The sequence below is a fragment of the Pararhizobium antarcticum genome, from assembly GCF_001885585.1.
Lineage (GTDB): Bacteria > Pseudomonadota > Alphaproteobacteria > Rhizobiales > Rhizobiaceae > Pararhizobium > Pararhizobium antarcticum.
Genome location: NZ_LSRP01000046.1, coordinates 56,995 through 114,665, shown reverse-complemented (window position 1 = coordinate 114,665; position 57,671 = coordinate 56,995). Strand labels below are relative to the sequence as shown.

Sequence of the window (57,671 nt, the reverse complement as noted above, 5' to 3'; positions counted from 1 at the left end):
TCTCGGCCTGATGGAAAAGCTGATGGGTGGCCTGCTGGTGCTGGCTGGCCTCGCCTTCGTCTTCGGCTTCACCACCACGGTTGCCATCTGGTTCCAGCAAACCTTTCCCATCCTGATGAAAATCGGTTAAGCACCGCCATGTTTTAAGATTTTTGCGGACCTGTCTGTCGATGGCCAGAACCGTAAAGGGCAGAACCGTAAAGGGAAGTGTCCGACATGGCTGAAATTTCCGGTTTGGTGCTGCCGTTCTTCGGCCTGATTTTCCTCGGCTACCTGACGGCGCGCCTCGTGCGCCAGCCGGCGGACGCGATGGGCTGGCTCAACACGTTCATCATCTATCTCGCTCTGCCCGCATTGTTCTTCAAGCTGGTCTCGACCACGCCGTTCGAACAGCTGGCACGATTCGACTTCGTCTTGAGTTCAGTCTGCACGACCTATCTGGTTTTCGGGCTGGTCTTCTGCGCCGGGCGTTTTCTGCGCCGCAACTCGCTTGCCGAATCAACTGTGCAGGGACTGGCGGGCGCCTATGGCAATATCGGCTATATGGGGCCGGGGCTCGCCTTGCTGGCCCTGGGTGAGCCGGCCGCCGTGCCGGTGGCACTGATCTTCTGCTTTGAAAATGTCCTGCATTTCATCGTCGCACCGGCGATGATGGCGCTTGCCGGCGGCGAAAAGGGCGCTCCGGGGGCTCTTGCTCTCCAGATCGCCCGAAAGATCGTCCTGCATCCGTTCATCCTCTCGACGCTGGCCGGCGTTATCGGCGCCTATTTTGCGGTCCAGCCGCCTTTACCGGCGCAGCGTTTGATCGACTACCTGGCGCAGGCCGCAGCCCCGTGCGCGCTGTTTGCCATGGGCGTGACGCTGGCACTGCGCCCGCTGAAGCGCGTCCCGGCCGAGATCTTCTATATCGTTCCGGCCAAGCTCCTGCTGCATCCGGTTCTGATGTATCTTGTGCTGAGCTTCGTCGGCAATTTCGATCCCGTCTGGATCAAGACGGCGGTGCTGCTGGCTGCACTCCCGACAGCCACCAATGTCTTCGTCATCGGCCAGCAATACGGCGTCTGGCAGGAGCGGGCGTCCGCCACGATCCTCATCACCACGATGCTGTCCGTCGCCTCGGTGACGCTTCTGCTCTATCTGATGGGGGCAGGCCTGCTGCCGGCCGATCTTTTCCCTTAAAGTGCGGCGCAGAGACTGCAGGGCGCTGCCGGGCGAAATGCCCTCGCGCATCATCAGGTTGCGCAGTGGTGCAGCGCTCGAGAGCACCTGCAGGCCGGCGGCGCGCAGCATCTGCACCGGCAGGAAAGCCGAGAGCAGCGAGCGATTGAGAAGATCGACGCTCGCCGTCCGGCTGAGAATGTCGGGCCGCCGGGCTCGGTCATGGCGATCGCCGATATCAGAGGGTATGGCACTCTCCGCAGCCGGACCCAGCAGTGCAACCAGACCGGTAATGTCGCGCAGGCTGAGATTGAGCCCCTGCGCGCCGATCGGCGGAAAGGCGTGGGCGGCTTCACCGATCAACACCGTGCGCCCCTTGCCGAAGCGGTTTGCGATCATGCCCGACAGCGGAAATGTCTGTGGCGCGGTATCGATGGTGATCCTGCCGAGCATCGATTGCATGCGCTGCTCGACGGCGAACGACAGGGCTTCCAGCGACAGCGCTGCGGTTTCGGCTGCAGCCTCGGGTTTGCGCACCCAGACGAGGCTCGAGCGGTTGCCGGGCAGGGGAACTTGGGTGAACGGACCATCCTCGGTGTGAAATTCCGTCGAAATATTGCGGTGCGGCAGCTGATGAGCAAAATTGAGGACGACGGCGGCCTGCGGATAGGACCAGCGATGCACATCGATGCGCGCCGCCTCGCGCACGGCGGAACCTCGTCCATCGGCACCGACAACGAGGCTCGCCGTCAGCGCACTTCCGTCATCCAGAACAACCACGCTTGCAGTGTCATCGACGGTCAGATCCGCAAAGGATTTCTCGATCCGGATGATCCGCGCATGGGCAAGCACGGCAGCCTCGACCAGCGCCAGGAACGGTGCATTCGGGATGTTGAAACCGAAGGCATCAAGGCCGACCTCGGCGGCATGGAAGGTTACTGTCGGCGCACGCAGCAGCCGGCTGGTGCCATCGACGATTCGCATCGAGGCGAGGGCCGCCGACAGCGGTGCGACGGAGGGCCAGAGGCCCAGCCGTTCGACGAGCGCGATCGACTGGTCCATCAGGGCCGTCGTGCGGCCATCGCTGCTCTTGGATGCCGGAGCGACGAGCGCCACGCGATAACCTTCATCCGCAAGTGCAAGCGCGCAAAGCCCGCCGGCAAGGCCCGCGCCGATGACAGCAATATCGTGATGGTCCATGACAATCTGCCTTTCCAGTGTCTTGGAGTGCATTCACTCCGCCCGTGTCTTTGCCGCCGCCAGCCATGCCAGCGGCACCGCGATCGCCTATGTCTAGCGCTGCAGGCATCCGAAAGAAATGGGCTGAATCAGCGCATGCCGATTGCTGCGTCCACAAGCGATTGCCGGCGCATCGCCGTGCGGCATGGATTTTGCTGGCAGCTTTCGGCAAAGGGTGCATATTACGCGCAACACCGCGCGAGCCGAAAGCGGGGGAAAAGCGAGCATGCAAGGGCCGGATCGCGCCTGTCATGTTGGCGGCAATGCGCAAGGTCAGGAAGCGCAAGTTTAGGGACAGGTAGCGTCTGCCGATGAAGTTTTTCAATTACAAGCGCGTGCCTTACGCGGAAATCCGTGCGTTCTCCGTGCATATCCTGACGGCATCCGGCTCTTTTCTCGCATTCCTCGGCGTCGTGGCTGCTGCCGAACACCGTTTTGTCGATATGTTCTGGTGGCTTGGCCTGGCGCTTGCCGTCGATGGCATTGACGGCCCGATCGCCCGCAAGGTCCGGGTCAAGGAGGTTCTGCCGAACTGGTCCGGCGATACGCTGGACAATGTCATCGACTATGTCACCTATGTGCTGTTGCCGGCCTTCGCGCTCTATCAGAGTGGCATGATCGGCGAGCCCTGGTCGTTCCTGGCGGCTGGCGCGATCGTCGTGTCGAGCGCCATCTACTATGCCGACATGGGCATGAAGACAGACGACTATTTCTTTTCCGGCTTTCCCGTGGTCTGGAACATGGTGGTGTTCACCCTGTTCGTCATCGACGCCAGCGAAATTACCGCATCGGTGGTGGTCTTCGTGTCGGTGCTGCTGACGTTCATGCCGATCAATTTCCTGCATCCTGTCAGGGTCCGGCGCTTGCGTCCGCTCAATCTGGCGGTGTTTGCCGCGTGGTCGGTGCTCAGCGTCTATGCGCTGCTGCTGCATTTCGATACGCCGGCTTGGGTGGTGGCCGGCGTCGTGGGCACCGGGCTTTATCTGTACGGGATCGGATTTGTATTGCAGGTTTTCCCGAAAATCGGACGTGGATGAGGAGATCGATCGATGGCACAGGCAATCGTGGTGAGGGCTCTGGGTGGGCCGGACGTTCTGAAGATGGAAGGCATCACGCTTCAGCCGCCCGGACCGGGCGAGGTGCAGATTCGCCAGGCGGCGATCGGTCTCAATTTCATCGACGTCTATTTCCGCACCGGTCTTTATAAGTCTGCCGAAGGTCTGCCCTTCATTCCGGGCAAGGAAGGCGCCGGTGTCGTGACTGCCGTTGGCGACAATGTCAGCCGTTTTGTTGTTGGTGACCGTGTCGCCTATGCGTCTGCGGACGGCGCCTATGCCAGCGAGCGCAACATCGAAATTGCCCATCTGGTCAAGGTGCCGGACGGCATTCCGCTGGAGACGGCGGGCGCCATGATGCTGAAGGGCATGACGGCGCAATATCTCCTCAACCAGACATTCAAGGTTGGTCCGGAAACGACCCTCCTCTTCCACGCTGCTGCCGGCGGTGTTGGGCTGATTGCCGGCCAGTGGGCCAAGGCGTTGGGCGCAACCGTGATCGGCACGGCCGGATCGCAGGACAAGATCGATTTGGCGCTGGCCCATGGCTACGACCATGTCATCAACTACAGGACCGACAATTTTGTCAGCCAGGTCAAGGAGATCACCAGCGGCAAGGGCGTCGATGTGGTCTATGATTCGGTCGGTCGCGACACCTATCCGGCCTCGCTCGACTGCATCAAGCCGCGTGGTCTCTGGGTCAGCTTCGGCAACTCGTCCGGCCCGGTCGACGCCTTCAACATTGGTGTGCTGGCCCAGAAAGGCTCGCTGTTTGCGACGCGTCCGACCCTGTTCGGCTATATCGCAACGCGCCCCGCCCTGGAGGCATGTGCAAATTCGCTGTTTGATATTGTGCAAAGCAACAAAGTGCGTATCAATGTCAACCAGACCTATGCTCTGGCCGATGCGGCCCAGGCGCATGCGGATCTTGAAGCAAGAAAAACGAGTGGAACGACGGCGCTCATTCCGTGATCGAAAACCCGAAAAGGGTATGAGACGGCGAGCGAGAAAAAGAGGGGCAGCGTGCCGGTTGAGGGAGAAGCAGCCAACAGGCCATTGCTGGCTGTTGGCAATCTGACGAAGCTGTTCGGCACATTCGCTGCCTGTAGCGGCATCAATCTCGATATCCGCCCGGGCGAAATTCATGCGCTTCTGGGCGAGAACGGGGCCGGCAAATCGACGCTGGTCAAAATGCTGTTCGGCGTTCTCAGTCCGAGCAGCGGGCAGATCCTGTGGCAGGGACAACCGGTCCAGATCCCCAGCCCCAGTGCTGCGCGAAAGCTCGGTATCGGTATGGTCTTCCAGCACTTTTGCCTGTTCGAAGCGCTCACGGTTGCAGAAAACATCGCTCTTTCCATGGATCCAGGCGTGTCCCTGGCCAACATTGCCGAGGAAGCGAAGCGACTGTCGGTCAGTTACGGTCTGCCGCTGGATCCAAACGCCCATGTGGCCGATCTGTCGGTTGGCGAGCGCCAGCGAATCGAAATCGTCCGGGCGCTTTTGCAGAATCCGAAACTGATTATTCTCGACGAGCCGACGTCAGTTCTGACGCCCCAGGAGGCTGATCGGCTGTTCGAGACGCTGGCCAAGCTGAAGGCCGAAGGCCGCTCCGTTCTCTACATCAGCCACAGATTGGAAGAAGTGCAGCGCATCTGCGACCGCGCCACCGTTCTGCGTCACGGCAAGGTGACCGGAGCCTGCGATCCGCGGCTGGAAACGCCGGCATCTCTCGCGCGCATGATGGTTGGCAGCGACGTCGCCCATGTCAGTGCCGCGGGAACAGACCTCAAGGGTGACGTTCAACTCGAAGTCCGACATCTGACCGCGGCTGCGCGCACGCCGTTTGCTGTTTCGCTGAAGGATGTCTGCCTCAAGGTTCGCGCCGGTGAAGTGCTGGCCATCGCAGGCGTTGCCGGAAATGGGCAGGGGGAATTGTTCGATGCGCTTTCGGGCGAATATCCGGTTCCCGATCCGGACGCGATCCATGTTCGCCAGAAACCGGCCGGCAATCTTGGGATTACCGCCCGCCGTCTGATGGGGGCGGGCTTCGTGCCTGAGGAGCGCCACGGCCACGCCGCTGTGCCGGCTCTGTCGCTTTCCGACAATTTGGTGCTGGCGCGCTGCCAGTCCGACCGGAAGGCGTTCATTGGCGGTGGATTTATCGGTATCATCCGGCAACAGGCCGTCAAACGCGCCGCCAAGCGCATTTCCGAGGTCATGGATGTCCGCAAGAGCAGCGACAATCCGGCGGCCGGCTCGCTTTCGGGCGGCAATCTGCAGAAATTTATCGTCGGTCGCGAACTTGATCGGCAACCGACCGTGCTGGTGGTCAACCAGCCGACCTGGGGTGTCGATGCGGGAGCCGCGAGCCGTATCCGTCAGTCCCTGGTCGACCTGGCGAAATCGGGTTCTGCCGTTCTTGTCATCAGCCAGGATCTCGATGAAATCTTCGAGGTGGCGACGGAGATCGCCGTCATCAGTGAAGGGCGGCTCTCCGAGGCCTATCCGGCAGCAACGCTGTCGCGCGAAAAAATCGGTCTCCTGATGGGCGGGATGGACAACCAGGCCGATGCGGCAAGGGAGACATCCCATGCGCATTGAACTCGAAAAACGGCCGAAGATCTCGACGCTGTTTTCCATTCTGTCACCCTTTATCGCGCTGATTCTGACGATTATCGCCGGGGCGATCATGTTCATGCTTCTGGGCAAGAACCCGCTGGATGCGCTTTACAGCTTCTTCGTGGAGCCGCTGCTTGAGGTCTGGTCGCTGCACGAACTGGCGATCAAGGCGGCACCACTGATCCTGATCGCCGTCGGCTTGTCGGTCTGTTATCGCTCCAACAACTGGAACATCGGCGCCGAGGGCCAGTTCATCATGGGCGCGATCGCCGGGTCGATCCTGCCCGTCGTCTTCTACGAATGGCACTCGCCGCTGGTGCTGCCGCTGATGCTGCTGATGGGCATGCTTGGCGGGGCGCTCTATGCCGGCATTCCTGCGTTCCTCAAGGCGCATCTGAATACCAATGAGATCCTGACGAGCCTCATGCTTGTCTATGTGGCGCAACTGTTTCTTGACTGGCTGGTGCGCGGTCCCTGGCGCAATCCGGACGGCATGAATTTTCCGGAAACCCGCACATTCGCCGCAGAGGCGATCCTGCCGGAACTGCTGTCTTCGGGACGCACCCATTGGGGGTTCGTCTTCGCGATCCTCGCCGCGATCCTGGTCTGGTTCATGATGCGCTATACGCTGAAGGGACTGGAGATATCAGTGCTTGGCCAGTCGGAACGGGCAGGGCGGTTTGCCGGCTTTTCCTCGCGCAAGATGATCTGGTTTTCGATGATGCTGTCAGGTGCCTGTGCCGGACTGGCCGGGATTGCGGAGGTCTCTGGTGCCATCCAGCAGTTGCGGCCGGTCATTTCGCCGGGCTACGGGTTTACCGCGATCATCGTCGCGTTTCTCGGGCGGCTCAATCCGCTGGGCATCATTGCCGCCGGTCTGGTGCTTGCCTTGACCTATCTCGGAGGCGAAGCGGCACAGCTGTCGATCGGCGTCTCGGAAAAAGTCACCCGTGTCTTTCAGGGGCTGCTGCTGTTCTTCGTTCTGTCCTGCGATACGCTCATACACTACAAGATCCGTGTCATCTGGTCGAAGCTGGGCGGCACGGCCGTAGATGGTGGCCACTGATGAGCATCGTCGAAGCAATCCTCCTCACAATCATTACCGCATCGACACCGCTGGTGCTCGCCGCCCTTGGGGAACTGGTGACGGAACGATCCGGTGTGCTCAATCTCGGTGTCGAGGGCATGATGATCATGGGCGCGGTCTGCGCCTTCGCGGCAACGCAAATGAGTGGATCGCCCTACATCGGTATTCTCGCCGGCATCGCGTCGGGCGCCCTCTTTTCGCTGCTGTTCGGCTTCCTGACACTGACGCTTGTTGCCAATCAGGTGGCGACGGGGCTGGCGCTGACCATTCTCGGTCTTGGCGTTTCCGGCATGATCGGCGAAGGTTTCGTGGGTATGTCCGGCATCAAGCTGCAGCCGATCGCCATTCCCCTTCTGTCAGACCTGCCTTACATAGGGTCGCTGCTTTTCCGGCAGGACATCATCTTCTACCTGTCGATTGCCTTGGTCGTCGGCGTGAACTGGTTCCTGTTCAAAAGCCGTGCCGGGCTTCGGCTGCGCTCTGTCGGGGACAGCCATGCGTCGGCCCATGCGCTTGGCATCAACGTCATCCGCACGCGCTATCTGGCGGTGATGTTCGGCGGCGCCTGTGCAGGGCTTGCCGGTGCCCAGTTGTCGCTCGTCTATACGCCGCAATGGGTGGAAAACATGTCGGCCGGGCGTGGCTGGATTGCGCTTGCGCTGGTCGTTTTCGCCTCCTGGCGGCCGTGGCGCCTGGTTGCAGGCGGCTATCTTTTCGGAGCAGTATCCATCAGCCAGCTGCATGCGCAGGCGTTCGGCATCGGAATTCCGTCCCAGGTCCTTTCGGCTCTTCCCTACCTGGCGACGGTTGTCGTCCTCATTCTGATATCGCATAACCGGCGGACGACATTGATCAATACGCCGGCGTCACTCGGCAAGCCGTTCGTGCCGGATCGATGAACCACAAGAACAATCGACGGGTCTATTTCTCAAACCGACAGGGGTCACTATGAAGAAAATTATTTTTGCTCTCGCAACCACGGCAGCCGTCCTCGGCTTTTCCGCCCAGGCCAGCGCCCAGGAAAAGGCCAAGGTCTGCTTCGTTTATGTTGGCTCGAAAACCGACGGTGGCTGGACCCAGGCCCATGATATCGGCCGCCAGGAACTGGAAACAGCACTCGCCGACAAGATCGAGACGCAGTTCCTCGAAAACGTTCCGGAAGGTCCGGATGCAGAACGCGCCATCGAGCGTCTCGCCCGCTCCGGCTGCGGCCTCATCTTCACGACGTCCTTCGGCTTCATGGACCAGACGGTCAAGGTTGCGGCAAAGTTCCCGGATGTGAAATTCGAGCATGCGACCGGCTACAAGGCCGCTCCGAACGTCGCGACTTACAACAGCCGCTTCTACGAGGGTCGCTACATCTCCGGTCAGATCGCTGGCAAGATGTCGACCAAGGGTGTGGCAGGCTACATCGCGTCCTTCCCGATCCCGGAAGTCGTGCAGGGCATCAACGCCTTCCTGCTCGGTGCGCGTTCGGTCAATCCGGATTTCAAGATCAAGGTCGTATGGGCCAACACCTGGTTCGACCCCGGCAAGGAAGCCGATGCTGCAAAGGCACTGATCGACCAGGGCGTCGATATCCTGACCCAGCACACCGATACCACCGCGCCGATGCAGGTGGCTGCCGAACGCGGCATCAAGGCTTTCGGTCAGGCGTCCGACATGATCAAGGCCGGCCCGGAAACGCAGCTGACGGCGATTGTCGATACCTGGGCCCCTTACTACATCAAGCGCACGCAAGCCTTCCTGGATGGCAAATGGGAAACAACATCAAGCTGGGATGGTTTGAAGGACGGCATCCTGACGATGGCGCCCTACACAAACATGCCGGATGACGTGAAGGCGATGGCGGAAGAAACCCAGAAGAAGATTGAATCGGGTGAACTGAAGCCGTTCACCGGCCCGATCAACAAGCAGGACGGCACCGAGTGGCTGGCCGCGGGCGTATCGTCCGATGATGGCACGCTGCTTGGCATGAACTTCTACGTTGAAGGCGTGGACGACAAGCTCCCGCAATAATTTCGCACATTGAGTGTGCGCTGCAACCTAGACGGGGACGGGCTTTGGCCCGTCCTTTTTCGTTTTACGACGTCCTCTTCGCAGGTGCAGCAACAAATCCCTGTTTACATAAGTCATATAGTATGATTTTTTCCCCCTACTGCACCATGCAGTTTTCTTTGGGAGGAAATCATGAAATTCGCAAAAGCACTTAGCTGTGCAACGATTTTGGCTGCCTGCACGTTCGGAACGGCCTCTGCCGCTGATTTGACCATCGGTTTTTCGCAGATCGGTTCTGAATCCGGCTGGCGCGCGGCTGAGACGACGCTGACCAAGCAGGAAGCGGAAAAGCGTGGAATCGATCTGAAATTCGCCGATGCCCAGCAGAAGCAGGAAAACCAGATCAAGGCGCTGCGCTCCTTCATCGCCCAGGGCGTCGATGCCATTCTGATCGCACCGGTTGTAGCCACCGGCTGGGATGAAGTTCTGACGGAAGCCAAGGATGCCGAAATTCCGGTCATCCTGCTCGACCGTACGGTCGATTCGAAGGACGATCTCTACCTGACTGCCGTTACCTCCGACCTCGTCCATGAAGGCAGTGTTGCCGGCAAATGGCTCGTCGACGCAACGGCGGGCAAGGCCTGCAATGTTGTCGAACTCCAGGGCACGACCGGTTCCTCGCCAGCCATTGATCGCAAAAAGGGCTTCGAAGAAGCGCTTAAGGGCAATGACAATCTGAAGATCATCCGCAGCCAGACCGGCGACTTTACCCGCACCAAGGGCAAGGAAGTCATGGAAAGCTTCTTGAAGGCTGAAGACGGAGGCAAGAACATCTGCGCTCTCTACGCCCACAATGACGACATGGCCGTCGGCGCGATCCAGGCCATCAAGGAAGCCGGCCTGAAGCCGGGCACCGACATCCTCGTCGTTTCGATCGACGCCGTGCCGGATATCTTCCAGGCCATGGCAGCCGGTGAAGCCAATGCGACGGTTGAGCTGACCCCGAACATGGCCGGTCCTGCCCTCGACGCCCTCGATGCCTTCCTCAAGGACGGCAAGGCACCGCCGAAGTGGATCCAGACCGAATCGAAGCTCTATACCCAGGCTGACGATCCGGCAAAGGTCTACGAAGAAAAGAAGGGCCTCGGCTACTGATCTGACGGTTGGCGCGCGGCCTTTGGGCCGTGCGCCGGCCATCTGCCCCAGAAGTCGGCAGCCAGACGGCCCGTTGACCGTCGAACGCCCGGCCCTGTTTCCTGATCCGCAAGCCTTGCAGCGATGAAGAGGGCAGCGTGGAGAGGGTCGCGATGGAGAGGAATTTCCTGGCGTCCTGTCCTGACTTCAAGACAGGATCCTTTCCTGGTTTTGGCAATTCGTAAGCTTCGGGCTACGGATAACATCAGTCTTCTCGAAAAGCCGGTATCATGCAGAACAGTCCAAACAATATCCTCGTCGCATCCGGCGTGGTCAAAACCTTTCCCGGCGCGATTGCCTTGAACGCCGTTGATTTCTCGCTGCGGCGCGGTGAAGTCCATGCTCTTCTCGGTGAAAACGGCGCGGGAAAATCAACCCTCATCAAGTGCATGACCGGGGCTTACCGCAAGGATTCGGGCGGGCTTGCGCTCGACGGTGTGGAAATCGACCCGCGCGACACGCTGGACGCCCAGAAGCTTGGCATCGGCACTGTCTACCAGGAAGTCAATCTGCTCGGAAATCTCAGCGTCGCCGAAAACATCTTCCTCGGTCGCCAGCCGCGCCGCTTCGGTCTGATCCAGACAGCTGAAATGAACCGGCGCGCCAGCGCATTGCTCGACCAGTATGGCATCCATATCAATGTCGCATCCGCGCTCGAAAGCTATTCCGTCGCCATCCAGCAGGTCGTGGCCATCGCCCGCGCGGTCGATCTGTCCGGCAAGGTGCTGATTCTCGACGAGCCGACCGCAAGCCTGGATGCGCAGGAAGTGGAAATGCTGTTCCGCATCGTCCGCGGTCTGAAGGAAAAAGGCCTCGGCATCGTTTTCATCACGCATTTTCTCGAACAGGTCTACGATCTCTCCGACCGGATAACCGTCCTGCGCAATGGCCGCCTCGTCGGCACGCGCGACACGGTATCGCTGCCGCGCCGGGAGCTTGTGACGATGATGCTCGGCCATGAATTGCTGGCTGTCGAAAAGGAGCCCCGTCAGACGGGCAGCGAGGCCGGGCCTGTGCGATTCCGGTTTTCCAACTACGGTAAGGCCGGCTCGATCAAGCCGTTCGACCTGGAGGTCCGCAAGGGCGAGGTGGTCGGCATCGCCGGTCTTCTCGGCTCCGGCCGCACTGAGACCGCGGAGCTTCTGTTCGGGATCGAAAAGGCCGACAGCGGCACGGCGGAAATTGCCGGCGTCCCGGCCAATCTATCCTCGCCACGGGCGGCCATCGCCAACCGTTTCGGCTTCTGCCCTGAAGACCGCAAGACGGATGGTATCATCGGCGATCTCTCGGTGCGCGAAAACATCGCGCTGGCGCTGCAGGCGCGGCAGGGCTGGGCGAGGCCGCTCTCCCAGGCCGAGCAGGTCGCGCTTGCCGATCACTACATCAAAGCCCTCGACATTCGCACCAGCGACCGCGAAAAGCCGATCCGGCTCCTGTCCGGCGGAAACCAGCAGAAGGCGATCCTCGCCCGCTGGCTTGCGACAAATCCGGAGTTCCTGATCCTCGACGAACCGACCCGGGGTATCGATGTCGGGGCGCATGCGGAAATCATCCGTCTGATCGAGGACCTGTGTGCCAAGGGCCTCTCACTTGTCGTGATTTCCTCCGAACTCGAGGAACTCGTGGCTTACAGTTCGCGCATCCTCGTCTTGCGGGATAGGGCCCATGTCGCCGAACTCAACGGCGCCGAGATCACCACCGACAACATTGTCAACGCCATCGCTGCATCCAGCGTGAACAAGGGAGCAGCGTGATGGACAGCGCAAAACGTCTCGGTCGGCGGCTCCTGCCGCAATTTATAGCGCTGGCGCTGATCCTGATGCTGATCTGGATGGTGTTTCCGGCCTTTTTCTCGCTGGCCATCCAGAATGGCCGCCTGTACGGCAGCCTCATCGACGTCCTCAACCGCGGCGCTCCGGTGGCCCTTCTGGCCGTCGGCATGACAGTGGTCATTGCAACCAAGGGCATTGACCTCTCGGTTGGGGCGGTGATGGCGATTTGCGGCGCGGTTGCCGCCGCCTCCAGCGTGCGCGGCGATCCGCTCGTCCTGACGCTGGTTCTGGCGATCGGCACCGGACTTTTGTGTGGTCTGTGGAACGGCTTTCTCGTTTCCGTCCTCAACATTCAGCCGATCATCGCAACGCTTGTGCTGATGGTTGCCGGGCGAGGCATCGCCCAGCTTGTCACGGAGGGCGCCATCCTGACATTCAATGATCCCGGCCTGATCTTCATCGGCAGCGGCGCATTTGCCGCTTTGCCGATGCCGGTGATCATCTGGTTCGTCTTCGGCATCGCCGTGGCGGTTCTCGTGCGGCGCACGGCGCTCAGCCTGCTGATCGAATCCATCGGCATCAACCGTCGCGCCAGCACGCTCTCCGGCATCCGTACGCCCGTCCTTCTGATGGCGGCCTATATGCTGTCGGGGCTGTGTGCGGCACTGGCCGGGCTGATCGTGACGGCGGACATCCGCGGCGCGGACGCCAACAATGCCGGTCTCTGGCTCGAACTCGACGCCATCCTTGCGGTCGTTGTCGGCGGAACCTCGTTGCTTGGCGGTCGCTTCAGCATCATTGCCTCCCTGGTCGGCGCCATGATCATCCAGGCGGTCAATACCGGCATTCTCCTGTCCGGCTTCCCGCCGGAGTTCAACCTGATCATCAAGGCGGCGATCATCGTCATCATTCTCGTCATCCAGTCGCCGAAGATCGAAACGGCCATGACGTTTTTCACGGCAAGAACCAAAGGCGTGGACAAGGCGGAGCAGCAGACCCGATGAACCAGAAATATCTCCCTCTTATCGCCACGCTGGTGATCTTCGTCCTGGCCTATGCGGTCTGTGCCTTCCAGTATCCGAACATGCTGTCGACACGGGTCGCCGGCAATCTGCTCACCGACAATGCCTTTCTGGGGATCGCTGCTGTTGGCATGACCTTCGTCATCCTGTCGGGCGGCATCGACCTGTCGATCGGCTCTGTCATCGCCTTCACCGGCATCTTCCTTGCCGTCATGCTGCAAAATACCAGCATCCACCCGCTTGCAGCCTTTGTCCTGGCGCTGGCAATCACCACGGCCTTCGGTGCGATCATGGGTGCGATCATCCACTATCTCGAAATGCCGGCCTTCATCGTCACGCTGGCCGGCATGTTCCTGGCGCGGGGCATGGCTTTTGTCATCTCGATCGATTCGATCCCGATCAAGCATCCCTTCTATGCGACGCTGAAGACGTTCTACTACAAGCTGCCGGGCGGCGGACGCATCTCGCTGATTGGCGGCCTGATGCTGTTCGTCTTCGCCGTCGGCATCCTCATCGCCCATCGCACCCGATTCGGCACGAATGTCTATGCGCTCGGCGGCGGTGCGCAGACATCGGCGCTGATGGGGGTGCCCGTCGGCCGCACGACGATCATGATCTACGGGCTTTCCGGTTTTCTGGCCGGCCTGTCGGGGATCGTCTATTCGCTCTATACGTCGGCCGGCTATTCGCTTGCCACCGTGGGCGTCGAGCTCGATGCCATCGCAGCGGTGGTCATCGGCGGCACCCTTTTGACCGGCGGCGCCGGATTTGTCGGCGGCACGCTTGTCGGCGTTCTGATCCAGGGCCTGATCCAGACCTACATCACTTTCGACGGCTCGCTTTCGAGCTGGTGGACAAAGATATTGATCGGTGCCCTGTTGTTTGCATTCATACTCATGCAAAAGGGTATTCTCTTTGTGTCGCGGCACAGGAGAACTCACGCGTGAGGGGGAGGTTGTTTGCGTAAAAGTCTGCTCGAAACGGTCATTACCGGTTCCAATACGCGCACGAGCCATGCTCAGGTTGTCGACGAACTCGGCAAGGCCATAATCGCGGGCGAGTTTCCTGTCGGGGCCATCCTGCCGGGCGATCCGGAACTGGCAATGCGCTTCAAGGTGTCGAGGACGGTCCTGCGGGAGGCAATGAAGACGCTGGCCGCCAAGGGGCTGATTATCCCGCGTGCCCGCATCGGGACGCGCGTCACGTCGCGCAATCAATGGAATCTGTTCGACGGCGATGTGCTGACCTGGCATTTCCACGGCGGCGTCAATGAAGAATTCCTCTATGACCTCAGCGAGATCCGTCTGGCTTTTGAGCCGCACGCCGCAGTGCTTGCAGCCCGCAATGCAACAGAAGCCGAAATCAGCGGCATGATGCGGCTTGCCGTGGCAATGGGCGACCCCGAACATACGGCCGAAACGCTGGCCATGGCCGACCTGCGCTTTCACCTCGCTGTTGTCGAGGCTTCCGCCAACCCGTTCATGCGCACCGTCGGTAGCCTGATCGAGGCAGCCCTGGTCGGCATCTTCAAGCTCAGCTCACCGGCATCCGATCGCAGCAAGATCGACGATGTGGCGCGATCCCATATCCGGATCGTCGAGCAGATCAGCCGCCGCGACGAGGCCGGCGCACGCGCCGCCATGGAAAACGTCATCAAGGTCGGCCGCGAACGGGTCCGTGTGGCGCTCCACGAAAATACAGAATCGATCGCATCCTAGCCGGGCAAGGCCTTCGATCCTCTCTTCAATGCAAGAAATGGTGGTGTGCGTTTGGCGGCGTACCATCTAAATTCGTCTCTATGCCTTGCTGCGTCGCACACTTGGGCCTATCTGGTACCCTTCCATACAGCAGCCGGTTCCATTTTAGACCCGGAGATCTGCACCAACGGTGACCGAGGGCCATGTCCGAACTGATTGTTATTTTCGTACTCCTATTGATCAATGCGTTTTTCGCACTTTCGGAAATGGCAATTGTTTCGGCAAGCAGACCCCTTTTGCGGCAGATGGCAAAACAGGGGAACAAGCGGGCAGATGCGGCGCTTCGGCTCGCTGAGGACCCCGGCAAGTTTCTGTCCACGGTTCAGGTGGGTATCACGCTGGTTGGCACGCTGGCCGGCGCCTATGGCGGTGCAACCATTGCCGACAAGCTTGCACCGACCCTGAATGAGGTTGCCTGGATCAATCCCTATGGTGGCACCGTCGCCGTTGCTGCTGTTGTGACGATGATCACCTATTTGTCGGTCGTCATCGGCGAACTCATCCCCAAGCAACTGGCGCTTCGCAATTCCGAAGCGCTTGCAATGCTGGTAGCGCGGCCAATGTCGTTTCTGTCGACGGTCGCGGCACCGGTCGTCTATCTGTTCGAGATGTCGGCTGCGCTTTTTCTGCGTCTTTTCGGCGGCCCGTCCTTGGATCAGGATCAGGTCACCGAAGCCGAGGTCCAGGCGGTCATGGCCGAAGGCGTCGAAAGCGGTGCCATCGAGAAGTCTGAACACGAGATGCTGCGCCGGATTATCCGGCTGGGCGATCGCAACGTCAAATCGATCATGACCCATCGCACCGAGGTCAGTTTCTTCGAGGTCGGAGATACGCTTGAAGCCATCCGGGAGAAGGTCGCGCTGTCGGCACATTCGCGCTATCCGGTGATGGACACAAGCACCGGTGACGTTCTTGGCGCCGTGCTGGTCAAGGAGATCCTGAACGCGCCCGGCCAGGAATTTCACGTCGGTAATTTCGTCAAGGACATTCACACGCTTCCGGAGACGGCCTCCTGCCTCAAGGCGCTCGAGGCCTTCAAGGCGTCGCGAATCAACATGGCGATGATTGTCGACGAATATGGAAGTATCGAAGGCATCATCACCATCGCAGATATTCTCGAGGCGATCGTCGGGGTCCTGCCGTCGAACTATGATGATATGGAACATGCACTCATCCGCCAGCGCGATGACGGCAGCTATCTGGTCGATGGCCGCACGCCGATTGACGAAATCCACCTGACGATCGGGATCGACGAAATTGACTCGGATGGCAACTACGAGACCATCGCCGGCTTTCTGGTGCAGCAACTGCGCAAGAGCCCGGAAGAGGGCGATGTCACGGAAGCCTATGGCTACCGCTTCGAGGTCATCGACATGGACGGCCGCCGGATCGATAAGATCATCCTGTCCAAGCTGGCAAACTGACGGCTCACGTCCAAGTGTCGGAAAAGCAAAAAGGCCGGGACAAACCCGACCTTTCCTCAATCCGTCTTATTTGGTCCTGCTAGTACATCCGTAGTCAGGCCCTTGATGCGAATTATCGGATGTTGTGATTAATAAAACGTTACCATGTCAGCGCTGTGACACGGAAAGCATCTGTTAATTTTCCTGGATCGACACGCCGCCTTCGCCGATCCTCAGTTCGACGCCATCAGGCTTTGATTCCTTGTCGTAGATATAGACGCCGAGAACGACGACCAGGACGACCAGGCCACCAAGCAGCATGTAAAGTGCATTGCGATTCACGTTGTATTCCTTCGGGTTCAATTTGAAGTCTTCCACGTCGCAAAATAGGCGGGAAGCGGCGATTTGGAAGGGCAAAGGGGTCGGTGCGCGATATTTCAGCTGCGTCCGGATGCAGGGCGCAGGATCATCACCTCGCACGGCGCGCCAGCATCGATCGCCGGGGCTTGCGGTGGACGAACGATCAGGCAGTCGGCCTTGGCAAACACCTGCATCATCGAGGAATCCTGCCGCGAAAACGGTCCGGCAAGCAAACGGCCTTTTTCATCAATGGAAAGAGTGGCGCGAATATAGTCCTGTCGTTTGTCATTTGCAGCAAGCGGCGTCGCGAGAATCGCATCTGCAAAACGATCGCGCGGTCGTAGGCCGGCCAGATGCCGGGTGAGGGGCTCGAGAAACAGCAGGCTGCAGACGAGGCTCGAGACCGGGTTTCCCGGCAGCCCAAGCACGTGCATGGCGCCGAGCGTGCCGACCATCAGCGGCTTGCCGGGGCGCATGGCGATCCGCCAGAAGTCCAGGGTCATGCCGCAGGCCAAAAGCGTGGCCTGTACAAGGTCATGATCGCCGACGGATGCGCCGCCGAGTGTGACCAGAATATCGGCCTTGGCTGACACTGCGCGGCCAACGGCATGGCTGATGGCGTCACTGTTATCGCCGACAATGCCGAGATCGATGATCTCGGCGCCGTTGTCGCGGGCAAGGGCCGCCACGCCATAGGTGTTCGACGCAATGATCTGGTCGGGGCCGGGCATGCTGCCGGGTGACCGAAGCTCGTCCCCGGTCGCCAGAATGGCAATCTTCGGCCGGCACAGCACGGGGAGTTCGGCATGGTTCATGCCCGCCGCCACCGTCAATCGGCCAAAATCGAGGCTTTCGCCGGCCCTGAGGACACTATCGCCGAGCACAAAATCCTGGCCCTTCGGCCGGATATGGCGTCCTCTGGCAACGGCAAAGGTCGTTCGGATCCGACCTTCTGCGATCACATCAGCATCTTCCTGGATCAAGACGGTATCGGCACCGGGAGGCACGGGTGCACCGGTGAAGATGCGCACCGCCTGACCCGGCCCGACGCTACCCGAGAAACCGTGGCCTGCTGCCGACTGCCCGATGACGGTCAGTTCGCTGCCGATCTGTTCGATATCCGCATGCCGCAGCGCATACCCATCCATCGCCGAATTGTCGAAGGCGGGATGGGTGAGGCGGGCTGAAACATCGGAGGCCAGCACCCGTCCGGTGGCCTCGTGCAGGCCGACCATTTCCTGCCGTTGGAGCGTGGATGCGCGGCCAAGCAGCCGGGCAAGCGCGTCGGCGACGGGAAGCAGGGACATCAGCCCTCCCGATCGGGGTTGATATAGTCCCCGGACCGGCCGCCCGACTTGCTGACAAGACGAATGCCGGAGATTTCCATGTCGCGGTCCGCCGCCTTGGCCATGTCGTAGATCGTCAGACAGGCGATGCTGACCGCAGTCAGCGCCTCCATTTCGACCCCGGTACGACCCGTGAGCTTTGCCATGGCCTTGACACGCAGGCCGGGCAGGGACTCATCGACGGTGATGTCGACGGAGACCTTTGTCAGCATCAGCGGGTGGCAGAGCGGAATGAGGCTTGCCGTCTGTTTTGCGGCCATGATGCCGGCGAGCCGCGCCGTGCCGATCACGTCACCCTTCTTGGCGTTGCCATCAAGGATCAGTTTCAGCGTCTCGATCCGCATGCAGATCCGACCTTCGGCGACCGCGATACGCACGGTTTCTTCCTTCGCGCCGACATCGACCATGTTGGCCTCGCCGGACGAATCGATGTGGGTGAGCGTCGATCCCGTCATCACTCGGCGGCCAGTGCAGCTTCGGAGCCGGTCAGCAGCGCGCGGGTCGCCGCCGCCACATCGGTCTTGCGCATCAGGCTTTCGCCAACAAGAAAGGTTGTGATGCCAGCCTGTTGCAGATGCTTGCAGTCGTCATGGGTGAAAATACCGCTTTCGCCGACCAGCAATCGGTCCGCCGGCACCATTGGTGCCAGTCTGCCCGACAGGGTCATATCCATTTCGAATGTCTTCAGATTGCGGTTGTTGATGCCGACGAGCCGCGAGGACAGGCGCAGTGACCGTTCCATTTCGGCGGCATCATGCACCTCGATCAGCACATCCATGCCGAGCCGGAATGCCTCATCCTCCAGCCGTTGCGCATCGCTGTCGTTGAGCGCCGCCATGATCAACAGGATGCAGTCCCCCCCCCAGGCGCGGGCTTCCTGCACCTGGTAGACGTCGAACATGAAATCCTTGCGCAGCGCCGGCAGGCTGCAGGCCGCGCGTGCATCGCTGAGGAACGCCGGCGCGCCCTGGAAACTGGGCGTATCGGTCAGAACCGACAGGCAGGCGGCGCCGCCCTCCTCATAGGCCTTGGCAAGCGATGGCGGATCGAAATCGGCCCGGATAAGCCCCTTGGAAGGACTGGCCTTTTTGATTTCTGCGATCAGTCCGAACTGGCCAGCTGCGCGTTTCGCCAAAAGGGCAGTATGAAAACCGCGCGGCGCGTCCTGGTCATGCATCATTGCCTGCAGGTCTGCTGCCGAAACGCGCGATTTTGCAGCCGCGATCTCTTCGCGTTTGTAGGCTTCGATCCGGCGCAGAATATCGGTCATAACAGTCAGTCTTTCCCTTGAACGGCGTTCGAAACGGCTACGAGGCGCTCGAGCGTTGCATTGGCGGCACCGCTCGACAGCGCCTGCCGCCCCATCTCCATGCCTTCGCGAAGGCTGGATGCCCGCCCGGCGATCATCAGCGATGCGGCCGCATTGGCAAGCGAAATATCCCGATAGGGCGTTTCGTCGCCGTTCAGCACGCCCTGCAAAGCCAGCGCGTTGTAAGCGCCGTCACCGCCCTTCAAAACATCGAGCGAGACCGTCGACAGGCCGAAATCCTCCGGGGTGAGCTCAAAGGTGCGGATCTCGCCGTTTTCGAGTGCTGCAACCTGGGTCCGCCCGGTCGTGGTGATTTCGTCCAGGCCTTCGCCATGGACGACCCAGACGCGCTCCGAGCCGAGATCGCGCAGTACCTCGGCGAGCGGCACCACCCATTGCGGCGAAAACACGCCGACCAGCTGATGCTTGACGCCGGCCGGATTGGACAAAGGACCGAGCAGGTTGAAGATCGTGCGTGTGCCGAGTTCGACGCGGGTCGGGCCGACATGGCGCATGGCCGAATGGTGCTGCTGGGCGAACATGAAACCGAGACCGGCTTCGCGGATGCAGCGCGCGATCTCGGCCGGGCCGATGTCGAGCTTGACGCCGAGACAGGACAGCGCATCGGCCGTGCCGGATTTCGAGCTGAGCGCGCGGTTGCCGTGTTTTGCCACGGGAACACCGGCGCCGGCAACGATCAGGGCGGCGAGCGTCGATATGTTGTAGGTGCCGGCGCCATCGCCGCCCGTGCCGACGATGTCGATGGCGCCGTCCGGTGCTTCGACCGTCAGCATGCGGGCCCGCATCGTGCCGACGGCGCCGACGATTTCGTCAACCGTCTCGCCACGGACGCGCAATGCCATCAGAAATCCGCCAATCTGTGACGGTGTTGCCTCGCCCGACATGATGATCTCGAAAGCCTGTCGTGCCTCGTCGCGGTCGAGCGACTGGCCAAGCGCAACCTTGGCGATGAACGGCTTCAATTCCGGCATGGGGCGTCCTTCCGGCGTTACGGCTGTTGGTTCAGGGCGCTATCGGCCAGCGCCTGGTTGATCGACACACCGTAGCCTGTCTGCAGTTCGGCGACCATCTGGTCGAGGATGTCGTCGCCGCTGGCGCGGGCGATGGCCTCGATCTGGCGATCGTCGTTTTCGAGTACGTCGCCGGGATTGTCGAGGTCCACCTCGGTGACCTTGAGCAGGATCTGGCCTTCATTGCCGACGCCCGGCGCATTGGTCACGAGCCCGTTCGCGCCGCCGAAGGCTGCGCTGATGGCGGCCGCGCTGACGGCTGCATCTTCGGCACCCCGACGGATACCGGATTTCGTTTCAACGACCAGACCGAGTTCGGTCGCGATCGCCGCCATGGTTTCACCTCTTGCGACACGCGCCTTCAGGTCTGCCGCTCTCGTGGCAAGCGCCTCGCGCTGCTGTTCTGCCGTCCAGTCGGCAACCACTGTCTCGCGGGCTTCCTCAATCGTGCGATCGCGGGCCGGAATGACCTCATCGACGTCGAACCAGACATACCCTTCGCGCCCCAGATTGATCGGCAGCGTTTCAGAACCGACCTCGGTCTTGAACGCTTCTTCAAGCAGCGACCGCGCCTCTGGGATACCGGCAATGGCTTCGCCGTCCCGGTCCTTGCCGGTGGCATCGACATCGATCTGCACGAGCTTCAGGTTCGACTGGTCTGCCGCTTCCTTCATGCTGAGGCCGGTGATCCGGGCATCCTCGAACTTGTCGTGGATTGCCATGATGTCATTGGCAGCATTCGACAAGGAAAGTTCCTGGCGCAGGTCCTCCTTGACATCGTCAAAGCTCCTGACCGTTGCCGGCGTTATGTTCGTCACACGCAGGATGACCGGGCCGAAAGGGCCAACAACAACGGGAGACACGCCACCATCAGCCGGCACCGCAAAGGCTGCCTCGGCAAGCTTTGCATCGGGCATGCTCTCCTTGCTGAAGTTGCCGAGAAGGACGTCCCCGGCAGTCTTGCCTTCTTCCGTGATGAGCGCATCGAACGCCGTGCCTGAGGCCAGTTTGGCGGAGGCCGCATCGGCGGCTTGCCGCGACGCAAAGGCCAATTGCTCGACCGTGCGGGTTTCCGGCGTGCTGTAATTTGCCTTGCGCTTGTCGTATTCGGCCTGAAGATCACTCTCCGTGACCGATGCCGGATCGGCGATATCGGCGGGCTCGAGTTTGACGTAGCTGATCTTGCGATATTCCGGCGCGCGATATTGGGCCTTGCGGCTCTCGAACCACGGTGTCAGCACATCGTCGGTCGGTGCCTTGACGGGATCGATATTGGCATTCGACAACAGCAGATACTCGATCGAGCGTGTCTCGTTGCGATACTGACGCAGCGCGTCGGTTAGCACCTTCGGTGCGGTATAGCCGTCGGAAATCGCCTCGACGACCTGCGAGCGCACAGCGACCTGACTGCGATTGTTGATGTAGTCCTGTTCGCGAAGGCCGGCATTGCGCAGCACACTCGAGAAAGTCAGTCGATCGAACTGGCCGTTGACCCCGTGGAATGCCGGATCTTCGGCGATCAACTTGGCAAGACGATCCTTGGATAGGCCAAGATTCATGTCTCCTGAAAGCTGGTCCAGCGTGGCACCGGCGACAAGCTGCGAATAGACCTGCGATTGCACGCCGAACGCGCGGGCCTGTTCCGGCGTCAGCCGCGTTCCGAATTGCCGGGACAGTTGCGCCAGCTGGCGCTCATAGGCGAGGCGGAAGTCGCTCGGGGAGACATCGACATCACCAACGGTGATCACCGAATCGCCGGAACTGGGAACGAGCGACGTGGAGATGCCCCAAACGCCAAAGGATAGCACCAGAAGGACCAGAAGGCCTTTCATGATCCATGTCTGGGAAGCTCTTCTCAGGGAATCAAGCATTGGAATGAATACCTCGTCGCAGTTTGCGTTGCCGGATGGCCGTTGGTGTCGTTCCTTAGAGCAATCTGCAGCGGAATTGAAGGCTTTTGCCGTTCAAAAAAGCGTTGCCTTGGCACCCTATGCCGGGGCTACCGGATCTGGCGCATTTTTTCCCGACGTTTCCGGAAGAAATGCTGCGACGCGGCGAGGCTGACTGATGTCGGAATCGTTAGCCGGCAATTGAAAAATATCTGTCATAATGCCGCATTGCGCAGTCTTTTGGTGTTTCGGAAGTGCTAGCCTTGTCGTCCTTGAATGAATCGACTCGCACCAGATGTCTGCTGGATGCGAGGCAACTGCTGGGAATGCCGCCATGGAATCCACCCTTGTGATGGTCAATGTCATGGGCGCGGTCGCTCTGCTGCTCTTCGGCCTGTCGCAGGTCAAGGACGGCGTGACCCGCGCCTTCGGCATTCGCTTGCGGACCAGTCTCGCGCAGGGGACGCGCAGTCCCGTCCGCTCCTTCGCGGCTGGCTTTGCGGCGACCGTTGCGCTGCAGAGTTCGACGGCAACCGCGTTGATGATCGCATCCTTCGTCGAAAAGGGGCTGGTGCGGCCGCGCATGGCACAACTCGTTTTGCTCGGCGCCAATGTCGGCACCGCGGTCACCGCCTGGATCTTCGCCACCGGCATTGACTGGCTGTCACCGCTCGTCATCCTTGCCGGCGTTGTGCTGCACAGAACAGGCCGTTCGAGCGCGCAGCAGGGTGCAGGCAGCGCCCTTGTCGGCATCGGGCTGATGCTTCTGTCGCTGCATCTTCTCGGCCTGGCGACCGAGCCGATGCGCACGTCGCCGGCACTCGGCGCCTTTCTGACGCTTCTTGATGGCGCCTTGCCGGTCGCGCTGGTGTTTGCTGCGGTTCTCGCCTTCGTCTCCTCATCCAGCCTGGCGATCGTCGTCTTGATCCTGTCGCTGGCCTCGACGGGAAATCTGTCTTCCAGCCTGACGATCGCACTGGTCCTCGGTGCCAATCTTGGCGGCGCCATTCCGCCCGTGATCGCCACCCTGTCGTCGCCTGCGTCAGCCCGGCGGGTCACCGTTGCCAACCTTATCGTGCGGGCGATCGGCTGTCTCATTGCCCTGCCTGTGGCGGGCATGGTCGCGGAACTGCTCCGCACATTTCCGATCCCGGCCGGGAAACTGCCTGTTGATATCCATCTTCTGTTCAACATCGCGCTTGCCCTTCTCGCCTGGCCCTTCTCGAACTGGCTGTCCAGCCTGATGACACGGCTGATACCCGACGAGAAGAAGAACGAGGCTGGGCCGCATTACCTGGACGACAATACGCTGGGCACGCCGGTGATCGCACTGTCGGGCGCCACGCGCGAAGTGCTTCGCGTCGGCGATATCATCGAAGCCATGCTGATCAAGGTGATGGATGCCTTCAACGCCAACGACCTGGGCGAACTCAAGGATGTCGGCAAGTTCGAAAAACAGGTCGATCTGCTGCAGCAGGAGGTGAAGCTGTTTCTTTCGCGCCTTGGCCGCCAGGGCCTGAGCGAGGAAGACGGGCGTCGCTCGATCGTCATCATCGATTATGCGATCAATCTCGAGCATATGGGCGACATCATCGAAAAGGGCATTGCCGAACAGGTCAACAAGAAGATCGGCAACGGTCTGAAGTTTTCGGAAGAGGGCTATCAGGAGCTCAAAACCCTGTTCAACCTGACGATCGACAACCTGCGTATCGCCCAGACGATCTTCGTGACGCGCAATGCCGATCTCGCCCGGCAACTGATGGAAGTGAAGGTCGACGTCAGGCGCATGGAGAAGCAGTCATCGGAACGGCACCTGCAGCGGCTGCGCGACGGCCGGCTCGACAGTCTCCAGACAAGCTCGCTGCATCTCGATATCCTGCGCGACCTGAAGCGCATCAATGCGCATATCGTCTCGGTTGCCCATCCGATCCTTGACGAAAGCGGCCTGCTGACGGAGAGCCGCCTGCGCCTCCCGCAGTAATGGATGTCTATGGGGTCGTCGGCAGATCCTTGCGAATGAAGCCGTCGAAGCAGGGCGTCAGCGTGATGCGTGTGTGGGTTTCCATCAAGAGCGGTTCGTAGAGCGACAGCAGCTTGAAGCGGGCCGTGGTCGGCGGGCAGGTCGGGTAGAGCGCGATATCGGTCGCCTTGACGGCGGCGGCAACCCTCTCGTCGGGCTCCGGAACGGCGCGATAGGGATCTGCGCCGATAGCGATGTATTTCGGCGCATGCCGGTCCATCAGCCACGGGAAGGGATTGGTGAAATCAATCGTCATGATGGTTTCGAAGCGCACCCTGTTTGCCGCTTCGTAGTCATGAAGCGCGGTGATTGCGGCATCTGCGCTGCGCAGCCAGAGCGTCTGGAAATCATATTCGCTATAGAGCAGAAAGGATGGCAGCTCCCCCGCCAGGGCCAGCGCTTCATAGGTGTTTTTGTGTTCTGAATAGTTTTGCTGCATGCGTTCGGCGCGCAACAGCTGCAGGCTGCGGATGTTGACCGCACCCATTGTCTTGATGTTGGTGCTTTCCAGGACTTCGCCATTGGCCATGCCGAGCCAGGCGCGCGTGGATTTCTGCATGATCAGCACCGCCGGTGGTGCTGCGATCGCCAGAGCAAACGCGGCGACAACCAGGAATCTGGACGATCGGCCATCCCGCGCATGGCTTTCGACAAGTATGGCAAGAAGCAGCGGCCAGAGAAAGATGAAGGCCTGGCTGCCCGTGTTCTGACTTTCGAAAAGAAGACCGGCCGCAAGGAAGGCTACCATCCAGAACGCCGGTTGATCGATCGTTTTGCGCAGGATGGCGAGGCTGCGCTGGTGCAGCAAGGCGTTGGTAGTCTGCCTTGTGTCGGTGAAGCGCTGCCAGAACAGGATGATGCACAGGACACTGCTCGCCAGGACGATACCGAAATTCAACGATGCCGCCTGGACGAGGCGTGGGATCAGGCTGGTATTATTGACGGCAAGCAGCGCAAGGATGTCGGCCGCATAGGCCGTCACCATCCCGGTCGTACCTTCGAGGACGGCAATGGTGGCAAAGAACACGAGACCGGCCAGGATCGCCGCGCGCAGACCAAGACGGCCTGCCGCAAAGGCCATGGCACACAGGATGACACCGGCGACAACGCCTGTGACTTTGATGAAGAGCAGCGACAGCATGGAAAGCGCAACGATGGCGACGAGTTTGCGTTGGTCTTTGACATGAAGTAGCCCGCAGGCAAGCACGTAGAGGACCTGGCAGACCTGCCGGTTGTAGATGCCGAAGCCGTCCGATCCCGGATACGGGTAGAAATCGCCTGTATTGAAGGGCAGCACCGAAAACAGCAGGAATGGCAGCAGAAGTGCCAAGGCGGTCCGTGTCGAGCGCTTCTGGACATCCGAGAGTACGATCGCCATCAATGGCGCCGTGACGACGAGCAGTGACCAACTGGCCAGCAAAAGCGGGTGCCCGTTTGGGAAAAGCTCCAGCAGCATTGCAAAAAGATAATAACCCAGTCCCCCGGCCGGCGTGAAAAAGTCTACGGAGGGCATCTGGCCATCGAAGATGCGATTGGCCGCGTCGAGATAGATGTAGTGATCCCAGTACATCGGTCCGATCGGCATGGGTATCGTCACGAGAAGACAGGCGACAACGAGGGCGATGGTCAGAGCCAGAAGCAGCAGGGGCCGGGCTGCCAGTCTGGTCGTCGCGCGGGGATCATGCTCTTTCGGGTCCGTCTTCGTGAAAGCCTGCATGATCGATCTCTGCTCCCGGCGCCGCTGCCGTCAAACACATCCAGCATAATTGTTGTTCGCTGTTCTTATGGCATGATCCGGTTTTATCCCGGTTAACGGCCAGCCGATGGCGCGGTTATGCTTCTTGAAATATCTTCCTGATAAGCAAGCGCACAGAATCGCGTGGCGCGCTCGATCCGGCCCGCAAAAGACGATGGGAGAATACGCATGAAACGCACGTGCCTGGCGGTCATTCTGGCGGCAGGGGAAAGCACCCGCATGAAATCGTCCATGTCCAAGGTGCTTCATCCCGTCGGCGGTCGCCCGATGATCGCGCATGTGGTAGACGCGCTCAGTCGTGCTCAGATCGATAGCGTTGCTCTTGTGGTCGGTCGGGATGCCGAAGCGGTCGAGAAGGCGGCATCCCGGGGGCCCGGTGCTGTTTCCTGCTTCACGCAGACGGAGCGTCGCGGAACCGGCCACGCGGTGCTGGCTGCCAGCGCGGCCATCGCCACCGGTCATGATGACATTCTGGTTGTCTTTGGTGATACACCGCTGATCACCGAAGGGCCCTTGCTTGCGGCGCGCCAGGCGCTGGCCGATGGCAATGATGTCGTCGTCATCGGCTTTCAGACGGGCAATCCGACGGGGTATGGCCGCCTCATTGTCAGGGACGGTGCCCTGGTCGCGATCCGCGAACAGCGCGACGCAAGCGACGAAGAAAAAAAGATTACCTATTGCAATGGTGGCCTGATGGCGATCAACGGCGCAAAGGCGCTGGATCTGCTGGGCCGGATCGGCAATGAAAATGCCAAGGGCGAATATTACCTGACCGACCTCGTCGAGATCGTCGTTGCCGCCGGCGGCAAGGCGATTGCCGTCGAGGCGCCGGAAACCGAACTGACCGGCTGCAACACGCGCGCCGAACTTGCCTATATCGAGCACATCTGGCAGCAGCGCCGTCGCCACGAAATGATGATTTCCGGCGTATCGATGATTGCCCCCGAAACGGTTTTCCTGTCCTATGACACCACGATCGGCCAAGACGTGCTGATCGAGCCGAATGTCGTTTTCGGACCGGGCGTCACGGTCGAGAGCGGCGCCGTCATCCATGCATTCTCGCATCTGGAGGGGGCCCATGTCAGCGCAGGCGCGACCGTCGGTCCCTATGCGCGACTGCGACCCGGCGCCCATCTCGGGGAGGGGGCCAAGGTCGGCAATTTCTGCGAGGTGAAGCAGGCGGATATCGGTGCCGGCGCCAAGGTCAATCACCTGAGCTACATCGGCGATGCCTTTGTCGGCGCACACACCAATATCGGCGCCGGAACGATCACCTGCAATTATGACGGCGTAAACAAGCATGTGACCCGCATTGGTGCGCATGCCTTTATCGGTTCCAATTCGTCGCTGGTCGCGCCCGTGTCCGTCGGAGACGGTGCGCTTGTGGCGTCCGGCAGCGTGATTACCGAAAACGTGCCGGACGATGCCGTCGCCTTCGGTCGCGCCCGCCAGGATATCAAGCCGGGAAGGGCGAAGGTCCTGCGTGAGCGCTATCAGGCGGAGAAGGCGGCAAAGAAAGCCAAGTCCGGCTGAATCGGACCGGCTCTGAGATCGCGCGTTAAAATCTGACACCGAAAGTGAGCTTCCGGGCGATTGCGGAACGCTCGGAATTCGCTACCAAGGCACCAGCCCTGAACCCAGCGCCAAGCGGCGGAAATTGCGGAGAAATCTATGTGCGGTATTGTCGGCATCGTTGGTATCAAGCCCGTCTCCGAACGGCTCGTCGATGCGTTGAAGCGGCTCGAATACCGCGGGTATGATTCAGCCGGCGTCGCCACGATCCATGATGGTGTCCTGGAACGCCGCCGGGCCGAGGGCAAGCTCGTCAATCTCGACATCAAGCTGCGCGGCGAGCCCCTGGCTGGCACGATCGGCATTGCCCATACCCGCTGGGCGACCCATGGCGCCCCCACGGAAAACAATGCCCATCCGCATTTCACCGACGGCGTGGCGGTCGTGCACAATGGCATTATCGAGAATTTTTCGGAACTGAAGGATGAACTCATAGCCGGCGGTGCAACCTTCAGCACGCAGACCGACACCGAGGTCGTGGCACAACTGCTGGCCAGACTGGTGCGCGATGGCCTCAGCCAGCGGGCCGCAATGCAGGCCATGCTGCGAAGGGTAACCGGTGCCTACGCGCTTGCTGTCATCTTCCAGGATGCGCCAAATACGATCATGGCGGCGCGCAGCGGGCCGCCGCTTGCCGTTGGCTATGGCAAGGGCGAAATGTTCCTGGGCTCCGATGCGATTGCACTTTCGCCCTTCACCAACGAGATCACCTATCTGGTCGATGGCGACTGGGCGGTTCTGACGGCCGCCGGTGTCGAGATCCTCGATCATGACGGCAATCCCGTGAAACGCGCCAAGCAGGTGTCGGTCGCTGCCGCCTATATGGTCGACAAGGGCAACCACCGCCACTTCATGGAAAAGGAAATCTACGAGCAGCCGGAGGTCATTTCGCATGCTCTGGCCCATTATGTGGATTTCATCGAGAATCGCATCAGCCCGACAGCCTCCGCGATCGATTTTGCCAAGGTACCAAGCCTTGCCATCTCCGCCTGCGGCACGGCCTATCTGGCTGGCCTCGTCGGAAAATACTGGTTCGAGCGTTACGCCCGGCTTCCGGTCGAGATCGACGTGGCTTCCGAGTTTCGCTACCGCGAGATACCGCTATCGCCACAGTCGGCAGCCCTGTTCATCTCGCAATCGGGCGAGACCGCCGACACTCTGGCTTCCCTTCGCTACTGCAAGGAGCGTGGCCTGAAGATCGGCGCCGTCGTCAATGTGCGGGAATCGACCATCGCCCGCGAGGCCGACGCAATCTTCCCGATCATGGCCGGTCCTGAAATCGGTGTCGCCTCGACCAAGGCCTTCACCTGCCAGCTTTCCGTTCTTGCAGCGCTTGCCATCGGTGCAGGCGTTGCCCGTGGAACCGTATCGAAAGACGAGGAAAAGATTCTGGTCCGGCATCTGGCGGAAATGCCGCGCATCATGGGTGCGGTTTTGAACAGCATCCAGCCGAAGATGGAAAGCCTGGCGCGGGAACTGTCGAAATGCCGTGATGTGCTCTATCTCGGCCGCGGCACAAGCTATCCCCTCGCCATGGAGGGCGCGCTGAAGCTCAAGGAAATTTCCTACATCCATGCCGAAGGTTATGCGGCGGGCGAATTGAAGCACGGGCCGATCGCGCTGATCGACGAGAACATGCCGGTGATTGTGATTGCGCCGCATGACCGTTTTTACGAAAAAACCGTCTCCAACATGCAGGAGGTTGCGGCACGCGGTGGCCGCATCATCTTCATCACCGACGAGAAGGGGGCCGCGGCCTCGAAACTTGAGACGATGAGCACGATCGTGCTGCCGAATGTCGATGAGATCATCGCCCCGATGATCTTTTCCCTGCCGATCCAGCTGCTTGCCTATCACACGGCCGTGTTCATGGGGACAGACGTTGACCAGCCGCGCAACCTTGCAAAGTCGGTTACCGTCGAGTGATGCCCAAGGCATGAAATCCGCATGACGTTACGGCCACCCGTAACGTCATGCCTTCTATTTCGAAGATCACGCGCAAAGCGCCGGATCGAAACGCCCTGTCATCATGCACATTGGATGGCGGAAGAGTGTGCGCCGCAACATTTCCGGGGCTTGGCCTTGCATGGGCCACCGCCATCCGGCATTGTTGTCGGGCAGGGTGCGCTTTGAGGGCGAACCGAAATGAAGATGCAGGGTGCGGATGAACGACAGTCCAGAGAGAATATCGCTGGCCGGGCGCATCCGGAACAACTTCCTCACCGGTCTCGTCATCTGTGCGCCGCTCGCCATCACCACATGGCTGACCTTCACCTTCATAGACTGGGCGGATAGCTGGGTTACGCCCTATATCCCGCAGCGCTACGATCCGCAGTATTATCTGAATATCGCCGTACCCGGCATGGGGCTGCTGATCGCCGTGGTTTTCATCACCATTGTCGGCTTTCTCGGCAAGAACCTGATCGGGCGCTCGATCGTCAAGTTCGGCGAATCGATCCTGCACCGGATGCCGCTGGTCCGGACGGTCTACAGGAGCCTGAAGCAGATTTTCGAAACGGTGCTGAAAGAGCAATCAACGTCGTTCAAGAAATGCGGGTTGATCGAGTTTCCAAGTCCGGGAAGCTGGGCGCTGGTTTTCATATCCGGGGATGCCCAGGGCGAGATCGCCGCAAAGCTGAACACGCAGGGCGAAGAAATGGTCGGCGTCTTTCTGCCGCCAACGCCCGTTCCGACGGCAGGCTTTCTCATGTTCGTGCCCAAAAGCAAGATCATCATGCTCGACATGACGCCGGAACAGGGGGCGAAACTGCTCATCTCGGGCGGCCTCATCGCACCCGACTACAAGCCTCCAGTCGTTCAGCCGATGGCTTTGGAGCCACCCGTTGATCCGATGCCGCTCAACCAGCCCTGAGAAAACGGATCGCCTCGTCGCGGCGGTGCAGATAGAGCAGGGTGCGCAGGGCTTCGCCCCGTTCAGACGTCAGGTCCGGGTCGCGGTCGATGATATAGGCCGCGTCCTTGCGGGCGATCTCCAGCAGGTCGCCATGGGCCTCGAGGCTGGCAATCCGGAACCCCGGCGTTCCCGACTGGCGGGTGCCGAGCAATTCGCCTTCGCCGCGCAATTTCAGGTCCTCCTCGGCAATCAGGAAGCCGTCTTCCGTATCGCGCAGGATCGACAGCCGCGCCCGGCCGTTTTCGCTGAGCGGCCCCTTGTAGAGCAGGATGCAGGTGGAGGCCTCGGCACCGCGCCCGACACGGCCGCGCAACTGATGCAGCTGCGCCAGGCCGAAGCGCTCGGCATGCTCGATCACCATGATCGTCGCATCGGGAACGTCGACCCCGACCTCGACGACGGTGGTGGCAATCAGGAGCCGGATATCGCTGTTCTTGAAGGCGAGCATGACAGCGTCCTTTTCGGCGCCGTTCATGCGGCCATGGACGAGACCGACCGTCTTGCCGAACTCGGCTGAGAGAAGGGCGAAGCGCTCGTCAACCGACATCAGTTCGGAAACATCCGATTCCTCGACCAGCGGGCAGATCCAGTAGGCTTTCTTGCCCTCTGACAACGCCGTGCGCAGGCGGTCGACAATTTCCCCGGTGCGTTCATTGGAAACCGTCACCGTCTGGATCGGTTTGCGTCCGGCCGGCTTTTCCGTGAGTTTCGAGACATCCATGTCACCGAAGGCGGCAAGCACCAGAGTGCGCGGAATGGGCGTCGCCGTCATCACCAGCATATGCGGCGAGATACCCTTGGCTGTCAGCCGTAGCCTTTGATGCACGCCGAAGCGGTGCTGCTCGTCGACGACAGCCAGTAGCAGATTGTCGTAGACCACAGTGTCCTGGAACAGCGCATGCGTGCCGATGACGATCTGGGTCTGCCCGGATGCGATGCGCTCAAGGATGGCGTCGCGCTCCTTGCCCTTGGTCCGGCCGGTGAGCACATCGATGGTGACGCCGGCCGGGGTTGCCATCTTCGACAGTGTCGCAAAATGCTGGCGCGCCAAAATTTCGGTTGGTGCCATCAGAACGGCCTGGCCGCCCGATTCGACGGCGGCAAGCATGGTCATCAGCGCCACCGCCGTCTTGCCGGACCCGACGTCACCCTGAAGCAGGCGCAGCATCCTGTCACTTCCAGCCATGTCTTTGAGAACGTCCGTGATCGCCGCCTGCTGGCTGCCAGTCAGGGAAAAGGGCAGGGCGGCAAGCACCGGCTCGCTCAAGGCGCCCGTCGCGTGAACCGGCACGCCAGCAACTTTGCGCAATCTCTGCCGCACCAGGGACAGCGACAATTGGCCGGCCAAAAACTCGTCATAGGCAAGGCGCCGGCGGCTCGGTGCCTGCGGATCGATGTCCGCGGCGTCGCGCGGATCGTGCAGGGCGACGAAGCTCTCGCGCACGCTGGCAAAACTCTGCTTGCTGGTGAGGGCGTCATCGAGCCATTCCGGGAAGTCGGGCAAACGCGCGATGGCCGCCTCGACCGCCTTGCGCAGGATGCGCGCCGACAGGCCCGCCGTCAGTGGATAGACCGGTTCGACCAGCGGCAGGTTATCGGCTTCGCTGGCGCGCACCATATAGTCGGGATGGACCATGGACGGACGGCCGTTGAACCAGTCAACCTTGCCGCTGACGATGACCGTCTCATCGACCGGCAGCGCCTTTTCCAGCCAGTTGCCCTTGGCACGGAAGAAAGTCAGCGCCAGTTCACCGGTGTCGTCGTGCAGGAAAACCCGATAGGGCTGGCTGTTGCGGCCCGGCGGTGGCGGTTGATGCCGGTCGACCCGGCCGGTGATGGTGACGATCGCACCCTGCGGCGACAGCGCGATGCCTGGCTGCTGGCGCCGGTCGATCAGCGAGTGCGGGGCATGAAAGACCAGATCGATCACCCGGCAGTCATCGATGCCGTCGCGTCCGAGAAGCCGGGCATAGAGATCGCCCGCCTTCGGGCCGATGCCGGGAAGCGAGTTGAGAGGCGCGAAAAGCGGATCGAGAAGGGTAGGGCGCATGCGCCGCAGACTGAAACGATGATTAGGCCTTTGGCAAGGCTGACAATCGTCTTTTCAGCGTTTATAGAGCCATGGCAACAGGCAGCGCCGGAATACCGGCGCGAGGAAGGATCCGTCCATGACCGGAATTACACGCACCAGTGCCGATCTCGATCCGCGCCGTCGTCGTATTCTCTTTCGCGCCTGGCATCGTGGGCTGCGCGAGATGGATCTGGTTCTGGGACAGTTCACGGATGCCGAGATCGGCACCCTGCCGGACAGCGATCTCGACGAACTCGAAACGATCATGGCGGAAGAAGACAACGACCTGGTCAAATGGATTATCGGTGAACGGCCGGTTCCCGACCACTACCGTACGCCGCTTTTTGAGCGGATCGCCTCTTACCGGCCGGATTTCGAGCCGGCTGTTGCCGCAGATGCAGACAAAGATTGAACATTCGATGATTGCCGGTTTTGATGCCCGAAAGATTGCCGCAGCAACGCGTGAACTGACGATTGGCCCGGTGCCGGCCGGCGTCGAGCCGCTCATTCTGGCCGAACTGGCCCGGGCGGGCGGCCCTGTCGCCTATATCCTGTCGGATGGCCAGCGTATCGCCGATGTCGAGCAGATGCTCGGTTTTGCGGCCCCCGACATTCCGGTGCTCTCGCTGCCCGGCTGGGACTGTCTGCCCTATGACCGGGTCTCGCCGAGCGCCGACACATCCGCCCGCAGGCTGTCTGCCCTGAGCGCCCTGATCGCGCACCGGAAAAAGCCGCATCCGGCCATCGTGCTCGTTACGGTCAACGCAGCCCTGCAGAAGATCGCCCCGCAATCGGTGATCGAAAGCCTCGGTTTTTCCGCTCGCCCCGGCAATTCCGTCCGCATGGACGACATCGCCGCGCGGCTGGAACGCAATGGTTTCGACCGCGTGCCGACGGTGCGCGAAGTCGGCGAATATGCGGTGCGCGGCGGTATTCTCGATGTCTTCGTACCGGGAAGCGGCGAGCCCGTGCGGCTCGACTTTTTCGGCGATACGCTGGAAACGATCCGCAGCTTCGATCCCGCGACGCAGCGCACCACCGGCCAGTCGCGCTCGCTGGAGCTCAATCCGATGAGCGAGGTTTCGCTGACACCGGAAACCATCAGCCATTTCCGCACGCAATACCTGTCGCTGTTCGGCGCCACCACGCGCGACGATGCGCTCTATCAGGCCGTTTCGGAGGGACGCCGCTATGCCGGCATGGAACACTGGCTGTCGCTGTTCTATGACGAACTCGAAACCGTCTTCGACTATCTCGCCGGCTTCCGGATCGTCACCGACCATGTCGTGCGCGAAGCGGCAGCCGAGCGCTCCAAGCTCGTGCAGGACTATTACGATGCCCGCCATGCCTCGATCCTGCCGGGCAAGAGCCAGGCAACGCAGGGCACCCCCTACAAGCCGGTGCCCCCCGAACAGATGTATCTGACGGCCGAAGGCTTCAATGCCGCGCTCGTCTCCAGCAATGCCGTCCGCCTGTCGCCCTTCAGCGAGCATGAGGGCGCCAGCCGCTCGGTCATCGCCATAGACGCGCGCATCGGCGTGCGCTGGGCCAAGAACGCGACGGAGACGACCTCCGACGCCGAGCGCGTCAATGTCTTCGATCTGGCCGTGAAATACATTGCGGATCGCCGCGCCAAGGGCGGCAAGGTGCTGATCTCAGCCTGGTCGGAAGGTTCGCTTGACCGACTGCTGCAGGTTCTGTCCGAACACGGTCTGGCCAATATCAAGCCCGTCAAGGCGCTTTCCGAAGTCGCGGCGCTGAAGCCAGGCGAAGCGGCCTCGGCCGTGCTCAGCCTCGAAAGCGGTTTTGAGACCGGCAATCTCGTCGTCATCGGCGAGCAGGATATTCTCGGCGACCGCATGGTGCGCCGCTCCAAGCGACGCAAGCGCGGCGCCGATTTCATCGCCGAGGTGGCCGGCCTCGACGAAGGCTCGATCGTCGTCCATGCCGAACATGGCATCGGCCGGTTCGTTGGCCTGCGCACGATCGAAGCGGCCGGTGCGCCGCATGCCTGCCTCGAACTCGTCTATGCCGACGAGGCCAAGCTGTTCCTGCCGGTCGAGAATATCGACCTCCTGTCTCGGTATGGCTCGGAAGCCAGCGACGCAGCGCTCGACAAGCTCGGCGGTGTCGCCTGGCAGGCACGCAAGGCCAAGCTGAAGAAGCGCCTGCTCGACATGGCCGGCGGTCTGATCCGCATCGCTGCCGAGCGCCTGACCCGCCATGCCCCTGTCCTGGCCACACCGGACGGCCTCTATGACGAGTTTGCCGCGCGCTTCCCCTATGACGAGACCGAAGACCAGATGAACTCGATCGAGGCCGTGCGCGACGATCTGGGCGCCGGCCGGCCAATGGACCGTCTGGTCTGCGGCGACGTCGGCTTCGGCAAGACGGAGGTCGCCTTGCGCGCTGCCTTCATCGCGGCGATGAACGGTGTTCAGGTCGCGGTCGTCGTGCCGACAACACTGCTCGCCCGACAGCATTTCAAGACCTTTACCGAACGGTTCCGCGGCCTGCCGGTACGCCTCGCGCAGGCCTCGCGTCTGGTCGGCTCGAAGGAGCTGGCGCTGACCAAGAAGGAAGTCGCCGAGGGCAAGACGGACATCGTCGTCGGCACCCATGCGCTGCTCGGCACATCGATCAGTTTTGCCAATCTCGGCCTGTTGATCATCGACGAAGAACAGCATTTCGGTGTCAAGCACAAGGAGCGGCTGAAGGAGCTGAAATCCGACGTGCATGTGCTGACCCTGTCGGCCACGCCGATCCCGCGCACATTGCAGCTCGCCTTGACCGGCGTGCGCGAGCTTTCGCTGATCACCACGGCTCCGGTCGACCGCATGGCGGTTCGCACCTTCATCTCGCCCTTCGATGCGCTTGTGATCCGCGAGACGCTGATGCGCGAGCATTATCGTGGCGGTCAGAGTTTCTATGTCTGCCCGCGGCTGGCCGATCTCTCGGAAATCCACGACTTCCTGACATCCGACGTGTCGGAACTGAAAGTGGCCGTCGCCCACGGCCAGATGCCGGCAACCGAACTCGAAGACATCATGAATGCCTTCTACGAGGGCCGTTACGACGTTCTGCTGTCGACGACCATCGTCGAATCGGGCCTCGACGTGCCGACCGCCAACACGCTGATTGTCCACCGGGCCGATATGTTTGGCCTGGCCCAACTCTACCAGTTGCGCGGCCGCGTCGGACGCTCGAAAGTGCGTGCCTTCGCGCTGTTCACGCTTCCCGTCAATCGTGTGCTGACCGGCATGGCCGAGCGCCGCCTGAAAGTGCTGCAATCGCTCGATACGCTGGGGGCTGGTTTCCAGCTTGCCAGCCATGATCTCGACCTGCGCGGCGCCGGCAACCTGCTCGGTGACGAACAGTCCGGCCATATCAAGGAGGTCGGCTTCGAGCTCTATCAGCAGATGCTGGAGGAGGCGGTGGCCGAGCTGAAGGGGGATGAGGAGATCGCCGACAGCGGCTGGTCGCCGCAGATCTCCGTCGGCACGCCGGTGATGATCCCGGACGAATACGTCCCCGACCTGCATCTTCGCCTCGGCCTCTACCGGCGCCTTGGCGAAATCACCGAACTCGGCGATATCGACGCCTTCGGCGCCGAACTGATCGACCGCTTCGGCCCAATGCCGCTCGAGGTCCAGCATTTGCTGAAGATCGTCTACATCAAGTCGCTGTGCCGCACCGCCAATGTCGAGAAGCTCGATGCCGGTCCAAAGGGCGTCGTCGTCCAGTTCCGCAACCGCGAATTCCCCAATCCGGGGTCTCTTGTCGGCTACATCGCCAAGCAGGGCACGATGGCGAAGATCCGCGCCGACCACAGTATTTTCTTCCAGCGCGATTTTCCGACACCGGAAAAACGGCTCGCGGGTGCTGCCGTCCTGATGACGCAGCTTGCGGGACTGGCGAAGCCCTGACGGATTAGACGTCGCGTGCGAAACGCGGCTTCTCACGGAAAAGCTGTTTTCGGGGTTACGTCGGCGTTGCGGCTGCTTTTGTCTTTGCGATGTCACGCAAGGCATCGGCCAGTGCCTCTGGGGATTGGGCACCCATAACGGCATACTGGCCGTCAAGGATGAAGCAGGGCACGCCGGTGACGCCCATGCCGCGCGCCATGTCGATTTCCTTGACGACGGCATCCCTGTCTGCGTCGGAGGCCAGAAGGGCGGCAATCACCGAGCGTTCCAATCCGGCTTCCTCGGCGACATCAAGAAGTACGGCGCGATCGCCGATATTGCGCCCCTCCTCGAAATTTGCCTTGAACAGAAGGTTTGCGACGCTGTCCTGCGCCTGCGGACCATGAACCAACGCCCAGCGCAACAGCCGGTGCGCATCCATCGTATTGGGGCTGATCCTGACCGACTCGAAATCAAACGCAATGCCGTCTGCCCGGCCAAGATCGGCCAGCATGGCATGGGCGCGATCGACAGCGGCCTGGCCACCCAGCTTGGCGGCGAGATGCGCCTTGTGATCGACGCCTTCCGGCGGCAGGTCGGGATTGAGCTGGTACGGGCGCCAGTTGACGGTGACCTGGACATCGTCGGCAACGCTTGCAATGGCCTGATCGAGCCGCGCCTTGCCAAGATAGCACCAGGGGCAAACGACATCCGAGACGACATCGACAGTGACGGTTTCCATGGTCGCATCCTTTCGATGACGAGAGCCTGCCTTGCGATTTAAGCGAGGTCTCGTCCGCGTTCAATGCGTTACCAAAAGTATACCACCGGCTTTTCCCGGATTTTATTGCGCCCGTTCATCCCACCATGTCGGTAGTTGATAGCCATAGAGCGGCACGACGTTGGGATGGCCGATATGCTTGTGGCGGGCCATCCATTGCGCGCCGATATGGTAGAGCGGCACGACGTAGAAATTCGAAACGAGCATGCGGTCGAACGCCCGCACCGATGCCGTGAAGTCCTCGACCGCACGGGCCTGCACGATGTTGTTGATCAGCGCATCAATGTCCTTGTCGGCAACGCCAGCGAAGTTGTCCGTGCCCTCGCGGTCGCGCGATTGCGACGACCAGCGGTTCATCTGCTCGATGCCGGGAGACAGGGACGATGCAAAGGATTTGATGATGACATCGTAGTCGAAGGACTGGCTGCGCTGCTGATACTGCGAATCGTCGACGGTGCGCACCGTCGCGGTGATGCCAAGGGCCAGCAGAAAGCGCTGATAGGCGAGCGCAAATTTTTCCTGGCCCTCGTTCTGCGTCATGATCTCGAAGGCGAGCGGTTGGCCCTGTTCGTTGACCATCTTGCCGTTCTTGATGCCATATCCTGCTTCGCGCAGCAGCGTCACCGCTTCACGCAGGACGTTGCGGTCGCGGCCCGATGCATCGGTCACGGGCAGGCGGTAGCTCCCGTCGAGGACCGACGGATTGATCCGGCGGCTGATCTCACCGAGCAGGCCGAGTTCGCGGTCGTCTGCAGCGACGCCGAGATAGGACAGCGCGGAATTCTGCCAATAGCTTTGCGTGCGGGTGTAGGCGCCGTCGAACAGGTTCCTGTTGACCCATTCGAAATCGAAAACCAGCGCCAGTCCCTGCCGCAATTTGACGTTCGCAAACATCGGCCGGCGTGTGTTGAAGACGAAGCCGAGCATGCCTGACGGTGTCTTGGGCGTGAACGTCTCTTTCACCACCTCGCCGGACTGGACGGCCGGAAAATTATAGCTGCGCGCCCATTTGGTCGGGCTGCCCTCGGCATAGATGTCGATTTCGCCCTTCTTGAAGGCTTCGAACAGCGAGTTTTCCTGCAGGAAATATTCGACCGAGATTTCGTCGTAATTGTCCATGCCCACCTTCGATGGCAGATCCTTGGCCCAATAGTCCGGATCGCGCTTGTAGACGATCTTTTCGCCGGGCTTCACCTCGTCAACCTGATAGGGACCCGAGCCGAGCGGCGGCTTCAGCGACGACTGGTCGAAGGTTGAAGGATCGATCGCATGTTTCGGCAGGATCGGCGACAGGGCGAGCAGCATCGGAAACTCGCGATCGCTGTCGGCGTTGAAGGTGAAGCGAACGGATCTTTCGCCAACCTTTTCCATCTTCTCGACCTTGGCCAGGCGGGTGCTGAAGGGAACGCGGCCCTTGTCGCGCCAGAGTTCGAAGGTGAAAATGACGTCTTCCGGCGTCACGGGCTGGCCATCGGCCCATTTTGCCTTGGGGTTCAGGTTGAACTGGATGAAGCTGCGATCCTCGTCCCATTCAACCGTTTCGGCCAGAAGCCCGTACATCGAAAAGGCCTCATCGCGCGACCGCTGCATCAGGGAATCATAGACGAGATTTCCGAATTCCGGGTCGAGCATGCCGCGCGCCGTGGTGCGCATGCTTTTCAGGATGAAAGGGTTGAGGCTATCGAAGGTGCCGATGACGCCATAGGCGATCTTGCCGCCCTTCTTGACGGCCGGGTTCGCATAGGGGAAATTCTTGAAATCGGCGGCCAGGGCAGGCGCGCCGTGCATTGCAATACCGTGGACGGGTTCGGCCCGCGCGACTGTGACGCAAGCGGTGGTGGCAAGCACCCAGACCAAACTCAAAAACAATGCGCGCAAACCCGCCTCCTCCATCCGTCCATTTCATGATTCCCGTGCAAATTATCACGAAGCGGGGCATTGCCAACCACTGGCCATTTTATTTCGGCTGCCGGGTTAAGCAAAAAGGCAGGAAGCACTGGATATCCGGGCAAACGCATTGTAACAGATGTTTCAGGAGACACGGGTCATTCAATTGCCTTATTTGCCAAACAGGGAAGCGGGCAGATGACCTTATATGTCGAGCGGTTCACGACTGCTCAGGGACCGGAATTCAGGAGACGGATATCGTTATGATCTTCAAGTCAAACTTCACCCGCAGGGCGGCCTTGTCCGCATTCGCAGTCTCGGTTGCAGCGGCTGCCATGCCGGCTCCGGCCTTTGCCCAGCAGGCACAGGGAAAGCCGCCGCAGGGCTGGTTCAAGGTTTGCACGAAGCAGGAAGACAACGATGTCTGCATCGTCCAGAACCTTCTGACTGCCAATAACGGCCAGTTGATCACGGCTGTCGGCCTGATCACGGTCCAGGGCAAGGTCAATCGCAAGATCATGCAGGTTTCGGTTCCGTCCGCACGTCTCATTCCGCCCGGCATCCAGATGCAGATCGACGGTGGCAAGGGTGTGAAACTCGATTACGCCATCTGCATGCCCGACAAGTGCGTTGCAGAAGTGCCGCTGAGCGACGCGACCATTGCCAACCTGAAGAAGGGCAGCGAGGTTGTCTTCACGTCGGCCAACTTCCAGCGCGCACCGAACCCCATCAAGATGTCGCTCGAAGGCTTCACCGGCGTGTTCGACGGCGAGCCGATCGAGCAGTCGAAGCTTGAAGAGCGCCAGCGCCTGCTGCAGGAAGAAATGCAGAAGAAGGCTGAAGACGCCCGCAAGAAGCTGGAAGAAGCCCAGAAGGCCGCCAAGGCCAACTGATAACGGCTACGGTTCAGAATCAAAAAACCCGGTCACTGTGTGGCCGGGTTTTTCGTTTTATACGGGACGCTGCAGCGTCAGTGCTGGACGACGGCCTTGGGTTTGTATTGCCCGACGGCCTCGGCGTCGAAGAACGCGTTGACCTGCGAGTGACGCAGCGGCAGGCCGCTTTCATCCGAGATCAGGTTCTGTTCGGAAACATAGGCCACGTATTCCGTCTCGTCGTTTTCAGCCAGAAGGTGGTAGAAGGGCTGGTCCTTGCTCGGCCGGATCTCGCTCGGGATGGCGTTCCACCATTCTTCCGTATTCGAAAATTCCGGATCGACATCGAAAATCACGCCGCGAAACGGGAATACCCGGTGCCGAACAACCTGCCCAATCTGAAATTTCGCATCTCTCTGTTTCATCATGATAGGTTCCTTTCGCTTCATTATGTGGTGTTTTCTGCCTAAACATCAATAGTGAGTGTACGGGGTCAGCATGCCTTTGGGCTTGCTTGCCTCCTTGCCGGTTTCGGCGTACCTCAGAAAACGACCTTGAAAAGCGGACGGATGACGAATGAGCAATCAATGGGGGCGCAACCATCAGCCACGAACGGGCGGGTCGTCCGGATTTCTCCTTCCGGTCTTTCTTTGCCTGATCATTGCCGGCGGTGGTGTCTATCTCTGGTTCGCGCGGCAAACCATGCAGGCCGAGATCGCGGCCGTGAATGCTGAAAATATCGGCTTGACGACGACCATCGGCACCATCACCGCGGAAAAAGACAAACTTGCCAAGGATTTGAAGGCGTTTCGCGAGAATTCCGGTGATTGGGCCGGAGAGCTTGAAAAAGAATTCGCAGACCTCAAGCTCAACGAGGTTCCAAAACTCAATCGCCTGCTCGACAAGCGCGATGCCGATATCTCCGCCCTGGAAAAGCAGATGGCGGACCTGCGGGTTAATGCCGCCAAGGCCGCAGATGAATCTGCCGCAACGATTTCCGCTATCAGCAGCGATCTCGAAACCGCCCGACAGGCGGTCGACGCTCGGGAAAAACAGGTGCGCGACCTGGATGCTGAAATGCAGGGCCTTGCCGGAGATCTCGCGGCCGCGCAGGATACGGTGCGCAAACGCACAGCGGAGCGTGACAGTGCACGCGCGGCTCTCGTCGCGCAGGCGCAGGAGGCGGACGCGAAGCTCGCCGCAGCCAAGGCCGAAAACGGCAACACACAGGATGCGACAATGCAGGCGCTCCAATCCGCCCTTGAGGCCGAGCGCGGCAAGGTCACCGACCTGCAGACGAAACTGGCAGCGGCAGACAAGGCACGTCAAGACGACGCCGATGCGGCGGCAGGCCTGCCGAATGCGGGATCCGACGCTGACCGTGGGGCAGCCGCCAATACCGAGCCGGCGCAGGACGGCAGGGTTGTCAAGCAACGTCCTGAATCTGAAGTGGAAACAGCCCTGCGGCTAACCCCGGGTCTCGGCGGTCTTGACGCTGATGATATCGAGGGGTTGCGGCAAAAGCTGGTGTCTGGCGGCTGCGTCACCGACGCTCTGGAGAGCGTGTTCGAGCGGGTACCGGTGATCGTCATGCGCAATCTGATGCGCGACCTCAAGAGCGATTGCTGATAATGTCTGCGGCATGCCGTGCATTCACGGTACCAGCAGGAGAAGCTCATGGGTCTGAAACGGATTTTCGCCACCGCCGTCTTGTCATCGCTGCTCGGGTTTGCGCCCGCATCGGCGGCTGAGTTTGAAAAGAACATCATGACCGGTGGCCCGCAAGGCACCTATATCCAGATCGGCCGCGATGTCGCCGCCGTCGGCAAGGCCTGCGGCCAGACGCTGAACGTCCTGGAATCGGCGGGGTCCCTGGAAAATTTCGTTGGTGTCCGCAATCGCCGCAACACCCAGTTCGGCATCGTCCAGAGCGACGTGCTCGAATATCTGAAAACCTTCGAGGCCGGCGATGCCGAGGTGCAACAGGCGGTGCGCGGCGTGCGCATCATGTTCCCGCTCTACAATGAAGAGATCCATGTGCTCGCCCGCAAGGATATTGCCGGCATGAAGGATCTGACCGGCAAAAAGGTGGCGATCGGTGTGCAGGACAGCGGCACTTTCCTGACGGCATCGCTCATTCTCGATATTCTCCAGGTCAAGACCGGCGAGCGGGTGCCGCTCAATCCGGATGCCGCCCTGCCGAAACTCGTCTCAGGCGAGATCGACGCCTTCTTCTATGTGGCCGGCGCCCCGGCTGCGCTGTTTGCGAAAAACCCGATCGATGGCGAGCGGTTCCATCTTCTGCCGATCACCGAAGCGCCGCTTCTGGCGACCTATACCGCGTCGCGCATCGATGCCGGAACCTATGATTTTCAGACGCAGCCGGTTGACCTGATCGCCGTCAAGGCGGTGATGATGACCTATGACTATGACGTCAAGCGCAATGCCTATCAGCGCGAGAGTTGCAACGCTGTGTCTGATTTTTCCAGCCTGATCGTCAACAATCTCGACAAGCTTCAGGCGACAGGACATCCCAAGTGGAAGGATGTCGACCTGACCGCCCTGCCGCCCGGCTGGCAGGTCGGCGTCTGCGTCAAGGCGGGAATGGCGATGGACTACAAGCCGAAATGCACCGCCGCGATCGAAGCCCCGGCCGAAAAGGCCAGTGACGCAAATGAGGAATATCTCAACCTGCTCAAGCAGCGCCTGAAGCCGCAATAAACCGGCACGGATAACCCATTTAAAAAAAGCCCGGCTTCTGAGGAAGCCGGGCTTTTCTATTCCTTTCAGCACGCAGTCGCGCTGCCGGCTGGTCTTAGGACGAGTAATACATGTCGTATTCGACCGGGTGCGGCGTCATTTCGAAACGCATCACCTCGGCCATTTTCAGTTCGATGAACGAATCGATCTGGTCGTCGTCAAAGACGCCGCCGGCGGTCAGGAACTTGCGATCCTTGTCGACGCTCTCGAGCGCTTCGCGCAAGCTGCCGCAGACCGTCGGGATCTTCTTCAGTTCCTTCGGTGGCAGGTCATAGAGATCCTTGTCCATGGCCTTGCCCGGATGGATCTTGTTCTTGATGCCGTCGAGGCCGGCCATCAGCATGGCGGCAAAGGCGAGATAGGGGTTCGCCATCGGATCCGGGAAACGGACTTCGACGCGCTTTGCCTTCGGGTTGGAGCCGAACGGGATGCGGCACGAGGCCGAGCGGTTGCGCGCGGAATAGGCGAGCAGCACAGGGGCTTCATAACCGGGCACGAGGCGCTTGTAGGAGTTCGTCGACGGGTTGGTGAAGGCATTCAGGGCCTTGGCGTGCTTGATGATGCCGCCGATGAAATACAGGCAGCTTTCCGACAGGCCGGCATATTCGTCGCCCGCGAAGGTCGGCTTGCCATCTTTCCAGATCGACAGATGCACATGCATGCCCGAGCCATTGTCGCCGAAGATCGGCTTCGGCATGAAGGTTGCCGTCTTGCCATAGGCATTGGCGACCTGGTGCACGACATATTTGTAGATCTGCATCTTGTCGGCATTGCGCGTCAGATGATCATACTTGACGCCGAGTTCGTGCTGGGCCGCGGCCACTTCATGGTGATGCTTTTCGACGACGACGCCCATTTCGCTGAGGACCGTGAGCATTTCGGACCGCATGTCCTGGGCGCTGTCGATCGGCGGAACCGGGAAATAGCCGCCCTTGACGCGCGGGCGGTGGCCGAGATTGCCGGTCTCGTAGTCGGTGTCATCGTTTGACGGCAATTCGGTCGAATCCAGCTTGAAACCGGTATTGTAGGGATCGGCCTTGTACTTGACGTCGTCAAAGACGAAGAATTCGGCTTCTGGGCCGACGAAGATGGTATCGCCGATGCCGGATGCCTTGAGATAGGCTTCGGCCTTCTTGGCCGTGGTGCGCGGGTCGCGATTGTAGGCTTCGCCGGAGACCGGATCGAGAATGTCGCAGATCAGGACCATTGTCGACTGGGCGAAGAAGGGGTCCATGTGCGCCGTTTCGACGTCCGGCATCAACACCATGTCGGATTCGTTGATGGCCTTCCAGCCGGCGATCGAAGAGCCGTCAAACATCACGCCATCGGCAAACATGTCTTCATCGACGCACACGACGTCCATCGTCACGTGCTGCAGCTTACCTTTTGGATCGGTAAAGCGCAGGTCGACGAATTTCACGTCGTTATCCTTGATCTGCTTCAGAATATCTTTTGCAGTCGTCATTTTCTTATATCCCTTTTACGATGACCATATGGAAACCCGGCCAGGCCAGGCAACTAGATGGCGTCGATGCCAGTTTCGCCCGTGCGAATCCGGATGACTTCCTCTATGTTGGAGACAAAGATTTTCCCGTCCCCAATACGCCCTGTCTGGGCAGCATTGCGAATGGCCTCGATAACGGCCTCCGCATTTTCATCTGCCAGTACGACTTCGACCTTCACCTTCGGCAGGAAGTCGACGACATATTCCGCCCCGCGATACAGCTCCGTATGGCCCTTCTGGCGTCCAAAACCCTTCGCTTCGGTGACGGTGATACCCTGCAGGCCAACTTCCTGAAGAGCCTCCTTCACTTCGTCGAGCTTGAAGGGCTTAATGATCGCTTCGATCTTTTTCATGAGAAAATGTCTCTCCGCTTCCCGTTAAAGCAGGAACATCCCCGCTCGCCCACAAATATGCATTTTGCATGCCAGACTCGCCAAATGACGAGCAGATTTGGGCCAAATCATCCTGTGCTGGCGTGATCATCTGCTATTTCAACGAAAAAACCAGACGATTTTGCCCTTTTTGTGCAAAATCCCGGAAAACAATGGGGACGTCAAGGGCGGCATGATCCGTGATTATTTGTTAAGCATCTTATTTGTGCGGAAATATGTGCAAATGCATAATAAATAGACATTTTAGGGTTTCTCCCCGTCCTTGTTTTCGGCTTGGTCTGCGATAGAGTGAGCAATTATGCGTGCAATCCACAGTTCAGCGATTATCTCACCTGCGCAGATGACGGCGATCGACCGCGCGGCGGCGGGGTCCGGGCTGGACAGCTTCGCGCTGATGAACGCCGCGGGGTCTGCGGTTGGCGAAATCGCGCTTCGGCGTTTTCCGCAGGCGCTGCGGTTTGTCGTCCTGTGCGGCCCCGGCAACAATGGCGGCGATGGTTATATTGCTGCGCGCCGGATGCGCGCAAGCGGTGCATGCGTTGCACTCTACGCGCTGGGCGACGCGCCGGCGGCCGGTGGCGATGCGGCCCGCGCGCGCAGCGCCTGTGCCATGGCACCAGCCGCGTTCGACACCTTCGTGCCGAGGTCGGGCGACGTCATCGTCGATGCGCTGTTCGGTGCGGGTTTTTCACGTCCGGTCTGCGAGGATGTCGCCGTCGTCATGCGCAAAGTCACCGCCATGGACCTGCCGGTTCTGTCCGTCGACCTGCCCTCCGGCGTCGATGGCCGCACCGGCGCGGTTCGGGGCGAAAGCTTCACGGCGGCCCGCACGGTGACCTTCGTCGCCCGCAAGCCCGGACATCTGCTGCTGCCCGGACGGATGTTGTGCGGGGCGCTCGATGTGATCGACATCGGCATTCCGCGACGACTGGTCGACGCCCATGCTGGAAACCTGCGGAAAAACACGCCTGCGGTCTGGGGGCAGGAGGCAATGGTGCTCAATGCTGCCGTTCACAAATACAAGCGCGGCCATCTTGCGGTCTTTTCGGGCGGCCCCTTGTCAACCGGCGCCGCCCGGTTGGCCGCGAGTGCCGGTCTTGCCTCCGGCGCAGGCCTTGTGACGCTGGCGTCGCCGGAATTGGCACTTCAAGCCAATGCGGCGCATCTGACGGCCGTGATGCTCAAGGCCATCGATACTGCGGAAGCGCTGGAAACCTGGCTGGATGACCGGCGCATCAGCGCCTTTGTCCTGGGGCCGGCGTTCGGCGATGTGGAGAAAGCGCGCGGCTTCGTCACGCTCCTGCGCGACCGTCGCCTTGTGCTCGACGCCGATGGCATCACGGCTTTCCGCGATGATCCGGCTGTGCTGTTCGATCAGTTTGCCACAGGCCCGACGCGCCTGGTGATGACGCCGCATGACGGTGAATTTGCCCGACTGTTTGCCGATCTCGCACAGGATCCGGCGCTGTCGAAGATCGACCGCGCCATCGCTGCTGCGCGGCGCAGCCATGCGGTCATTGTCTTCAAGGGCGCCGATACGGTGATTGCCGATCCGGATGGTCGCGCCCTCGTCAATGCCAATGCGCCGCCCTGGCTCGCCACAGCCGGTTCGGGCGATGTTCTGGCCGGCATGATCGGTGCGCACCTGGCGCAGGGCATGCCAGCCTTCGAAGCCGCTGCCGCAGGTGTCTGGCGCCATGGCGACGCCGGAACGCTGGCAGGCGAGGGCATGACAGCGGAAACGCTGGTTCAGGCTATTCGTCCGCTGCATGCGTAAACGCTTCGCCCAACCGCAAAGGCCGCGTCAGTCCACCAGCTTCTGCAGCGTCCGTGCGCCATTCGGCGCGTTGACCTTGCCTTCGGTGATGAAGAAGGCATAGACGTCCCGCGGCTTCTTTTCGGTTGTCCTCTCGGGATCAGCATGGGCGAGATCGGCGCTGTCGCCGCCGGCGGCCCAGTTTTTCAGCCGTCCTGCCCAGAGGTCGAGCCGGGCATCGTCATAACAGGTATCGACGTCGTCGCTGCCGGTCTGCAGCCGGGCATAGACGAAGCCGCCGGTGACATCGGCGATCATCGGATAGTCGGCATGATCGGCACAGACGACGGCGACCTTGTGCCGCGCGAGCAGGCTGGCAAATTCCGGAACCCGAAAACTCTCATGGCGCACTTCGACCGCATGCCGCAGCGTCAGGCCATCCTGCTTTTCCGGAAGCAGCGCCAGAAAGGCACCGAAGTCGTCGGCGTCGAATTTTTTCGTCGGCATGAACTGCCACAGGATCGGCCCCAGATGCGGCCCCAGTTCCGTCAGGCCCTGGCTGAGAAACCTGCCGATCGACTCTCCCGCTTCCGCCAGCACCTTCTTGTTGGTCGCGAAACGGCTGGCCTTCAGCGAAAAGACGAAACCATCCGGCACTTCCGAAGCCCATTTTGCAAAGGTCTCGGGCTTCTGTGAACCGTAATAGGTACCATTGACCTCGATCACCTGTAATTGCCCGCTGGCATATTCCAACTGCCGTTTCTTGGGCAGTTTCTCCGGATAGAACGTTCCCTCCCAGGGATCGAATGTCCAGCCGCCGATGCCACAGCGGATCGTACCTGATGTCGACATGGTCTCTTCCCTTTGCCTAACCTATTCAGCCGCCGCCCGGCGGATCGGCCTGCGTTCCAAAAGTTCCTTCAGGTAGGTGCCGGTGTGCGAGCGCGGTTCCTTGACGATCTGCTCCGGCGTGCCGACGGCCACCACTTCGCCGCCGCCATCGCCACCCTCCGGGCCGAAATCGATCACCCAGTCAGCCGTCTTGACGACTTCCAGGTTGTGCTCGATGACGACCACAGTGTTGCCTTGGTCGACGAGTTCGTGCAGCACCTCCAGCAGCTTGGCGACGTCGTGAAAATGCAGGCCCGTCGTTGGTTCGTCGAGGATATAGAGGGTTCGGCCGGTCGAGCGCTTCGAAAGTTCCTTGGCGAGCTTGATGCGCTGTGCCTCGCCACCCGACAGCGTGTTGGCCTGCTGGCCAACCTTGATGTAACCGAGGCCAACGCCGGCAAGCGCCTGCAATTTGTCGCGCACGGCCGGCACGGCCGCAAAGAATTCGACACCTTCCTCGACGGTCATGTCGAGCACGTCGGCGATCGACTTTCCCTTGAAATGCACGTCGAGCGTTTCGCGGTTGTAGCGCTTGCCGTGGCAGACGTCGCAGGTGACGTAGACATCCGGCAGGAAGTGCATTTCGATCTTGATGACGCCATCGCCCTGGCAGGCTTCGCAGCGACCGCCCTTGACGTTGAACGAGAAGCGCCCCGGCTGGTAGCCCCGTGTCTTGGCCTCCGGAAGACCGGCAAACCAGTCGCGGATCGGCGTGAAGGCACCGGTATAGGTGGCCGGGTTCGAACGCGGCGTCCGGCCGATCGGCGACTGGTCGATGTCGATTACCTTGTCGATATGCTCGAAGCCGTCGATCCGGTCGTGTTCTGCCGGATTCTCGCGCGCGCCCATGATGCGCCGTGCCGCAGACTTGTAGAGCGTCTCGATCAAAAACGTCGACTTGCCGCCGCCGGACACGCCGGTGACCGCCGTGAAGATGCCAAGCGGGATCGAGGCGGTCACATTCTTCAGGTTGTTGGCCCGGGCGCCGACAACGGTGATTTCCTTCTTTTTCTTTGCCTTGCGGCGTTCAGCGGGAACGGCAACCGAGAGTTCGCCGGACAGATATTTTCCGGTCAGCGAATTCGGATTGTCGAGAACCTGCTGCGGCGTGCCTTCCGCCACCACGCGACCGCCGTGAATGCCGGCCGCCGGGCCGATGTCGACGACATAATCGGCCGTCATGATCGCGTCCTCGTCATGCTCGACGACGATCACCGTGTTGCCGATATCGCGCAGGTGGCGCAGCGTGTCGAGCAGCCGCGCATTGTCGCGCTGATGCAGGCCAATCGATGGTTCGTCCAGCACGTAGAGAACGCCGGTCAGGCCGGAACCGATCTGCGAGGCGAGCCGGATGCGCTGGCTTTCGCCGCCGGACAGCGTGCCGGAATTGCGCGATAGGCTTAAATATTCCAGCCCGACATCGTTGAGAAAACGCAGGCGCTCGCGGATTTCCTTGAGAATGCGAACCGCGATCTCGTTCTGCTTGGCGTTCATATGCTCGGGCAGCGTCTCGAACCAGTCGCGCGCGATGCGGATCGACATCTGGGTCACTTGGCCGATATGCAGCTTGTTGATCTTCACCGCCAGCGCTTCCGGCTTGAGGCGGAAACCGTTGCAGGCGGGGCAGGGGGCTGCCGACATATAGCGTTCAATTTCCTCGCGCGCCCAGGCGCTGTCGGTTTCCTTCCAGCGGCGCTCGAGGTTCGGCACGATGCCCTCGAAGTTTTTCGTGGTGTTATAGGAGCGCGCACCGTCCTCGTAGTGGAAGACGATCTTTTCTTCGGTGCCCTGCAGGATGGCGTGCTGCGCCTTTTCGGTAAGGTCCGTCCATTTGCTTGACAGCTTGAATCCAAACGCCTTGCCGAGCGCCTCCAGCGTCTGGTTGTAATAGGGCGAGGACGACTTGGCCCAGGGCGCGATCGCGCCGTTTTTCAACGTCCGCTCCGGCTCCGGAACGATCAGCGCCTCGTCGATCTTCTGCTGGCTGCCGAGGCCATCGCAGGTCGGGCAGGCGCCGAAGGGATTGTTGAAGGAAAACAGCCGCGGCTCGATCTCCGGAATGGTGAACCCGGACACGGGGCAGGCGAATTTTTCCGAAAACATCACCCGCTCATGCGTCTCGTTCAGCGACTTGTTGGCCGATCCGCCGGCCGAGGTTTCCCCGGGCGGCAGCGGCTTGTCGGCGAATTCGGCGATCGCCAGCCCATCGGCGAGCCGCAGGCAGGTCTCGAGACTGTCGGCAAGCCGGGCCGTGAGATCGGCGCGAACCACCACGCGGTCGACGACGACATCGATGTCGTGTTTGTATTTCTTGTCCAGCACCGGCGCTTCGGCGATCTCATAGAACTGGCCGTCGATCTTGACGCGCTGAAAGCCCTTCTTCATGAGATCGGCGAGTTCCTTCTTGTACTCGCCCTTGCGGCCGCGCACGATCGGCGCGAGAATATAGAGACGCGTACCCTCGCCGAAATCGACGACGCGGTCGACCATCTGGCTGACCGTCTGGCTCTCGATCGGCAGGCCCGTCGCCGGCGAATAGGGTACGCCGACACGCGCGAAGAGCAGGCGCATGTAATCGTAGATTTCGGTGACGGTCCCGACCGTCGAGCGCGGATTGCGCGAGGTCGTCTTCTGCTCGATCGAGATCGCTGGCGACAGGCCGTCGATCTGGTCGACATCCGGCTTCTGCATCATCTCAAGGAACTGCCGCGCATAGGCCGAAAGGCTCTCGACATAACGGCGCTGGCCCTCCGCATAGATCGTGTCGAAGGCGAGCGACGACTTGCCCGACCCCGACAGGCCGGTCATGACGATCAGCTTGTTGCGCGGCAGGTCGAGGTCGATGCCCTTGAGATTGTGCTCGCGCGCGCCGCGGATGGAGATGGTCTCGAGTTTGCTCATCGTGCTCAGCTTTTGATTGTCCGGAAGGCCTCTATTTAAGGACGGCAGAGCGCATGTCGAGGCGCAATGCGAAAAACAGGCGGGCTTTCCGACTCTGTTGACAGGATGATAGGGATTTACTAGAACAAAGAAAGAACAAATATTTGATATCTGTGGATTGTCGGGTGAACGGGGCGTATCACCAAGCGGCAGTCGCTAAGATGCGCATTCTTGAATTTTTACAGCGGGGCGCGCGCGTCCGGCGCGGCGAACAGGAAAAGCGAGATGGCTGGTAGTGTCAACAAGGTGATTTTAATCGGAAACCTCGGGGCGGACCCGGAAATCCGGCGCACGCAGGACGGCAAGCCGATCGCCAACCTGAACATCGCGACGTCGGAATCCTGGCGCGACCGCAATTCCGGCGAGCGCAAGGAAAAGACCGAATGGCACCGCGTCGTCATCTTCAACGAGGGCCTCTGCAAGGTTGCCGAGCAATATCTGAAGAAGGGCGCGACCGTCTACATCGAGGGCCAGTTGCAGACCCGCAAATGGCAGGACAAGGATGGCCAGGATCGGTATTCGACCGAAGTGGTCCTGCAAGGCTTCAATTCGACGCTGACCATGCTGGGTGGACGGGGCGACGGCCAGGGGGCTGGTGCTTCGCGCGGCGGCTCCGACTACGGCAGCAGCGGTGGCGGCGATGACTATGAGCGCCCGTCGGCTCCGGCTGGTCGCTCCAGCGGTTCTGGCAGCGGCAGCAGCAACAACAGCAACTTTTCACGCGACATGGACGACGACATCCCGTTCTGATGCATCGCCGTTGCCACCTTTGCAGGCCGGGTCTCCCCGGCCTGTTTCGCCGGCTTGTTGTTGCGCGCGTGGCCAGCGTCCCGGCTGAAGGCCTGGAAAGCGCTTCATGATTTCCAATCGAGTGACGACTTGATCAGGCAAAGAACGCCAGTTTTACACCGTCAACCACGAACTGCACGGCAAGCGCTGCCAGGATGACGCCGAGAAGACGCGTCAGGATTGCGCGTCCGGTCGCGCCCAGAAAGCGGTCGATCCGCTCGGCGATGACGAGGAATGCAAAGAGGATCGCGACGCAGAACGCCAGCACCACGATCAGCTGAAACCTGTCGAAGGTGGAGGAAAACGAGCCGGACAGGAGAATGGTCGCGGAAATTGCGCCGGGCCCGGCGATCAGCGGCAAAGCGAGCGGAAACACCGCGAGATTGCGGATATGATCAAGGGTGACCGCTGTCTCGCCCGTCTTTTCCTTGCGCTCATTGCGCTTCTCGAAAATCATCTCGAAGGCGATCCAGAACAGCAGCAGCCCGCCGGCGATCCGGAAGGCGCCGAACGAAATGCCGAGCAGCCCAAGGATGCCGTTTCCGAACAGGGCAAAGGCGGAGAGGATCAGAAAGGCGATCAGCGAGCCGCGACTGGCGACCTGAAAGCGCTCCGAGCGCGTCATGCCCGCCGTCAGGCTGAGGAAGATCGGGGCCAGTCCGGGCGGATCGATGGTCACCAGAATGGTCGTCAGCGCGTTGACAAGAAGATCGAGATTGAACATCCGGGGCCCCCTCGCGGATTGCGTCCCTTTCCAGGGACTTGGCCGCAAGTGTTAAGCGAGTGGACCTTGGATGGAAAGAGCGCTAATCAGGGGGCTGGGCCTTTTGCTACCGAAATGCCCGGATTTGCGCCGATGGCGGCAAAAGCCTGTTCAAAACCCCGTGCCGAAATTGGCGCTGGCCGGTGCATTCGGCTATAAAAATCTGTCTGATTCTGAACAAAGATCGTGATCACAATTGACTGAACAAAGCACACCCGGCGGCGGCAAGAACCCACCAGGCATCGAGCCTATTTCCATCATGGAAGAGATGCAGCGGTCGTATCTCGACTACGCGATGAGTGTCATCGTCAGTCGCGCGCTTCCCGATGTCCGGGATGGCCTGAAACCGGTCCACAGGCGCATCCTGTTCGGGATGAACGAGCTTGGGCTGGACTGGAACAAGAAATACGTCAAGTGCGCCCGCGTCACCGGTGACGTGATGGGTAAGTATCACCCGCATGGTGACTCGGCGATCTACGACGCCTTGGCGCGCATGGCCCAACCCTGGTCGCTGCGTATGCCGCTGATCGATGGCCAGGGCAATTTTGGTTCGATCGACGGTGACCCGCCGGCTGCCCAGCGGTACACGGAATGCCGGCTCGAGAAGGCAGCGCATGCGCTGCTCGACGACCTCGACAAGGAAACCGTCGATTTTCGCGACAACTATGACGGCACGATGTCCGAGCCCGTCGTTGTCCCGGCGAAATTCCCGAACCTGCTCGTCAACGGCGCCGGCGGCATCGCGGTCGGCATGGCGACCAACATTCCGCCGCACAATCTGGTGGAAGTCATCAACGGCTGCATCGCGCTGATCGACGAACCCGGGCTCGAACTGCCGCAATTGATGGAGATCATTCCGGGGCCGGATTTCCCGACCGGCGCCTTCATTCTCGGCCGCTCGGGCGTTCGCTCCGCCTATGAGACCGGCCGCGGATCCGTGATCATGCGCGGCCGTGCGACCATCGAGCCGATGCGCGGCGACCGCGAACAGATCATCATCACCGAAGTTCCCTTTCAGGTGAACAAGTCGACGATGATCGAGAAGATGGCCGAACTGGTCAAGGACAAGCGCATCGAGGGCATTTCCGACCTGCGCGATGAATCCGACCGCCAGGGCTATCGCGTTGTCGTCGAGTTGAAGCGCGATGCCAATGCCGAGGTGATCCTCAACCAGCTCTACCGCTACACGCCACTGCAGACCTCGTTTGGCTGCAACATGGTGGCTCTCAATGGTGGCAAGCCGGAGCAGATGACGCTGCTCGACATGCTGCGCGCCTTCGTGTCCTTCCGCGAGGAAGTCGTCAGCCGCCGCACGAAGTATCTTCTGCGCAAGGCCCGCGACCGGGCCCATGTCCTTGTCGGCCTCGCCATCGCCGTCGCCAATATCGACGAAATCATCAAGCTGATCCGCAGTGCGCCTGATCCGGCAACGGCGCGTGAACAGTTGATGACACGACGCTGGCCGGCGGCCGATGTCGAAAGCCTGATCCGCCTGATCGACGATCCGCGCCACCGGATCAACGAGGACCTGACCTACAATCTCTCGGAAGAACAGGCCCGCGCCATCCTCGAACTGCGTCTTGCCCGCCTGACGGCGCTCGGCCGCGACGAAATCGGCGACGAACTGAACAAGATCGGCGCAGAGATCAGCGACTATCTCGACATTCTGTCGTCGCGCATCCGCATCATGACCATCGTCAAGGACGAGCTTGCCTCTGTCCGTGACGAATTCGGCACGCCAAGGCGCACCGAGATCATGGAAGGTGGTCCTGACATGGACGACGAGGACCTGATCGCGCAGGAAGACATGGTCATCACCGTGTCGCATCTCGGCTACATCAAGCGCGTGCCGCTCGCCACCTATCGTGCCCAGCGGCGCGGCGGCAAGGGCCGCTCCGGCATGGCGACGCGTGACGAGGATTTTGTAACGCGCCTGTTCGTGGCCGATACGCATACGCCGATGCTGTTCTTCTCGTCGCGTGGCATCGTTTACAAGGAAAAGGTCTGGCGTCTGCCCATCGGCACGCCGCAATCGCGCGGCAAGGCGCTGATCAACATGCTGCCGCTGGAAGCCGGCGAACGCATCACCACGATCATGCCGCTGCCCGAAGACGAGACCACCTGGGCAAACCTCGACGTCATGTTCTCGACGACCCGCGGCACGGTGCGTCGCAACAAGCTGTCGGACTTCGTCCAGGTCAACCGCAACGGCAAGATCGCCATGAAACTCGAGGATGAGGGTGACGAAATCCTCTCCGTCGAGACCTGTACCGATCAGGACGATGTGCTCCTGACGACGGCGCTCGGCCAGTGCATCCGCTTCCCGGTCGATGACGTGCGCGTCTTTGCCGGTCGCAACTCGATCGGCGTGCGCGGCATTTCGCTCGGCAAGGACGACCGGATCATTTCGATGACCATTGTCGGCCATGTCGACGCCGAACCCTGGGAGCGTGCGGCCTATCTCAAGCGTGCAGCTGCCGAACGCAGGGCGGCGACCGGCGAGGAAGAAGAGATCGCGCTGGTGGGCGAAGAGGTCATGGAAGAGGGCGAACTGGCAAACGAACGTTATGACGAACTGAAGGCGCGCGAGCAATTCGTGCTGACAGTGTCCGTCAAGGGCTTCGGCAAGCGCTCCTCGACCTATGACTTCCGTACATCTGGCCGTGGCGGCAAGGGGATCCGTGCTACCGATACCTCGAAGACCGCTGAAATCGGCGAACTCGTCGCGGCCTTCCCGGTCGAGGAAAGCGACCAGATCATGCTGGTCTCCGACGGCGGACAGCTGATCCGCGTTCCGGTCGGCGGCATTCGCCTCGCCAGCCGTGCGACCAAGGGTGTGACGATCTTCTCCACGGCCAAGGATGAGAAGGTCGTTTCCGTCGAACGTATTTCGGAACCGGAAGATGATGAAGATGCCATCGCTGCCACCGAAACGGCGGAAGGCGACATCGTAGCGGACGAAGCTACGCCGGAAGCATCTTCGGAGTAACAGGCTTTCCTGTCCATAGAAAAAGCCGGGCGGTTTCATCGCCCGGCTTTTTGCATTCAAAGAACAGGGTGTTGGTACGGCTGCAAGCTTGAAGAAGGCAAAGAAAAACCGGACTGGCAGGGGAACCGTCCGGCTTTTGAGATCCAACAGCGGCTGGAGGCTTCGCTGTCGGTTCTTTGAAACTTTTGACTGGAGGCCACGTTACACATGGCCACATCTTTCACTTCTCGTCAGACGCCGAACCCACCGGCTTCACGGCCTGCATTTTTCAGTTCCATCCGATCGCGTTGCAACTCGAGAATGGTTTTGGTGAAATCGACAAGGAACACGATACTAATCACTGCAGATACCAACATCATGACAATAGCCATTGGGGTAAACCTTTCAGTTCATCAGTTGGGTGTTGCGCATTGCTCTGTTCTCGGCGCGGGATTCAGTGCGGATTGCATTGACCGTTGCAAAGATCATGAGAAAAAACATTGTGATCGACAGAAGAAGAATTGCCATAGCCGTGATCCTTTCATCATAGTAACGGCGGTGCTTGAAAAAAGTTCCAGTCGCTCTTGTTTTCTATTGTACGGTTTCTGCGTGAAGCGCGCTTGAACATGTCATTCATATAAAGTTCATCGATGAAGCCGGCTGTTTCCGGGGGAACACGGGGGTGCAGCGGTACCGATCCCTTGCAGTGCTGCGCCGTCCATGACAAAAGGCTGTCCAAACGGAACAGACGCGATGACCACTGCTTTTTACCCGGGATCCTTTGATCCGATGACCAACGGACACCTTGACGTGCTGGTTCAGGCGCTGAACGTTTCGGCGCGGGTCATTGTCGCGATCGGTATCCATCCGGGAAAAACACCCCTGTTCACCTTCGATGAACGTGCCGACCTTATCCGCCAGGCGCTGGGCGGGTATCTGCCGGGCAGGGCAGGTGATGTGTCGGTCGTGTCATTTGATACTCTGGTTGTCGATGCGGCACGCGCGCATGGCGCATCGCTGCTGGTGCGCGGTCTGCGCGACGGAACCGACCTCGACTATGAAATGCAGATGGCTGGCATGAACCGGCAGATGGCGCCCGATATCCAGACCCTGTTTCTGCCGGCCGGAACGGCCTCGCGGCCCATTACCGCCACATTGGTCCGCCAGATCGCGGCCATGGGCGGTGATGTTTCCGCCTTCGTGCCGAAAGGCGTTCATCTTGCGCTGGCTGCAAAACGCAAAACCTGACGCATTTCCTCACATCATCTTCACGGGAGTTATCATGAAAATCCTCCAAATCGCTCTCGCAGGCGCACTTCTGGCGGCATCCGTCGCAGGGTCCGCCTATGCCCAGGCGAAGGAATACCTGACGATCACGCTGAAAGACGGCCCTGTGGTCATCGAGCTGCGTCCCGACCTGGCGCCGAAGCACGTCGCCCGCGTCAAGGAACTGGCCGAGGCCGGTGAATACAACAATGTTGCCTTCCACCGCGTCATTCCGGGCTTCATGGCCCAGACCGGTGACGTGCAGTATGGAAACATGGAAAAGGACTTCAAGGCCGACATGGCCGGCATGGGCGGCTCCTCGAAGCCGGACGTCGAGGCTGAATTCTCGTCGGAACCCTTTGCCCGCGGCACGGTCGGCATGGCCCGCAGCCAGGATCCGAATTCCGCCAACTCGCAGTTCTTCATCATGTTCGCACCCGGCGATTTCCTGAACGGCCAGTATACGGTCGTCGGAAACGTCGTCGAAGGCATGGAGAATGTCGACAAGATCAAGATGGGTGACGAGTCCAACAACGGTTCCGTCACCGATCCCGACCGGATGATGAGCGTCAAGGTCGGCAAGTAAAAACACCTACAACAAAGGAGAAAACCATGGCCGAGATCAAGGATCCCGAAAACACCGTCATCCTCGAGACCACCAAGGGGCAGGTCACAATCCAGCTTCTGCCGGATCTGGCACCAGGCCACGTTGCCCGCATCAAGGAACTCTGCGCCGAAGGCGCCTATGACGGCGTCGTCTTTCACCGCGTCATCGCCGACTTCATGGCGCAGACTGGCGACGTGCAGTTCGGCAAGAAGGGTGGCAAGGACTTCAACCCGGCACGTGCCGGCATGGGCGGCTCCGACAAGCCGGACCTGAAGGCCGAGTTTTCCAATATGAGCCATGTGCGCGGCACATGCTCCATGGCCCGCAGCCAGATGCCGAATTCCGCCAATTCGCAGTTCTTTATCTGCTTCACGGACAGCCCGTGGCTCAACAAACAGTATTCTGTCTGGGGTCAGGTCATTGAAGGCATGGACGTCATCGACAACATCAAGAAGGGCGAGCCCGTCAAGGATCCCGATAGCATCGTTTCGATGAAGCTTGCTGCCAACGCCTGATTGACGCTAAGTCAAAAACCCGTCCCGGACGGCCCCGAAAGGGCACCGGGGCGGGTTTGCTGTTTTTAGAAACCCGTTTTTGAACGAATAGCCATGCGCGTCGACATCTTCGATTTCGAACTCCCGGACGACAATATTGCGCTGCGGCCCGCCAGCCCGCGCGACGCTGCGCGCCTGCTTGTCGTCAAGCCGGATGCGGGGCCGGAAGAGGCGCTCGCCGATCATTCGGTGCTGGATCTGCCATCCTTCCTGCGCCCGGGCGACGCGCTCGTCTTCAACGATACAAAGGTCATACCGGCCCAGCTCGAAGGCCTGCGCCGGCGTGGCGAAGAGGCCATTTCGCAGGTTTCGCTGACCTTGCACATGCGCATCGCACAGGACCGCTGGAAAGCCTTTGCCCGGCCTGCCAAGCGCCTGAAGCCCGGCGACCGGATAACCTTCGGCCAGGGCGACAACACCTGCCTGCTCGGTACACTCGATGCGACCGTCGAGGAAAAAGG

At 60.6% G+C, this 57,671-nt stretch carries 49 protein-coding genes and 1 pseudogene (2 of these 50 only partly in view); 31 read left to right on the top strand and 19 right to left on the bottom strand.

Annotation, left to right across the window (positions count from 1 at the left end; genetic code table 11):
* Positions 1-130 carry the 3' end of a cytochrome c biogenesis CcdA family protein gene (locus tag AX760_RS04815; RefSeq protein ID WP_071831849.1) on the top strand. 620 nt of this gene lie to the left of the window's left edge, so only the last 130 of its 750 coding nucleotides appear in the window; its start codon lies off the left edge, out of view; the stop codon is at positions 128-130.
* An 86-nt stretch (positions 131-216) separates the two neighbouring features.
* A complete protein-coding gene (locus tag AX760_RS27570) occupies positions 217-1,179 on the top strand; it encodes an AEC family transporter (protein WP_071831848.1) in 963 nt (320 codons plus the stop codon).
* On the opposite strand, the pseudogene AX760_RS04805 reads toward AX760_RS27570, so the two are convergent.
* Positions 1,150-2,358: pseudogene (locus AX760_RS04805) on the bottom strand (UbiH/UbiF family hydroxylase); the annotation flags it as partial. The gene AX760_RS27570 and the pseudogene AX760_RS04805 overlap by 30 nt on opposite strands.
* 350 nt (positions 2,359-2,708) lie before the next feature.
* On the opposite strand from AX760_RS04805, the gene pcsA reads away from it, so the two are divergent.
* From pcsA to AX760_RS04745, 12 genes are all read left to right on the top strand, one after another.
* Complete coding sequence (gene pcsA / locus AX760_RS04800; protein WP_071831846.1) at positions 2,709-3,434, top strand: phosphatidylcholine synthase; 726 nt, start codon at positions 2,709-2,711, stop codon at positions 3,432-3,434.
* Between the two features lie 12 nt (positions 3,435-3,446).
* Complete coding sequence (locus AX760_RS04795) at positions 3,447-4,424, top strand: quinone oxidoreductase family protein (protein WP_071831845.1); 978 nt, start codon at positions 3,447-3,449, stop codon at positions 4,422-4,424.
* 51 nt (positions 4,425-4,475) lie between these two features.
* Positions 4,476-6,053, top strand: a complete 1,578-nt coding sequence (locus AX760_RS04790; protein ID WP_071831844.1) for an ABC transporter ATP-binding protein — start codon at positions 4,476-4,478, stop codon at positions 6,051-6,053.
* Positions 6,043-7,137, top strand: a complete 1,095-nt coding sequence (locus tag AX760_RS04785; RefSeq protein WP_071831843.1) for an ABC transporter permease — start codon at positions 6,043-6,045, stop codon at positions 7,135-7,137. Before AX760_RS04790 ends, AX760_RS04785 begins: the two co-directional genes overlap by 11 nt.
* Entirely contained in the window at positions 7,137-8,057 is a 921-nt protein-coding gene (locus tag AX760_RS04780; RefSeq protein WP_071831842.1) for an ABC transporter permease, read from the top strand. Before AX760_RS04785 ends, AX760_RS04780 begins: the two co-directional genes overlap by 1 nt.
* A 49-nt stretch (positions 8,058-8,106) precedes the next feature.
* The gene (locus tag AX760_RS04775; RefSeq protein ID WP_071831841.1) at positions 8,107-9,177 is read left to right on the top strand and encodes a BMP family ABC transporter substrate-binding protein; all 1,071 of its coding nucleotides are present in this window, start codon (positions 8,107-8,109) and stop codon (positions 9,175-9,177) included.
* Positions 9,178-9,348: 171 nt separating this feature from the next.
* Complete coding sequence (gene ytfQ, locus AX760_RS04770) at positions 9,349-10,311, top strand: galactofuranose ABC transporter, galactofuranose-binding protein YtfQ (protein WP_071831840.1); 963 nt, start codon at positions 9,349-9,351, stop codon at positions 10,309-10,311.
* A 269-nt stretch (positions 10,312-10,580) separates the two neighbouring features.
* The gene (gene ytfR, locus AX760_RS04765; RefSeq protein WP_071831839.1) at positions 10,581-12,104 is read left to right on the top strand and encodes a galactofuranose ABC transporter, ATP-binding protein YtfR; all 1,524 of its coding nucleotides are present in this window, start codon (positions 10,581-10,583) and stop codon (positions 12,102-12,104) included.
* Positions 12,104-13,126, top strand: coding sequence for an ABC transporter permease (locus tag AX760_RS04760; RefSeq protein ID WP_071831838.1), 1,023 nt, complete (start codon positions 12,104-12,106; stop codon positions 13,124-13,126). The genes ytfR and AX760_RS04760 overlap by 1 nt, the downstream gene beginning before the upstream one ends.
* On the top strand, positions 13,123-14,091 hold the full coding sequence (gene yjfF, locus AX760_RS04755) for a galactofuranose ABC transporter, permease protein YjfF (protein ID WP_071831837.1): 969 nt from the start codon (positions 13,123-13,125) through the stop codon (positions 14,089-14,091). Before AX760_RS04760 ends, yjfF begins: the two co-directional genes overlap by 4 nt.
* 12 nt (positions 14,092-14,103) lie before the next feature.
* Positions 14,104-14,862, top strand: a complete 759-nt coding sequence (locus tag AX760_RS04750) for a FadR/GntR family transcriptional regulator (RefSeq protein ID WP_071831836.1) — start codon at positions 14,104-14,106, stop codon at positions 14,860-14,862.
* Positions 14,863-15,044: 182 nt separating this feature from the next.
* Positions 15,045-16,325: a hemolysin family protein gene (locus AX760_RS04745; RefSeq protein WP_071831835.1), complete on the top strand. Its 1,281-nt coding sequence runs from the start codon at positions 15,045-15,047 to the stop codon at positions 16,323-16,325.
* A 174-nt stretch (positions 16,326-16,499) separates the two neighbouring features.
* Here AX760_RS04745 and AX760_RS27070 read toward each other — a convergent pair whose 3' ends face one another.
* The 6 genes from AX760_RS27070 to AX760_RS04720 all read right to left on the bottom strand — a co-directional run bounded on the left by AX760_RS27070 (position 16,500) and on the right by AX760_RS04720 (position 22,221).
* A complete protein-coding gene (locus AX760_RS27070) occupies positions 16,500-16,646 on the bottom strand; it encodes a hypothetical protein (RefSeq protein ID WP_087149169.1) in 147 nt (48 codons plus the stop codon).
* A gap of 95 nt (positions 16,647-16,741) precedes the next feature.
* Positions 16,742-17,971, bottom strand: coding sequence for a molybdopterin molybdotransferase MoeA (locus AX760_RS04740; RefSeq protein ID WP_071831834.1), 1,230 nt, complete (start codon positions 17,969-17,971; stop codon positions 16,742-16,744).
* Entirely contained in the window at positions 17,971-18,465 is a 495-nt protein-coding gene (gene moaC, locus AX760_RS04735; RefSeq protein ID WP_071831833.1) for a cyclic pyranopterin monophosphate synthase MoaC, read from the bottom strand. Before moaC ends, AX760_RS04740 begins: the two co-directional genes overlap by 1 nt.
* Entirely contained in the window at positions 18,465-19,280 is an 816-nt protein-coding gene (gene trpC, locus AX760_RS04730) for an indole-3-glycerol phosphate synthase TrpC (protein WP_071831832.1), read from the bottom strand. Before trpC ends, moaC begins: the two co-directional genes overlap by 1 nt.
* A 5-nt stretch (positions 19,281-19,285) precedes the next feature.
* Entirely contained in the window at positions 19,286-20,311 is a 1,026-nt protein-coding gene (gene trpD, locus AX760_RS04725; RefSeq protein ID WP_071831831.1) for an anthranilate phosphoribosyltransferase, read from the bottom strand.
* A 17-nt stretch (positions 20,312-20,328) separates the two neighbouring features.
* Positions 20,329-22,221, bottom strand: coding sequence for a peptidylprolyl isomerase (locus tag AX760_RS04720; RefSeq protein WP_071831830.1), 1,893 nt, complete (start codon positions 22,219-22,221; stop codon positions 20,329-20,331).
* Here AX760_RS04720 and AX760_RS27065 point away from each other — a divergent pair.
* Both AX760_RS27065 and AX760_RS04715 read left to right on the top strand, forming a co-directional pair.
* Entirely contained in the window at positions 22,181-22,414 is a 234-nt protein-coding gene (locus AX760_RS27065) for a hypothetical protein (protein ID WP_175552013.1), read from the top strand. The two genes, AX760_RS04720 and AX760_RS27065, sit on opposite strands and share 41 nt — an antisense overlap.
* A gap of 159 nt (positions 22,415-22,573) precedes the next feature.
* Positions 22,574-24,220: a Na/Pi cotransporter family protein gene (locus AX760_RS04715; protein ID WP_071831829.1), complete on the top strand. Its 1,647-nt coding sequence runs from the start codon at positions 22,574-22,576 to the stop codon at positions 24,218-24,220.
* 7 nt (positions 24,221-24,227) lie between these two features.
* Here AX760_RS04715 and AX760_RS04710 read toward each other — a convergent pair whose 3' ends face one another.
* A complete protein-coding gene (locus AX760_RS04710; protein ID WP_071831828.1) occupies positions 24,228-25,976 on the bottom strand; it encodes a hypothetical protein in 1,749 nt (582 codons plus the stop codon).
* 207 nt (positions 25,977-26,183) lie between these two features.
* Between AX760_RS04710 and glmU the strand changes: the two genes are divergently transcribed.
* The 3 genes from glmU (at position 26,184) to AX760_RS04695 (ending at position 30,459) form a co-directional block, all read left to right on the top strand.
* On the top strand, positions 26,184-27,548 hold the full coding sequence (gene glmU, locus AX760_RS04705; RefSeq protein WP_071831827.1) for a bifunctional UDP-N-acetylglucosamine diphosphorylase/glucosamine-1-phosphate N-acetyltransferase GlmU: 1,365 nt from the start codon (positions 26,184-26,186) through the stop codon (positions 27,546-27,548).
* A gap of 138 nt (positions 27,549-27,686) precedes the next feature.
* Positions 27,687-29,513, top strand: coding sequence for a glutamine--fructose-6-phosphate transaminase (isomerizing) (glmS, locus tag AX760_RS04700; RefSeq protein WP_071831826.1), 1,827 nt, complete (start codon positions 27,687-27,689; stop codon positions 29,511-29,513).
* A gap of 238 nt (positions 29,514-29,751) precedes the next feature.
* Positions 29,752-30,459 carry a DUF502 domain-containing protein gene (locus tag AX760_RS04695; RefSeq protein WP_071831825.1) on the top strand — a complete coding sequence of 236 codons (708 nt, stop codon included), beginning with the start codon at positions 29,752-29,754 and terminating at the stop codon, positions 30,457-30,459.
* On the opposite strand, the gene recG is transcribed toward AX760_RS04695, so the two are convergent.
* Positions 30,446-32,551 (bottom strand): ATP-dependent DNA helicase RecG, encoded by a 2,106-nt coding sequence (gene recG, locus AX760_RS04690; RefSeq protein ID WP_071831824.1) that lies wholly within the window; start codon positions 32,549-32,551, stop codon positions 30,446-30,448. The two genes, AX760_RS04695 and recG, sit on opposite strands and share 14 nt — an antisense overlap.
* Before the next feature lie 118 nt (positions 32,552-32,669).
* Between recG and AX760_RS04685 the strand changes: the two genes are divergently transcribed.
* Complete coding sequence (locus AX760_RS04685) at positions 32,670-32,984, top strand: FAD assembly factor SdhE (protein WP_071831823.1); 315 nt, start codon at positions 32,670-32,672, stop codon at positions 32,982-32,984.
* Between the two features lie 7 nt (positions 32,985-32,991).
* Positions 32,992-36,498, top strand: coding sequence for a transcription-repair coupling factor (gene mfd, locus AX760_RS04680; protein WP_071831822.1), 3,507 nt, complete (start codon positions 32,992-32,994; stop codon positions 36,496-36,498).
* 55 nt (positions 36,499-36,553) lie between these two features.
* On the opposite strand, the gene AX760_RS04675 is transcribed toward mfd, so the two are convergent.
* Together AX760_RS04675 and AX760_RS04670 are read right to left on the bottom strand one after the other, a co-directional pair.
* Complete coding sequence (locus AX760_RS04675) at positions 36,554-37,219, bottom strand: DsbA family oxidoreductase (RefSeq protein ID WP_071831821.1); 666 nt, start codon at positions 37,217-37,219, stop codon at positions 36,554-36,556.
* A 102-nt stretch (positions 37,220-37,321) separates the two neighbouring features.
* Positions 37,322-39,151 (bottom strand): extracellular solute-binding protein, encoded by a 1,830-nt coding sequence (locus AX760_RS04670; protein ID WP_083531068.1) that lies wholly within the window; start codon positions 39,149-39,151, stop codon positions 37,322-37,324.
* Positions 39,152-39,408: 257 nt separating this feature from the next.
* Here AX760_RS04670 and AX760_RS04665 point away from each other — a divergent pair, with 257 nt between their 5' ends.
* Positions 39,409-40,038 (top strand): invasion associated locus B family protein, encoded by a 630-nt coding sequence (locus AX760_RS04665; protein ID WP_071831820.1) that lies wholly within the window; start codon positions 39,409-39,411, stop codon positions 40,036-40,038.
* Positions 40,039-40,115: 77 nt separating this feature from the next.
* Here the strand turns inward: AX760_RS04665 and hspQ are convergent, their stop codons facing one another.
* The gene (hspQ, locus tag AX760_RS04660; protein WP_071831863.1) at positions 40,116-40,445 is read right to left on the bottom strand and encodes a heat shock protein HspQ; all 330 of its coding nucleotides are present in this window, start codon (positions 40,443-40,445) and stop codon (positions 40,116-40,118) included.
* Positions 40,446-40,596: 151 nt separating this feature from the next.
* Here hspQ and AX760_RS04655 point away from each other — a divergent pair, with 151 nt between their 5' ends.
* Both AX760_RS04655 and AX760_RS04650 read left to right on the top strand, forming a co-directional pair.
* Entirely contained in the window at positions 40,597-41,649 is a 1,053-nt protein-coding gene (locus tag AX760_RS04655; RefSeq protein WP_071831819.1) for a hypothetical protein, read from the top strand.
* 48 nt (positions 41,650-41,697) lie between these two features.
* Positions 41,698-42,741 carry a TAXI family TRAP transporter solute-binding subunit gene (locus AX760_RS04650; protein ID WP_071831818.1) on the top strand — a complete coding sequence of 348 codons (1,044 nt, stop codon included), beginning with the start codon at positions 41,698-41,700 and terminating at the stop codon, positions 42,739-42,741.
* Positions 42,742-42,835: 94 nt separating this feature from the next.
* Here the strand turns inward: AX760_RS04650 and glnA are convergent, their stop codons facing one another.
* The gene (glnA, locus tag AX760_RS04645) at positions 42,836-44,245 is read right to left on the bottom strand and encodes a type I glutamate--ammonia ligase (RefSeq protein ID WP_071831817.1); all 1,410 of its coding nucleotides are present in this window, start codon (positions 44,243-44,245) and stop codon (positions 42,836-42,838) included.
* Positions 44,246-44,298: 53 nt separating this feature from the next.
* Positions 44,299-44,637 carry a P-II family nitrogen regulator gene (locus AX760_RS04640; protein ID WP_018324798.1) on the bottom strand — a complete coding sequence of 113 codons (339 nt, stop codon included), beginning with the start codon at positions 44,635-44,637 and terminating at the stop codon, positions 44,299-44,301.
* 337 nt (positions 44,638-44,974) lie between these two features.
* Between AX760_RS04640 and AX760_RS04635 the strand changes: the two genes are divergently transcribed.
* Entirely contained in the window at positions 44,975-46,453 is a 1,479-nt protein-coding gene (locus AX760_RS04635) for an NAD(P)H-hydrate dehydratase (RefSeq protein ID WP_087149165.1), read from the top strand.
* A 27-nt stretch (positions 46,454-46,480) separates the two neighbouring features.
* On the opposite strand, the gene AX760_RS04630 is transcribed toward AX760_RS04635, so the two are convergent.
* Together AX760_RS04630 and uvrA are read right to left on the bottom strand one after the other, a co-directional pair.
* Positions 46,481-47,284 carry a DUF72 domain-containing protein gene (locus AX760_RS04630; protein ID WP_071831815.1) on the bottom strand — a complete coding sequence of 268 codons (804 nt, stop codon included), beginning with the start codon at positions 47,282-47,284 and terminating at the stop codon, positions 46,481-46,483.
* Positions 47,285-47,305: 21 nt separating this feature from the next.
* A complete protein-coding gene (gene uvrA / locus AX760_RS04625; RefSeq protein WP_071831814.1) occupies positions 47,306-50,224 on the bottom strand; it encodes an excinuclease ABC subunit UvrA in 2,919 nt (972 codons plus the stop codon).
* A 264-nt stretch (positions 50,225-50,488) separates the two neighbouring features.
* Here uvrA and AX760_RS04620 point away from each other — a divergent pair, with 264 nt between their 5' ends.
* A complete protein-coding gene (locus tag AX760_RS04620; protein WP_071831813.1) occupies positions 50,489-51,013 on the top strand; it encodes a single-stranded DNA-binding protein in 525 nt (174 codons plus the stop codon).
* A 133-nt stretch (positions 51,014-51,146) separates the two neighbouring features.
* On the opposite strand, the gene AX760_RS04615 is transcribed toward AX760_RS04620, so the two are convergent.
* Complete coding sequence (locus AX760_RS04615) at positions 51,147-51,776, bottom strand: MarC family protein (RefSeq protein WP_071831812.1); 630 nt, start codon at positions 51,774-51,776, stop codon at positions 51,147-51,149.
* A 235-nt stretch (positions 51,777-52,011) separates the two neighbouring features.
* Here AX760_RS04615 and gyrA point away from each other — a divergent pair, with 235 nt between their 5' ends.
* Complete coding sequence (gene gyrA, locus AX760_RS04610) at positions 52,012-54,804, top strand: DNA gyrase subunit A (protein ID WP_071831811.1); 2,793 nt, start codon at positions 52,012-52,014, stop codon at positions 54,802-54,804.
* Between the two features lie 230 nt (positions 54,805-55,034).
* Here the strand turns inward: gyrA and AX760_RS27060 are convergent, their stop codons facing one another.
* Together AX760_RS27060 and AX760_RS27930 are read right to left on the bottom strand one after the other, a co-directional pair.
* On the bottom strand, positions 55,035-55,175 hold the full coding sequence (locus AX760_RS27060) for a hypothetical protein (RefSeq protein WP_175552015.1): 141 nt from the start codon (positions 55,173-55,175) through the stop codon (positions 55,035-55,037).
* Positions 55,176-55,188: 13 nt separating this feature from the next.
* Positions 55,189-55,311 carry a hypothetical protein gene (locus tag AX760_RS27930; protein ID WP_280950754.1) on the bottom strand — a complete coding sequence of 41 codons (123 nt, stop codon included), beginning with the start codon at positions 55,309-55,311 and terminating at the stop codon, positions 55,189-55,191.
* A 225-nt stretch (positions 55,312-55,536) separates the two neighbouring features.
* Here AX760_RS27930 and coaD point away from each other — a divergent pair, with 225 nt between their 5' ends.
* The 4 genes from coaD to queA form a co-directional block, all read left to right on the top strand.
* Complete coding sequence (coaD, locus tag AX760_RS04605; protein ID WP_071831810.1) at positions 55,537-56,031, top strand: pantetheine-phosphate adenylyltransferase; 495 nt, start codon at positions 55,537-55,539, stop codon at positions 56,029-56,031.
* 34 nt (positions 56,032-56,065) lie between these two features.
* On the top strand, positions 56,066-56,635 hold the full coding sequence (locus AX760_RS04600; RefSeq protein ID WP_071831809.1) for a peptidylprolyl isomerase: 570 nt from the start codon (positions 56,066-56,068) through the stop codon (positions 56,633-56,635).
* A 26-nt stretch (positions 56,636-56,661) separates the two neighbouring features.
* Positions 56,662-57,171, top strand: coding sequence for a peptidylprolyl isomerase (locus AX760_RS04595; protein WP_071831808.1), 510 nt, complete (start codon positions 56,662-56,664; stop codon positions 57,169-57,171).
* A gap of 93 nt (positions 57,172-57,264) precedes the next feature.
* A protein-coding gene (gene queA, locus AX760_RS04590) for a tRNA preQ1(34) S-adenosylmethionine ribosyltransferase-isomerase QueA (RefSeq protein WP_071831807.1) crosses the window boundary here: on the top strand, positions 57,265-57,671 show its start. It continues 700 nt past the right edge of the window; the window shows 407 of its 1,107 coding nt (coding positions 1-407); it begins with the start codon at positions 57,265-57,267; its stop codon lies off the right edge, out of view.

What these genes read in the sequence shown, in the direction of transcription:
- AX760_RS04720 (WP_071831830.1), bottom strand. Translation starts at nt 22,221, where the DNA reads ATGCTTGATTCCCTGAGAAGAGCTTCCCAGACATGGATCATGAAAGGC.
- hspQ (WP_071831863.1), bottom strand. Translation starts at nt 40,445, where the DNA reads ATGAAACAGAGAGATGCGAAATTTCAGATTGGGCAGGTTGTTCGGCAC.
- AX760_RS27930 (WP_280950754.1), bottom strand. Translation starts at nt 55,311, where the DNA reads ATGGCAATTCTTCTTCTGTCGATCACAATGTTTTTTCTCATGATCTTT.
- AX760_RS04775 (WP_071831841.1), top strand. Translation starts at nt 8,107, where the DNA reads ATGAAGAAAATTATTTTTGCTCTCGCAACCACGGCAGCCGTCCTCGGC.
- AX760_RS04785 (WP_071831843.1), top strand. Translation starts at nt 6,043, where the DNA reads ATGCGCATTGAACTCGAAAAACGGCCGAAGATCTCGACGCTGTTTTCC.
- AX760_RS04615 (WP_071831812.1), bottom strand. Translation starts at nt 51,776, where the DNA reads ATGTTCAATCTCGATCTTCTTGTCAACGCGCTGACGACCATTCTGGTG.
- uvrA (WP_071831814.1), bottom strand. Translation starts at nt 50,224, where the DNA reads ATGAGCAAACTCGAGACCATCTCCATCCGCGGCGCGCGCGAGCACAAT.
- AX760_RS04670 (WP_083531068.1), bottom strand. Translation starts at nt 39,151, where the DNA reads ATGGAGGAGGCGGGTTTGCGCGCATTGTTTTTGAGTTTGGTCTGGGTG.
- AX760_RS04650 (WP_071831818.1), top strand. Translation starts at nt 41,698, where the DNA reads ATGGGTCTGAAACGGATTTTCGCCACCGCCGTCTTGTCATCGCTGCTC.
- AX760_RS04675 (WP_071831821.1), bottom strand. Translation starts at nt 37,219, where the DNA reads ATGGAAACCGTCACTGTCGATGTCGTCTCGGATGTCGTTTGCCCCTGG.
- AX760_RS04760 (WP_071831838.1), top strand. Translation starts at nt 12,104, where the DNA reads ATGGACAGCGCAAAACGTCTCGGTCGGCGGCTCCTGCCGCAATTTATA.
- AX760_RS04695 (WP_071831825.1), top strand. Translation starts at nt 29,752, where the DNA reads ATGAACGACAGTCCAGAGAGAATATCGCTGGCCGGGCGCATCCGGAAC.
- AX760_RS04740 (WP_071831834.1), bottom strand. Translation starts at nt 17,971, where the DNA reads ATGTCCCTGCTTCCCGTCGCCGACGCGCTTGCCCGGCTGCTTGGCCGC.
- AX760_RS04600 (WP_071831809.1), top strand. Translation starts at nt 56,066, where the DNA reads ATGAAAATCCTCCAAATCGCTCTCGCAGGCGCACTTCTGGCGGCATCC.
- glnA (WP_071831817.1), bottom strand. Translation starts at nt 44,245, where the DNA reads ATGACGACTGCAAAAGATATTCTGAAGCAGATCAAGGATAACGACGTG.
- AX760_RS04620 (WP_071831813.1), top strand. Translation starts at nt 50,489, where the DNA reads ATGGCTGGTAGTGTCAACAAGGTGATTTTAATCGGAAACCTCGGGGCG.
- AX760_RS04640 (WP_018324798.1), bottom strand. Translation starts at nt 44,637, where the DNA reads ATGAAAAAGATCGAAGCGATCATTAAGCCCTTCAAGCTCGACGAAGTG.
- coaD (WP_071831810.1), top strand. Translation starts at nt 55,537, where the DNA reads ATGACCACTGCTTTTTACCCGGGATCCTTTGATCCGATGACCAACGGA.
- AX760_RS04795 (WP_071831845.1), top strand. Translation starts at nt 3,447, where the DNA reads ATGGCACAGGCAATCGTGGTGAGGGCTCTGGGTGGGCCGGACGTTCTG.
- ytfQ (WP_071831840.1), top strand. Translation starts at nt 9,349, where the DNA reads ATGAAATTCGCAAAAGCACTTAGCTGTGCAACGATTTTGGCTGCCTGC.
- AX760_RS04665 (WP_071831820.1), top strand. Translation starts at nt 39,409, where the DNA reads ATGATCTTCAAGTCAAACTTCACCCGCAGGGCGGCCTTGTCCGCATTC.
- trpC (WP_071831832.1), bottom strand. Translation starts at nt 19,280, where the DNA reads ATGACCGATATTCTGCGCCGGATCGAAGCCTACAAACGCGAAGAGATC.
- ytfR (WP_071831839.1), top strand. Translation starts at nt 10,581, where the DNA reads ATGCAGAACAGTCCAAACAATATCCTCGTCGCATCCGGCGTGGTCAAA.
- AX760_RS04745 (WP_071831835.1), top strand. Translation starts at nt 15,045, where the DNA reads ATGTCCGAACTGATTGTTATTTTCGTACTCCTATTGATCAATGCGTTT.
- AX760_RS04710 (WP_071831828.1), bottom strand. Translation starts at nt 25,976, where the DNA reads ATGCAGGCTTTCACGAAGACGGACCCGAAAGAGCATGATCCCCGCGCG.
- AX760_RS27570 (WP_071831848.1), top strand. Translation starts at nt 217, where the DNA reads ATGGCTGAAATTTCCGGTTTGGTGCTGCCGTTCTTCGGCCTGATTTTC.
- AX760_RS27060 (WP_175552015.1), bottom strand. Translation starts at nt 55,175, where the DNA reads ATGGCTATTGTCATGATGTTGGTATCTGCAGTGATTAGTATCGTGTTC.
- yjfF (WP_071831837.1), top strand. Translation starts at nt 13,123, where the DNA reads ATGAACCAGAAATATCTCCCTCTTATCGCCACGCTGGTGATCTTCGTC.
- AX760_RS04715 (WP_071831829.1), top strand. Translation starts at nt 22,574, where the DNA reads ATGGAATCCACCCTTGTGATGGTCAATGTCATGGGCGCGGTCGCTCTG.
- recG (WP_071831824.1), bottom strand. Translation starts at nt 32,551, where the DNA reads ATGCGCCCTACCCTTCTCGATCCGCTTTTCGCGCCTCTCAACTCGCTT.
- AX760_RS04685 (WP_071831823.1), top strand. Translation starts at nt 32,670, where the DNA reads ATGACCGGAATTACACGCACCAGTGCCGATCTCGATCCGCGCCGTCGT.
- glmS (WP_071831826.1), top strand. Translation starts at nt 27,687, where the DNA reads ATGTGCGGTATTGTCGGCATCGTTGGTATCAAGCCCGTCTCCGAACGG.
- moaC (WP_071831833.1), bottom strand. Translation starts at nt 18,465, where the DNA reads ATGACGGGATCGACGCTCACCCACATCGATTCGTCCGGCGAGGCCAAC.
- AX760_RS27065 (WP_175552013.1), top strand. Translation starts at nt 22,181, where the DNA reads ATGATCCATGTCTGGGAAGCTCTTCTCAGGGAATCAAGCATTGGAATG.
- glmU (WP_071831827.1), top strand. Translation starts at nt 26,184, where the DNA reads ATGAAACGCACGTGCCTGGCGGTCATTCTGGCGGCAGGGGAAAGCACC.
- AX760_RS04635 (WP_087149165.1), top strand. Translation starts at nt 44,975, where the DNA reads ATGCGTGCAATCCACAGTTCAGCGATTATCTCACCTGCGCAGATGACG.
- AX760_RS04655 (WP_071831819.1), top strand. Translation starts at nt 40,597, where the DNA reads ATGAGCAATCAATGGGGGCGCAACCATCAGCCACGAACGGGCGGGTCG.
- trpD (WP_071831831.1), bottom strand. Translation starts at nt 20,311, where the DNA reads ATGCCGGAATTGAAGCCGTTCATCGCCAAGGTTGCGCTTGGCCAGTCG.
- AX760_RS04630 (WP_071831815.1), bottom strand. Translation starts at nt 47,284, where the DNA reads ATGTCGACATCAGGTACGATCCGCTGTGGCATCGGCGGCTGGACATTC.
- AX760_RS04595 (WP_071831808.1), top strand. Translation starts at nt 56,662, where the DNA reads ATGGCCGAGATCAAGGATCCCGAAAACACCGTCATCCTCGAGACCACC.
- mfd (WP_071831822.1), top strand. Translation starts at nt 32,992, where the DNA reads ATGATTGCCGGTTTTGATGCCCGAAAGATTGCCGCAGCAACGCGTGAA.
- AX760_RS04780 (WP_071831842.1), top strand. Translation starts at nt 7,137, where the DNA reads ATGAGCATCGTCGAAGCAATCCTCCTCACAATCATTACCGCATCGACA.
- pcsA (WP_071831846.1), top strand. Translation starts at nt 2,709, where the DNA reads ATGAAGTTTTTCAATTACAAGCGCGTGCCTTACGCGGAAATCCGTGCG.